This window comes from Streptomyces sp. NPDC003077, assembly GCF_040611095.1.
In the GTDB taxonomy this organism is placed as follows: domain Bacteria; phylum Actinomycetota; class Actinomycetes; order Streptomycetales; family Streptomycetaceae; genus Streptomyces.
The window spans coordinates 40,143-80,800 of the sequence record NZ_JBEXNM010000038.1 but is presented as its reverse complement, the minus strand read 5'-3'; the positions used below and the strand labels follow the sequence as shown (position 1 = coordinate 80,800).

General features: G+C 73.1%; 35 protein-coding genes and 3 pseudogenes. 21 read left to right on the top strand and 17 right to left on the bottom strand.

Features of this window, described 5'->3' with window-relative positions; translation table 11 throughout:
* Positions 1-341 (bottom strand): annotated as a pseudogene (locus tag ABZX96_RS23785) (alpha-(1-2)-phosphatidylinositol mannosyltransferase); the annotation flags it as partial.
* Positions 342-476: 135 nt separating this feature from the next.
* Positions 477-896 (bottom strand): hypothetical protein, encoded by a 420-nt coding sequence (locus ABZX96_RS23780; RefSeq protein WP_355547806.1) that lies wholly within the window; start codon positions 894-896, stop codon positions 477-479.
* Between the two features lie 149 nt (positions 897-1,045).
* Between ABZX96_RS23780 and ABZX96_RS23775 the strand changes: the two genes are divergently transcribed.
* Positions 1,046-2,275: a helix-turn-helix transcriptional regulator gene (locus tag ABZX96_RS23775; protein WP_355547803.1), complete on the top strand. Its 1,230-nt coding sequence runs from the start codon at positions 1,046-1,048 to the stop codon at positions 2,273-2,275.
* Positions 2,229-2,672: a GNAT family N-acetyltransferase gene (locus ABZX96_RS23770; protein WP_355547800.1), complete on the top strand. Its 444-nt coding sequence runs from the start codon at positions 2,229-2,231 to the stop codon at positions 2,670-2,672. Before ABZX96_RS23775 ends, ABZX96_RS23770 begins: the two co-directional genes overlap by 47 nt.
* 21 nt (positions 2,673-2,693) lie before the next feature.
* On the opposite strand, the gene ABZX96_RS23765 is transcribed toward ABZX96_RS23770, so the two are convergent.
* The 5 genes from ABZX96_RS23765 to ABZX96_RS23745 form a co-directional block, all read right to left on the bottom strand.
* Positions 2,694-3,335 carry a response regulator transcription factor gene (locus ABZX96_RS23765; protein WP_355547797.1) on the bottom strand — a complete coding sequence of 214 codons (642 nt, stop codon included), beginning with the start codon at positions 3,333-3,335 and terminating at the stop codon, positions 2,694-2,696.
* Complete coding sequence (locus ABZX96_RS23760; RefSeq protein ID WP_355547795.1) at positions 3,328-4,608, bottom strand: sensor histidine kinase; 1,281 nt, start codon at positions 4,606-4,608, stop codon at positions 3,328-3,330. Before ABZX96_RS23760 ends, ABZX96_RS23765 begins: the two co-directional genes overlap by 8 nt.
* Before the next feature lie 215 nt (positions 4,609-4,823).
* The gene (locus ABZX96_RS23755) at positions 4,824-5,630 is read right to left on the bottom strand and encodes an ABC transporter permease (RefSeq protein ID WP_355547792.1); all 807 of its coding nucleotides are present in this window, start codon (positions 5,628-5,630) and stop codon (positions 4,824-4,826) included.
* Positions 5,630-6,532: an ABC transporter ATP-binding protein gene (locus ABZX96_RS23750; protein WP_355547789.1), complete on the bottom strand. Its 903-nt coding sequence runs from the start codon at positions 6,530-6,532 to the stop codon at positions 5,630-5,632. Before ABZX96_RS23750 ends, ABZX96_RS23755 begins: the two co-directional genes overlap by 1 nt.
* 282 nt (positions 6,533-6,814) lie before the next feature.
* Positions 6,815-7,708: a serine hydrolase gene (locus ABZX96_RS23745; protein ID WP_355547787.1), complete on the bottom strand. Its 894-nt coding sequence runs from the start codon at positions 7,706-7,708 to the stop codon at positions 6,815-6,817.
* A 248-nt stretch (positions 7,709-7,956) separates the two neighbouring features.
* Here ABZX96_RS23745 and ABZX96_RS23740 point away from each other — a divergent pair, with 248 nt between their 5' ends.
* Positions 7,957-8,664: a VOC family protein gene (locus tag ABZX96_RS23740; RefSeq protein WP_355547785.1), complete on the top strand. Its 708-nt coding sequence runs from the start codon at positions 7,957-7,959 to the stop codon at positions 8,662-8,664.
* 112 nt (positions 8,665-8,776) lie between these two features.
* Here the strand turns inward: ABZX96_RS23740 and ABZX96_RS23735 are convergent, their stop codons facing one another.
* Both ABZX96_RS23735 and ABZX96_RS23730 read right to left on the bottom strand, forming a co-directional pair.
* Positions 8,777-9,505, bottom strand: a complete 729-nt coding sequence (locus tag ABZX96_RS23735; protein ID WP_355547783.1) for a polysaccharide deacetylase family protein — start codon at positions 9,503-9,505, stop codon at positions 8,777-8,779.
* Between the two features lie 233 nt (positions 9,506-9,738).
* The gene (locus ABZX96_RS23730) at positions 9,739-10,743 is read right to left on the bottom strand and encodes a LysR substrate-binding domain-containing protein (protein WP_355547781.1); all 1,005 of its coding nucleotides are present in this window, start codon (positions 10,741-10,743) and stop codon (positions 9,739-9,741) included.
* A gap of 71 nt (positions 10,744-10,814) precedes the next feature.
* Between ABZX96_RS23730 and ABZX96_RS23725 the strand changes: the two genes are divergently transcribed.
* The 3 genes from ABZX96_RS23725 to ABZX96_RS23715 all read left to right on the top strand — a co-directional run bounded on the left by ABZX96_RS23725 (position 10,815) and on the right by ABZX96_RS23715 (position 13,396).
* The gene (locus ABZX96_RS23725; RefSeq protein WP_355547779.1) at positions 10,815-11,714 is read left to right on the top strand and encodes a 4-hydroxy-tetrahydrodipicolinate synthase; all 900 of its coding nucleotides are present in this window, start codon (positions 10,815-10,817) and stop codon (positions 11,712-11,714) included.
* 111 nt (positions 11,715-11,825) lie between these two features.
* Positions 11,826-12,824 (top strand): PQQ-binding-like beta-propeller repeat protein, encoded by a 999-nt coding sequence (locus tag ABZX96_RS23720; RefSeq protein WP_355547777.1) that lies wholly within the window; start codon positions 11,826-11,828, stop codon positions 12,822-12,824.
* 362 nt (positions 12,825-13,186) lie between these two features.
* Positions 13,187-13,396: a hypothetical protein gene (locus ABZX96_RS23715; protein ID WP_355547775.1), complete on the top strand. Its 210-nt coding sequence runs from the start codon at positions 13,187-13,189 to the stop codon at positions 13,394-13,396.
* Between the two features lie 119 nt (positions 13,397-13,515).
* Here the strand turns inward: ABZX96_RS23715 and ABZX96_RS23710 are convergent, their stop codons facing one another.
* Positions 13,516-13,956 carry a hypothetical protein gene (locus ABZX96_RS23710; RefSeq protein ID WP_355547772.1) on the bottom strand — a complete coding sequence of 147 codons (441 nt, stop codon included), beginning with the start codon at positions 13,954-13,956 and terminating at the stop codon, positions 13,516-13,518.
* A 297-nt stretch (positions 13,957-14,253) separates the two neighbouring features.
* Between ABZX96_RS23710 and ABZX96_RS23705 the strand changes: the two genes are divergently transcribed.
* Both ABZX96_RS23705 and ABZX96_RS23700 read left to right on the top strand, forming a co-directional pair.
* The gene (locus ABZX96_RS23705; protein ID WP_355547770.1) at positions 14,254-15,513 is read left to right on the top strand and encodes a histidine kinase; all 1,260 of its coding nucleotides are present in this window, start codon (positions 14,254-14,256) and stop codon (positions 15,511-15,513) included.
* Positions 15,498-16,145 (top strand): response regulator transcription factor, encoded by a 648-nt coding sequence (locus ABZX96_RS23700; protein WP_355547767.1) that lies wholly within the window; start codon positions 15,498-15,500, stop codon positions 16,143-16,145. The genes ABZX96_RS23705 and ABZX96_RS23700 overlap by 16 nt, the downstream gene beginning before the upstream one ends.
* Here the strand turns inward: ABZX96_RS23700 and ABZX96_RS23695 are convergent.
* Together ABZX96_RS23695 and ABZX96_RS23690 are read right to left on the bottom strand one after the other, a co-directional pair.
* A complete protein-coding gene (locus tag ABZX96_RS23695) occupies positions 16,081-16,440 on the bottom strand; it encodes an alpha/beta hydrolase fold domain-containing protein (protein WP_355547814.1) in 360 nt (119 codons plus the stop codon). The genes ABZX96_RS23700 and ABZX96_RS23695 overlap by 65 nt on opposite strands.
* A gap of 380 nt (positions 16,441-16,820) precedes the next feature.
* On the bottom strand, positions 16,821-17,507 hold the full coding sequence (locus ABZX96_RS23690) for a hypothetical protein (RefSeq protein WP_355547764.1): 687 nt from the start codon (positions 17,505-17,507) through the stop codon (positions 16,821-16,823).
* Between the two features lie 529 nt (positions 17,508-18,036).
* On the opposite strand from ABZX96_RS23690, the gene ABZX96_RS23685 reads away from it, so the two are divergent.
* From ABZX96_RS23685 to ABZX96_RS23670, 4 genes are all read left to right on the top strand, one after another.
* Positions 18,037-18,465: a hypothetical protein gene (locus ABZX96_RS23685; protein ID WP_355547761.1), complete on the top strand. Its 429-nt coding sequence runs from the start codon at positions 18,037-18,039 to the stop codon at positions 18,463-18,465.
* A gap of 259 nt (positions 18,466-18,724) precedes the next feature.
* A complete protein-coding gene (locus ABZX96_RS23680) occupies positions 18,725-20,329 on the top strand; it encodes a uracil-xanthine permease family protein (RefSeq protein WP_355547758.1) in 1,605 nt (534 codons plus the stop codon).
* A complete protein-coding gene (locus ABZX96_RS23675; RefSeq protein WP_355547755.1) occupies positions 20,326-21,750 on the top strand; it encodes an amidohydrolase family protein in 1,425 nt (474 codons plus the stop codon). The genes ABZX96_RS23680 and ABZX96_RS23675 overlap by 4 nt, the downstream gene beginning before the upstream one ends.
* On the top strand, positions 21,747-22,457 hold the full coding sequence (locus tag ABZX96_RS23670; protein ID WP_355547752.1) for a sulfite exporter TauE/SafE family protein: 711 nt from the start codon (positions 21,747-21,749) through the stop codon (positions 22,455-22,457). The genes ABZX96_RS23675 and ABZX96_RS23670 overlap by 4 nt, the downstream gene beginning before the upstream one ends.
* A 203-nt stretch (positions 22,458-22,660) precedes the next feature.
* On the opposite strand, the gene ABZX96_RS23665 is transcribed toward ABZX96_RS23670, so the two are convergent.
* The 4 genes and pseudogenes from ABZX96_RS23665 to ABZX96_RS23650 all read right to left on the bottom strand — a co-directional run bounded on the left by ABZX96_RS23665 (position 22,661) and on the right by ABZX96_RS23650 (position 25,430).
* Positions 22,661-23,701 carry a substrate-binding domain-containing protein gene (locus ABZX96_RS23665; protein WP_355547749.1) on the bottom strand — a complete coding sequence of 347 codons (1,041 nt, stop codon included), beginning with the start codon at positions 23,699-23,701 and terminating at the stop codon, positions 22,661-22,663.
* A 267-nt stretch (positions 23,702-23,968) separates the two neighbouring features.
* A complete protein-coding gene (locus ABZX96_RS23660) occupies positions 23,969-24,358 on the bottom strand; it encodes a VOC family protein (RefSeq protein WP_355547746.1) in 390 nt (129 codons plus the stop codon).
* Positions 24,324-24,640, bottom strand: a pseudogene (locus ABZX96_RS23655) (metalloregulator ArsR/SmtB family transcription factor). The gene ABZX96_RS23660 and the pseudogene ABZX96_RS23655 overlap by 35 nt, the downstream one beginning before the upstream one ends.
* Before the next feature lie 184 nt (positions 24,641-24,824).
* Positions 24,825-25,430 carry a hypothetical protein gene (locus tag ABZX96_RS23650; protein ID WP_355547743.1) on the bottom strand — a complete coding sequence of 202 codons (606 nt, stop codon included), beginning with the start codon at positions 25,428-25,430 and terminating at the stop codon, positions 24,825-24,827.
* Between the two features lie 285 nt (positions 25,431-25,715).
* On the opposite strand from ABZX96_RS23650, the gene ABZX96_RS23645 reads away from it, so the two are divergent.
* The 3 genes and pseudogenes from ABZX96_RS23645 to ABZX96_RS23635 all read left to right on the top strand — a co-directional run bounded on the left by ABZX96_RS23645 (position 25,716) and on the right by ABZX96_RS23635 (position 27,715).
* Positions 25,716-26,126 (top strand): VOC family protein, encoded by a 411-nt coding sequence (locus ABZX96_RS23645; protein WP_355547740.1) that lies wholly within the window; start codon positions 25,716-25,718, stop codon positions 26,124-26,126.
* Positions 26,127-26,317: 191 nt separating this feature from the next.
* Positions 26,318-26,808 (top strand): annotated as a pseudogene (locus tag ABZX96_RS23640) (AraC family transcriptional regulator).
* Between the two features lie 361 nt (positions 26,809-27,169).
* Positions 27,170-27,715: an EF-hand domain-containing protein gene (locus ABZX96_RS23635; RefSeq protein WP_355547737.1), complete on the top strand. Its 546-nt coding sequence runs from the start codon at positions 27,170-27,172 to the stop codon at positions 27,713-27,715.
* A gap of 375 nt (positions 27,716-28,090) precedes the next feature.
* Here the strand turns inward: ABZX96_RS23635 and ABZX96_RS23630 are convergent, their stop codons facing one another.
* A complete protein-coding gene (locus ABZX96_RS23630) occupies positions 28,091-29,278 on the bottom strand; it encodes a cytochrome P450 (RefSeq protein WP_355547734.1) in 1,188 nt (395 codons plus the stop codon).
* A 933-nt stretch (positions 29,279-30,211) separates the two neighbouring features.
* Between ABZX96_RS23630 and ABZX96_RS23625 the strand changes: the two genes are divergently transcribed.
* The 6 genes from ABZX96_RS23625 to ABZX96_RS23600 all read left to right on the top strand — a co-directional run.
* On the top strand, positions 30,212-31,057 hold the full coding sequence (locus ABZX96_RS23625) for a methyltransferase domain-containing protein (protein WP_355547731.1): 846 nt from the start codon (positions 30,212-30,214) through the stop codon (positions 31,055-31,057).
* A 1-nt stretch (position 31,058) separates the two neighbouring features.
* Positions 31,059-31,961: an NAD(P)-binding domain-containing protein gene (locus tag ABZX96_RS23620; protein WP_355547728.1), complete on the top strand. Its 903-nt coding sequence runs from the start codon at positions 31,059-31,061 to the stop codon at positions 31,959-31,961.
* Positions 31,958-34,363 carry a non-ribosomal peptide synthetase gene (locus ABZX96_RS23615; RefSeq protein WP_355547725.1) on the top strand — a complete coding sequence of 802 codons (2,406 nt, stop codon included), beginning with the start codon at positions 31,958-31,960 and terminating at the stop codon, positions 34,361-34,363. Before ABZX96_RS23620 ends, ABZX96_RS23615 begins: the two co-directional genes overlap by 4 nt.
* Positions 34,364-34,409: 46 nt before the next feature.
* Positions 34,410-39,530, top strand: a complete 5,121-nt coding sequence (locus ABZX96_RS23610; protein WP_355547723.1) for a type I polyketide synthase — start codon at positions 34,410-34,412, stop codon at positions 39,528-39,530.
* The gene (locus ABZX96_RS23605; protein ID WP_355547720.1) at positions 39,527-40,384 is read left to right on the top strand and encodes an alpha/beta fold hydrolase; all 858 of its coding nucleotides are present in this window, start codon (positions 39,527-39,529) and stop codon (positions 40,382-40,384) included. Before ABZX96_RS23610 ends, ABZX96_RS23605 begins: the two co-directional genes overlap by 4 nt.
* On the top strand, positions 40,381-40,658 hold a 278-nt coding region (locus ABZX96_RS23600), incomplete at its 3' end, for a hypothetical protein (protein ID WP_355547718.1). The genes ABZX96_RS23605 and ABZX96_RS23600, both read left to right, overlap by 4 nt.

The window sequence follows — 40,658 nt, the reverse complement described above, 5'->3', positions numbered from 1 at the left end:
AGCGCGGCGGCGAGCGGTCCGCGGGTGGCGGGGCCCAGGTAGGTGAGCGCGTCCACGCCCCGCGCGATACGGCGCAGCGCCCGCCGCGGCGGGCCGGGGACGCGGGCCCACCACACCTCGTGGCCGTGCGTGGTGGCGACGATCCGCCGGACGTCCGTCTCCCGGCGCAGCCGTCCGGCCATCAGCCCGAGCGGCGCCGCGGCCCCGAACCACACGCTGTCGCAGTCGTACTGCCGCGCCAGCGCCACCGCCCGGCGCGTCACCCGGGGCGTGGGCAGCAGGGTGCGCGACCGATCGCGGGCGACGGGGAACGGCTGCCGGGCGTCGAAGGCGGCGCCGCCCTCCGGGGCGCGGCGCAGTGGGTGGCCCGCCGGTGCTTTGCGAGCCGCCCGGCTGGGTGGGCCGGCCGCCTGGGGAGGGCGGCCGACCCGTCCCGCGCCGTCGCCAGGGGGATAGGACGGCGCGGGAGCTGTGGGTCAGCGGGACTGCTGTCGTCCGACCAGCGCGACGACGTCGCTCAGGTCCGTCTCGTCGAAGGTGGTTGCCGTGTAGCCGCCCGCCAGTGCGATGCGCTGCTGGAAGATGGTGCGGGACGAGCGATCGTTGGCGTAGCGGTCCCAATTGTGGATCAGACACAGCACCTTGCGAGTGGGGGACGCTTTGCCCATGTGGTCGAGGAGGCTGCTGAACCCGGGACGAACGTCGCAGCTGAGGGCGATGGTGCCACGGTCGAGCCAGGTGCCGGCGATGTCCCAGTCGCGCCGTTTGGCGTAGTTGCGGCAGCCGTCGACTCTCATGTCGAGGAGGCGGTGCGCGCGGGTGGCGTCGCGGTCGTAGATGAACGCGAGAGGGCGGAGAGCCGCACTCGATGGTGGGTGGCTCGGTGTGGTGCACATCGGTAGTTCCTCGATCCGACGTCAACGTGCCGCCGTCACCCTAGGTGATCGGCCCTTGTGAGTAGCGTGTCGAGAAGAAGCCTGGGTGCCCAGACGATCAGTGTCCGCCGCTGTCCGCAGCGGAGCGGACGCTGCGGACAGAGGACGCGATGCACCACGAGCGTGAGACTTTCGGACGAGCCCTTCGACGCCTGCGCGGCACTCGCTCGCTGCGCGCGGTCGCGGAGCTCGCCTCCTGTGGGAAGAGCTACATCGCCGACCTGGAGCAGGAACGCCGTACGCCAAGCCCGGAGATGGCTGCCGCGCTCGACGCCGCACTGGACGCGGGCGGGGAATTGCGGCTTCTCGCCGCAGCGCCGGCCGCGGCACCCCTCGCCGACCAAGCAGCGGCCTTGCGGGAGGGCTTGGTCGACTCCTTGGCCGCCGGTCCGCTGACAGACGCTTCTCTGGACGAATGGGAGTACGCGGTCGCCCGCCACGGGCGCGCCACTCGATACCGGCCGGAACCCGATCACCTGTCAGAGCTGATCGCGGACTTCGGCGATTTGCAACGGTTGCTGGCACGTCGGCACTCACCCCGTGCGCGGCGCCGCCTTGTCCGTGCTGCCGCCCACATGTCCGGGCTCATGGCCCTGACGATGCTCAAGCTCGGTGACCCCGCCGCGCGGAGCTGGTGGCGCACCGGACGCGCGGCGGCGACTGCGGCGGAAGACCGCGCCGCGCTGTCGTGGACATACGCGCAGGAGTCCTACCAGCTTTACTACGGCGGCGATATTCACGGCGCCGTCGAACTGGCCACGCGCGCGCAGCACCTTGCCGGCGGACTGCCTTGCGTCGGCCCGGCACTGGCTGCCCCTCTGGAAGCGCGGGCACACGGCGTGTGGCAGCACCGTTCGGACGCCGTGGCCGCCCTTCGCCGCGCGGAGGTGGCGCTGTCCCGGCTCGACCCGGCGGACCGCACGCAGTCCGCCTTCGGCTACAGCGAGGCCCAGCTCAAATTCCACACCGGCAACACCTGGACACACCTGCACGAGTCACGCCGTGCGTGGGACGCGCAGGACGAGGCCCTGGCGCTCTATCCGGATACGGACCACACCGACCGGGCTTTGATCCACCTCGACCGAGCCGCGTGTCTGGCATACGACGGCGACCCGGCCGACGCGGTGTCGCTCGCCGCGCAGACCATCACGTGCGTGCCGAGGGAGCACCGATCGCCCTTGATCATCTACCGCGCGCGCAGCCTGCTCGATACGGTGCCCGATGCACGGATGCCGGAAGTGCGGGTCTTGCGTGAGGTGCTGGCGCTATCCGCTGAGGAGGGGGACAGAGCGCATGGTGATCGACAAGGCCACGGCCGACGACATCGAGGTGATCTCTGAGCTGATCGGGGAAATCGAGGAGCACTACGGCGGGAAACGCGTACCAGGAGATCCTGAGCAGATCAAAAGCGCGCTGTTCGGCGACCGCCCAGCCGCCACGGTTCTCCTCGGCCGCGATGAGACCGACGTGGTGGGCTTGGCCTCGTTCTCCCTGCTCTGGCCGGCAGCGGGGGCCGAGTCGTCGCTGTACCTGAAGGAGTTGTTCGTCAGGGTTCCGCACCGCCGCAAGGGCGTGGCGTCAGCGTTCATGGAGAGGTTGCGTCAGGAGGCCGTGGCGCGGGGCTGTTCACGAGTCGAGTGGACTGCCGACCGCGACAACCTGGCGGCGCTCGCCTTCTATCAGGCGCTGGGGGCGCAGCCGCATCGGGGAAAGGTGCTGTACCGCACCGCACCGTAGACATGGCGAAACGCCCCCTCCTCACCCCAAGATCCCCCGCTCATACGCCACCGCCACCGCCGCGGCGCGGTCCTTCGCGCCGAGCTTGGTGAAGATGTGCGTGAGGTGCGTCTTGACCGTCGCCTCGCTGATGAACAGCTCGGCCGCGATCTCCCGGTTGGACGTGCCCCTGGCCACCAGCCCCAGGACCTCGCGTTCGCGCGCCGACAGGGCCTCGTGCTCCGGGGCCGCCGACGTCCGGACGTGCGAGACCAGGCGGGAGGCGACCGCGGGGGAGAGGACCGTACGGCCCTCGGCCGCGGCGCGCACCGCGGTGAACAACTCCTCGCGCAGGGCGTCCTTGAGGAGGTAGCCGGTCGCGCCCGCCTCGATCGCGGGCAGCGTGTCGGAGTCGGTGTCGTACGTGGTGAGGACCAGGACCTTGCAGCGGGCGCCGCGGCGGGTCAGCTCGGCGATGGCGGCGACCCCGCCGCCGCCCGGCATCCGCAGGTCCATCAGGACGACGTCCGGGTCCAGGCGCAGGGCGAGGGCGACGCCCTCGGGGCCGGTCGCCGCCTCGCCGAGCACCTGGAAGCCGGGCGCGGACGCGAACATGCCGCGCAGGCCGTCCCGGACGACGGGGTGGTCGTCGACGACGATGAGGGTGATGGTGCGGTCAGCCATGGCGGACCAACGGTACGCGAGCGGAGACGGCCGTCCCCTGGCCGGGTTCGGACTCGACGGTGGCGGTGCCCGCCATCCGCTCCGCGCGGGCCCGCATCCCGGCGAGCCCGAAGCCGCCGGAGCCCGAACGCGGCGGCAGGGCCCCGGCGTCGAAGCCGCACCCGTCGTCGCGGACGTCCAGGACGACCTCGTCGCCCATGTACGAGAGCGTGACCCCGACCCGGGAGGCGCCGGCGTGCCGGGCGGTGTTGCCGAGCGCCTCCTCGGCGATCCGCAGCAAGGTCGCCGCGACCTCCCCGTGCAGAGCCTCTTCACCGCCCGTGACGGTGAACCGGGCCGCCACGCCCGAGCGTTCGGACCACGCGGTCACGGTCTTCTCCAGCGCCTCGGGCAGGGTGGCGTGCTCCAGGGCGGCCGGGGCGAGGTTGTGCACGGAACGGCGCGCCTCGTCGAGGCTGTGGCGGGCGAGCGCGAGGGCGCGGTCCAGATGCCGGCCGGCGAGCGCGGGGTCCGGGGCGGCGGTGACGGCCTGGAGCTGGGTGACGATGCCGGCCAGCCCCTGGGAGAGGGTGTCGTGGATCTCGGCGGCGAGCCGCCGGCGCTCGTCCGCGACACCCGCCTCGCGCGCCTGGACGAGCAGTTGCGCGTGCAGCCCGGCGTTCTCCTGCAGGGCTTGTTCCAGGCGTGCGTTGGCGCGCTCCAGCTCCGCGATGGTGGCGATGTGCTGCCGGACGCGCCCCGCGTCCTGCTCGGCCAGATAGGCGAAGAGCATGGACAACGAGGCGTTGACGACGTACAGGATGCCCAAAGCCAGCCACTGCAGGGCTGAGCGGGGAGGCAGCCCCCCGGACTGCGACCCCGCCATGATGACGGCGGTGACCAGCAGCCCGACGCGGGCCCGCCGGCCGGGCAGCAGGGAGGCGGCGTCGAAGTAGCCGAGGGTGGCGTAGATGGCGAAGAAGGGGTTGAGCCAGGTGAGGGCGAAGGCGATGGCGGTCCGCAGGGCGTAGAGCAGTTGCCCGGACACGGGGAAACGGTCCCCCTCCGAACCGGGCGGCAGGTCGCGCCACATCCAGTGCAGCGCGACCGCCACGGCGACCAGCCCGCCGGCGGCGTACATCTCGCCACGGCTCATGTACGTATCGGCGATCCCGGCGGCGAGCAGGGTGGACAGCAGCAGCAAGGCGTAGGGACCGTAGCGGTGGAACCGCGCCCAGTTCTTCTCGTTCGCCGCGGACCCGAGAGACTTCGACACAAGAGGGCTCGATCGCATGAGCCGAGTCTGCCTCCCAAGCCGGGGAGACCTGTACCCGACCGCCGCCAGGGAACCCCGCACGTGATCCGTCGCCATTCCTGCTCCCCTCCCCGAAGCAACCGGCGTCCCGCCCTCACTCCCAGCCACACCGGCGGCCCGCCCCGCCCCACTCCCGACGAGGCCTCACGCCTCACTCCCAACAAGACAGACCGGCCTCACGCCTCACTCCCGTCTCACTCCCAGCGGAACCAGCGGACCGCCGCGGCGCCGAGCAGCACCGCCCACAGACCCGTCACGCCCAGATCCGTCCAGGCAGGCCACGCGCCGCCCGCCGCCCGGTTCAGCGCCTCGGACGCGGCGCCGAACGGCGTCAGATGAACGATGCTCCGCAGCGTCTCGGGCATCGCCTGCACCGGTATCCACACCCCGGCGGTGAACATGGCGGGGAAGAAGACCGCCGAACCGAGCGTGGACGCCATCTTCTGGGTGCGCGCGACGGAGCAGACGAGCGCGCCCAGCGCCAGCGCGCTCGCGGTCGTCACCAGCAGCGCCAGCACGTACCCAGCGGGCTGCTCCGGCAGCGCCACCCCGAACGCGATCCGGCCGATCGCCATGGCCAGCGCGGCCGAGACGAGGGTGGCGGCGCCGTGCAGGGCGAACTGCGCGGTCAGCAGGGTCCGGGGCCGCACCGGCGTGGTGGACATCCGCCGCAGGATGCCCCGCTCGCGGTAGCCGGTGAGCACCGGCGGCATCGCCTGCGGCCCGGCCGTGACCACCGCGAGCAGGACGACCACGGGCACGTACAGGTCGACGACGCGGCGCCCGCCGAGATCGGCGGACACCTCCCGGAAGGACGGGATCAGACCGAGGATCGTCAGCAGCAGGCTCGGGAAGAGCACGATCCAGAACAGCGCGCCCGGTTCCCGCGCGAACAGGCGCGCCTCGGCCCGCAGTACGGCGACGGACGCGGACCGGCGGGCGGGCGCGGACCGGTGCGCGGACGCGGGCGCGGACCCGCGCGGGGGAGCGGTGGAAGCCATCAGAGCCTCTTTTCCGTGAGATCGAGGAACGCGTCGTCCAGCGACGCCTCGCTGACGCGGAGCTGCCGGGCCGTGATCCGGCGCCGGGCGAGCAGGGAGAGCGCGGCGTCCACGGTCTCGTCGGTGCCGTGGACGACGATCCGTCCGTCCCGGTACGCCGCGGACGCGGCGCCCGGCAGCGCGGCCAGCTCCGCCTCGTCGAGCGGGCTGGAGGGGGCGAAGGACATGACGGTGGCCGCCGAGGACTGGCTGACCAGCCCGGACGGGGTGTCGAGCGCGGCCACCCGCCCCTGGTCGATCACGGCGATCCGGTCGCACAACCGCCGCGCCTCTTCCATGAAGTGGGTGACGAGCAGCACGGTCACCCCCGCGTCCCGCACCTCCTCGATCAGCTCCCAGGTGTCGCGCCGCGCCCGCGGGTCCAGACCCGTCGTCAGCTCGTCCAGGACGACGACGCGCGGGTTGCCGACGAGGGCGAGCGCGATGAACAGCCGCTGCTTCTGCCCGCCGGAGAGCTTCGCGAACCGGGTGCCGAGCTTCGGCGTCAGCCCCAGCCGCTCGGCCAGGGGCCGCCAGTCGGCCGGCCGCTCGTAGAACGCGGCGTACAGCTCCAGCGCCTCCCGGACCGTCAGCTTGGACTGCAGCTCGCTCTCCTGGAGCTGGGCCCCGAGCAGCCGGGTGACCTTTTCGTGGTCGGCCACCGGGTCGAGCCCGGCGACGGTGATCCGGCCCCCGTCGGGAACCCGCAGCCCCTCGACGCACTCGACGGTCGTCGTCTTCCCCGCCCCGTTCGGCCCGAGGATCCCGAAGATCTCCCCTTCCTCGATGGCGAAGCTCACCCCGTCGACGACGGGCCGTTCGCCGTACACCTTGCGCAGTCCCTGCACTTCCACTATCGGCATGCCCCCAGCGTCGCCGCCGCCCCCGGTGCCCGGCATCGCCCGACCCGCTCGCGACGGCATCAACCGATCGGTTGATGCGGGGGTACGACCCGGTGCGCCGACGCCGGTGCTGGCGGCCGGGCGGCCCGGCACGGCGACGGACAGGGGCCCGGCACGAGGACGGGCGGAGGCCCGGGACGACGACGGACGGAGGCCCGGCGCCCGGCACGGCGACGGAAACGGAACGGGGCCCGCCCCCGACCGCGAGGTCGGGAGCGGGCCCCTGCCCTGTGCCGCCCGGCGTTACTTCTTGAACGAGTAGTCCAGGATCTTCTTCGCGTCCGCCTCACGGTTGGGACCCGAGGTGGAGGTGAGGACCGTACCCACGAGGGTCTTGCCGTTCCGGGTCACGGCGAAGGTCAGGCAGTACTTGGCCTCCGGACCCGAACCGGTCTTGACGCCGATGGTGCCCGCGTAGCTCTTCAGGAGCGGGTTGGTGTTCGTCCACTCCATGTAGCGGTATCCGCCGTTCTTCGTCGTGACCTTTTCCTTGATGTACTTGGTCTTGACGACGGTGCGGAACGTGCCGTTCTTCAGCGCCTTGCTCGCGAGCTTGGTCAGGTCGCGGGGCGTCGAGTAGTTCGCCCCGTTCCCTATGCCGTCGAACGAGTCGAAGTGGGTGTTCTTCAGCCCGAGGTTCTTGGCGGTGGTGTTCATCTGGCCGATGAACGACTTCACGCGCGCCGCCCGGGTGGAGCCGGTGCCGAACTTGTCGGCGAGCGCGTACGCCGCGTCGCACCCGGACGGGAGCATCAGCCCGTACAGGAGCTGGCGGACGGTGAGCTTGTCACCGACGATCAGGCGCGCCGACGAGGCGGTCTTGGCGACGATGTAGTCGCTGTACGCCTTGTCGACCGTGACCTTGGTGTTCAGGTTGAGGTTCCGCTGCGAGAGCACGACCTGGGCGGTCATGATCTTGGTGGTGGAACCGATGGAACGGCGGGTGTCGGCCGCCTTCTCGAACAGGGCCTTCCCGTTGCCGTCGTTCATCACGAACCCGCCCTTGGCGGCGATCGTGGGCGGCTTGGGCGCGGCGGCCTGGGCCGGGGCGGCAAACGCCCCGGTGATCAGGACTGCGCCGGCAGCCGTGACGGCGGTCGCCGAAACGCGACGAATGCCCTTGATGCCGGTTTTCAAATGAATACTCCAAATAACCCTGCGATGCGGCCACATAAACATGCCGCTTGCTCATGAGACACACGAGAAGGCTTTTTGGATGCACGCTCGGCCGAAATTTCTTCCTTGGTGGTGAGTTTCTTCTGTCGGGGGCGCCGGGAGGCGTCTCGGTGTGCTCGGTCGGGAGCGCCTCGGTGTGCTCGCCCGGGGGCGGCGCCCCAACTAATCAACGTTGACTACCAAGGCCTGGCGCGCCTACGCTCCGTTCCATGGCCGAGTCCGTGATCCCCATCCTCCCGTGCCGCTCGATCGACGAACTCCTCGACTTCTACCGGGCCCTGGGATTCGAGGTCACCCATCAGCAGAAGAGGCCCAATCCGTTCGCGGCCGTCCGCTACCGCGCGATCGAACTCCAGTTCTTCGGCATGAAGGGGTACGACCCCGCCGCGTCGTACAGCACCTGCTACATCCTCACCGACGACGTGGACGGCCTGTACGCGTCCTTCCGTACCGCCCTCAAGGAAGCGCTGGGCAAGGTCCCGACCCGCGGCCTGCCCCGGCTCGGCCCGCTCAAGGACATGTCCTATGGGGTGCGCCAGTTCCTGATGACCGACCCCGGCGGCAACTGCCTGCGGGTCGGTCAGCCCATCGCCGACGACTTCGAGTGGGAACCCGTTCCGTCCGAGCGTTACGCCCGCGCGCTGTACCAGGCGACCGGGCTCGGCGACTCCAAGGGCGACTACGCCGCTGCGGCCCGCGTCCTCGATCGCGCCCTCGCCTCCGACGGCACGCCCACCCCGGTCCAGCGCGTCCAGCTCCTCGTCCTGCGCGCCGACATGGCTCACCAGCTCGGCTCCCCGGGAGAAGCCGAGCGGTGGCTCGCCCAGGCGGAGGCCGTGGAGCTGGACGCGGCGGAACGCGAGACGGCCCGCGACGCCCTGCGCCGCGCGGCCGAACTCCGCGACGAGATGTCCTGAACGCCCCTCCCGCCGCGTGCGGCACCCGCCTGCGGGGCGGGGCCCGTCAACGGTCGCGCGGGAACGGCGGCCGGCCGGCGCCGCCCGGCGAGCGGTCCCCCGTGAGGACCCGTCAGCCCCGCGGGCCGGGGACGGTGAACCAGTACCCGGCGGCCATGAGGCGGGGCAGGTAGATCCGCAGGGCGGCGACGGTCTGCGACCGGTCGCCGCCACCGTCGTGGTTGAGGATGATCGAGCCGCTCCGGGTCTGCGCGAGAACCCGCTCGACGATCCGGTCGGTGCCGGGCCGCGCCCAGTCCTGCGGATCGACGGACCAGGACACCGGCCACAGCCCGAGCTCGTCGCACACCGCCAGCGCCTCGTGGGTGAAGTTCCCGCCGGGTGCGCGGAACAGCTCCGGGGGCTGCTCGCCGGTCGTCCGGGCGATGACCTCACCGGTGCGTTCCATCTCCTCGCGCACGCGCGCCGCGGGCAGTTCACCCAGGTCCGGGTGCGACCAGGTGTGGTTGCCCAGCAGGTGGCCGCCCGCCACGATCCGCCGCACCACGTCGGGGTGCGCCTCGGCGCGCGAGCCGATCAGGAAGAAGGTGGCGGGCACGCCGTAGCGGCTCAGGAGGGACAGGACCTGCGGAGTCCACACGGGATCGGGCCCGTCGTCGATCGTCAGGGCGAGCGCCTTCGGCCCGGCGTGCACGTAACGCTGGGGTTCCCGCGCCCGTCCGGCCGTGCGCCTTCCCGCCGCGGCGGCCACGCCCCCCATCGGCGCGCCAGCAGTGAACAGCGACAGCCCGCACACCCCGAGCAACCGCCGCCGCGACAAGAAAGACCGGTTCTCCGACACACCACACCCCTGCCCACGCATGTCCATGAACACGGCTCAACTTACCTATAAAACAAGCGCGTTGGGGCGCCGGAAGCGCATGCGTACCACGTCCGTGCTCCCGCGTACGACGTCGGCGCCGCCGTGCACGGGCGGCAGCCCGCCGGACTCCGGAAGCACGGCCCACTACGGGCGCCGGAGCCCTACGGCGGGGAGCCGGGCTCCCGAAACCGCGCGCGGCGCCCGCCGCCCGCTCACTCGGCGGCGGTGAGCTCCTCCGGCACGGCCGCACGGAGCGCCTCGGTGGCGGCGGCGACCGCCGGGTGCCGGGCGGCACCGCCGCGGAAGGCGACCTTCGTACGCCGGTGCACCGGCAGCCGGGTGAGGGCCACGGCGGGCCCCGGGTCCGCGACCCCGAGCTGCGGCACGAGGGCGACCCCGTGTCCGGCCGCGACGAGGGCCAGCACGGTGCCGAAGTCGTCGACCTGGTGCCGGACGCGGGGGGTGAAGCCGGCGGCCTGACAGGCGCGGACCGTCATCGTGTGGCAGAGCGTCCCCGGGGTCGCCGTGATCCACGGCGCGTCCTTCCAGCGCGCGAGCTCCGAGCCGTCGGCCGCCCGGCCCGTCTCCTGCTCGGACGCCGGTGAGGACGTGGACGTGGACGAAGGCGCGAACGTGGGCGTGGGCGTGGACGAGGACGAGGACGTGGACGCGAACGAGGACGTGGACGTGGACGACGCAAGGTACATGGCCTCGGTGCACAGCGGTGCGGTCGTCAGGCCCGGTTCGGTCGGGAACGGCACGAAGTCGTATTCGTGGATCAGGGCGACGTCCAGATCGCCCGCGCGCAGGGCATGGGCGACATGCGCCGGATCGATCTCCGACACCATCGGCTCCAAGCCCGGGTGGTCACGGGCCAAGGAGGCCAGCGCGGCGGGCACCATCGCGCGGGTGGCGGTGGGGAAGGTGCCGATCCGCAGGGGGCCCGCCAAGCCGTCGCGGGCGTCGACGAGTTCGGCGGCGGCCCGCTCCAGGCGTTCGAGCACCGCCTCCGCGTGCCCGACCAGGTTCCGTCCCGCCGGGGTGAGGGCGACCCGGCGCCCCGTTCGCTCCAAGAGCGGGACGCCCGCCTCGCGTTCGAGCGCGCTGAGCTGCTGGGAGACCGCCGAGGGAGTGAACGCCAGCGCCTCGGCGACCGCGGCGATGGTGCCGCGCAGGGACAGTTCCCGCAGCAGGCGGAGTCGGCGCACGTCGAGCATCAGCTCAGCTTACGCTCTGGCTCAGCAAAGCGAACTGGACCTACGCGATCGTCCGGGGCCACCCTCGTCCCATGCCTCAGCACCCCTCCCCGCACGGGACGTACGTCCCCCTCATCACCCCGTTCACCGCCGAGGACCGCATCGCGGAGGACGCCCTCGAAGGCCTGGCACACGCCGTGCTGGACGCGGGCGCCACGGGACTCGTCGCCCTCGGCACCACCGCGGAAGCCGCCACCCTGGACACCGCGGAGAAGGCCGCGGTCGTCGACGTGTGCGCCCGCGTCTGCCGGGAACGGGGCGCGCCCCTGGTCATCGGCACCGGAACCAACGACACGCGCACCACACGCGAAGCGCTCGCGGAGCTCGCCCGATGGCCGGAGGCGACCGCCGCGCTGGTACCCGTGCCGTACTTCACCCGGCCCGCACCGTCCGGCGTCCTCGCGCACTTCGCCCACCTGTCGGACACCAGCCCCCTGCCGCTGATCATCTACCACATCCCCTACCGCACCGGGCAGGCCCTGGACGCGGCCACCCTGCGGGCGCTGGCCCGGCTCCCCAAGGTGACGGCGGTCAAGCTGGCCCAGGGCGGCATCGACGCCGAGACCATCGACCTGCTCGCCGACCTCCCACCCGACTTCACCGTCCTGGCCGGAGACGACCTGTTCCTGTCCCCTCTCCTGGCCCTCGGCGCCGCGGGCGGCATCCTCGCCACGGCGCACCTGGCCACCCACCGGTTCGCCGAACTGACCACCGCCTGGCGAGCCGGCGACCTCCCCCGCGCCCGCGAACTCGGCCCCGCCCTCGCCCGCCTGTCCTCCGCCCTCTTCCGCGAGCCCAACCCCACCGTCCTCAAGGGCGTCCTGCACGCCCAGGGCCGCATCCCCACCCCGGACGTACGGCTGCCCCTGCTGCCCGCCGGGCGCGACTCGGTGGACGAGGCGCTGAAGCGACTGGCGGACCTGGGGACGTAGGCGCGCGTCCGGCGCTCCCGTGCCGGACACGGGGGCGGCGGCTGCGTGCACGCCACTCCGTCGCCAGTAACCCGGTTGTCTCCGCCCGGAACCACCTGATCGACTGGACCGGTGATCGGGGAAACGCTCTGGGAGCGGCCACTGCACCAACGAGGCTCCGCCTCGGCGTTCGCCGTGGCGGAAGGGAGCGTCGTGGTGCACGAACGCCGAAGCCGTCTGGTCTGCCTGGACGCCGCTGACGGCGCCGTGCGATGGGACGTTCCCCTGGGCACCTGGCCCCGCGACCTCGTCGTGGCCGGTGACCGGTGCCTGGCCCTGCCGCAGCGGCCCGCCCACCTGTCCTGCCTCGATCCGCGGACGGGGGCGGTCGTCTGGCAGGTGGCGCTACCCCACCACTCCGGGCACGTCGTGCCCGTCGCGGACACCGTGCTCGTCGGTGGCTGGCGCGGCTACACCCCGCTGGCCGCCTTCGACCTCCGGGACGGAAGCCGTGTGTGGCGGACACCGACGCCCGTGCGTACGGCGCTACCGCTGCCCTGGGGCGGCGGCGTCCTGCTGGGCTACGACCGGGAAGCCTGGCTGATCGACCCGCGGGACGGAGGCGAGCGGGCCCGATGGCGGCTGCCCGAGCCGCTGGCCGACGGCGAGCCCGGTCCGGTGTTCACCGCCCTCGGCCCCGACCGCTGCCTGGCGCGGTGCGGACGGCGTTCCGTCGTGGCGCTTCACCTGCCCTCGGGCCGGGTGGAGGAACTCCTGCGGCACGACGCCGATCTCCTCCCCGAGGCGCCTCGGCTCGTCGGCGGTGCCCTGTGGCTGCGGGAGTCGCGCGCCGGATACCTCGTCGCCGATCCCGCCGACGGGTCCCCGCTGTGGCGGGTGGACACCGAGCACGCCTCGGCGCCCGGTGTGGTGCGTACCGAGGACGGGTTCGTGGTGGCCGGCGAGCACGGTGTGCTCTTCCGTGTGGGGCGGGACGGGCGGGTCCGGGAGCGGTCCTGGGTGGCTCGGAGGATCGGCGGCCTGCGGGACATGGGTGACGGAAAGGCGGTCGTCACGACCAAGGGAACCTTGCGGGCAGTGGCCTGCGCGCCCCGTCCGTCGGCTGGATAGCCACAGGGGCGCCCGGTGCGGACAGCCACCGAGTCCCCGGCGCGCCGCACGAGCGAGAGGTGCGACACCGGATCGGAACGGCCACGCGACGCCGGTGACTTGCTTCCCGGCGCCGCACCGTCCGCATCCCGGCCCGGTGTCGGCCCGGGCACCAACGCTCCCGCACGCCAACGGACACCCTCGCCCACCCATAGCCCCACAAGTCCCCTCACCCGGACTTTCCGGCCACAGCACTGTTTTACCGTCAATTGTCGGCATCATTGGCACGGCCTTTTCAGGCACGCGGTAGACAGGAAGACCGGCGTGGACGTCCGCTGCTTTCGGAGCACGACCCATTGCGGTTCGGCGGGAGGTCTGGACGGATGCTGACCATCAACCTGGCGTTGTTCCTCGCCATCATCGTCATCGTGCTGCTGCGCCGCCGCGTCCAGGCCAGAAGCCGGTTCGACCAGACGGTGACCGCGATCATCGTCCTGGTGCTGGGAATCCTCATCGCCCCGACCCCGCTCGGACAAGGAATCACCAACGCCCTCTCCCAACTCGTGGAGGGCGTCTCGCGGGCCGCCCAGTGAACCGGACACGGCTGTGCCGGATCGGCGCCCGGAAGGGAAGCGCATACGACGGCCGCCGGTGTCCCCTCCGGACACCGGTGCCGACGAGCAGGTCCGCCGCACCACACGGGATCGCGAGGTCAGCGCGGCGCGGCGAAAGCGGCGCGCGGCCCCGGCCCGTTGACGAGGAAAGCGATTGCCACGACGGGAAGGGCGCATATGGCCTGCGCCACGGCGAACCACGGCGGGCAGATCCCGGGGATCAGGTCGATGCCGACGATCGCGATCGGCATGACGATCGCGATGACGCGCACGCGGACATAGGCCCACCGCGCCCCCCGAGACGCGCGGACGGTCAGCCAGTACACCACCGCGGCGCTCGCCAGTACGGCGGCCGACCGGCCCCACAGGAACGAGGTCACCGGGTGGCCGGTGAGCGCCAGGACGACGACCGTGGCGAGGACCACGCCGCCGAGGGCCCCATAGACGGTGATGAGGGTCTTCATCGTGGCGAAGGCCCGTCGGACGTGCGGACGGTCGAGGTGGGCGGTCTCGGGCGCGAGAGGGCTTGCGGTTTCCATGTCTCTTTCTTCCTTCAGTGATTCCGGCCGGTCGGTGATTCCGGCCGGTCGGTGATTCCGGCCGGTCGGTGATTCCGGTGTGGTCTCGACGCTAGGGAGCGCGCGGGTGGGGCGGTATGCGCCTGGACACACGGGTGGGTGGGGCTGGACCCACTCCTGTGCCCACCTGGTGGGATGCCGGGCCGGGCGCGGTGCACAGTGGCTGCACCGGGCCGTACCGGCCGGGACCGGCGCATCGCGGGAACCGCGGATGCCACAGCCGTGGGCGCGCCGGGGAGAGGGAAAGGAAGAAGAGACATGCGACAGGTGGTGTCGTGGGGGATCGGCGCCTGCGTGGGGTTCGTGCGGGCGTGCGCGGTGGTGATCGTCAGCATGCTGGTCCCGGCCGTGTGGGCCGCCGCCGTGGCGCTGGGGATCCGGTGGGGGGCGGGGAACCCGTGGTCGTGGGTGGCGCCGCTGGTGCTGGTGGGCGTGGGCACGCTCGGCCTGTCCCGCCCGGTCTGCCGGACGGTCCGCTTCCTCGTCGCGAGGTGGACCGGCACCGTCGTCCCCGCCGGGTACCGGAAGGCCGGGCCGGTGACGCGGATGTCCACCGGGTACTGGTGGAACGGCTTCGGCTACGAGCGCACCAGCCGTGACGCCCTCCTGGACCAGAAGCGGCGGATCCGGTGGCAGGACCCCGCCAACCGGCGCGACCTGCGCTTCACGGGGATCGTGCCGTTCACCGCGGGCGTGGTCGCCGCCGTCCCCCTCGCCGGGGTGGCCGCGGCGGTCCTCGGACTCGGCCGGCCGGGGGTCGCCCCGCGCCTGGTCGGGATACTCGGCCTGGTCGTGGCCATCGCCGCCGCCCCCTACGCGTGGCGGGCCATCGAGCCGGTGGCCGTCCGCTTCCTGCGCCCGTCGCCCGCGATGGTGCTGGCGGACCGGGTGGACGAGCTGACGGCGCAGCGCGCGGACACGACGGTCGCCCAGGCCGCCGAGATCCGCCGGATCGAACGGGACCTGCACGACGGAGCGCAGGCCCGCCTGGTCTCGCTCGGGCTCTCCCTGGCGACCGCGGAAAAGCTGATGGACTCCCACCCCGACCAGGCCAAGGCGCTGATGCGCGAAGCGCGGGCCGGTGCCGCCACGTCACTGACCGAGCTCCGCGAACTGGTCCGGGGCATCAGCCCACCGGTGCTCAGCGAACGGGGGCTCGTCGACGCCGTACGCGCGCTCGCCCTGGACAATCCGCTCGACGTGACGGTCGACGCCGACGTGCCCCCGCGCCTGGACGCGCCGATCGAGTCCGCCGTGTACTTCGGCATCGCCGAACTCCTGACCAACGCGGTCAAGCACGCCCACGCGACCCGGGCGCGGATCTCCCTCACCCGGGACGACACCGGCCTCGTCGTCGAAGTCCAGGACGACGGCCGGGGCGGCGCCGGGGAGCGGGCCGGCGGCGGGCTGGCGGGGCTGCGCCGCCGCCTCGCGGTCTTCGACGGCCGCTTGGAGATCACCAGCCCGGCAGGCGGTCCGACCCACGTGACGATGATGGTGCCATGCGCATTCTCGTAGCCGAAGACCTCTACCTACTGCGTGACGGGATGGTCCGCCTCATCGAGGCGTACGGACACCAGGTGGTGGCGACGGCGACCACCGGCCCCGAGACGCTCGACGCACTGCTGACGTGGCGGCCGGACGTCTCCGTCATCGACGTCCGCATGCCGCCGTCCCAGTCGGACGAGGGCCTGCGCGCGGCGCTCGCCGCCCGTGCGAAAGTGCCCGGACTGCCGGTCCTGATCCTTTCCCAGCACGTCGAGCAGCTCTATGCCCGCGAACTCCTGGCCGACGGTGCCGGCGGCATCGGCTATCTCCTCAAGGAGAGCGTGTTCGACGCCGATCAGTTCATCGACGCGCTGGAACGCGTCGCCGGGGGCGGAACCGCCATGGACCCGGCCGTCATCGCCAAACTGCTCTCCGGCGGCTCCTCGGACCGGCGCCTGGGGCGGCTCACCGAACGCGAGCACTCCGTGCTCGGCCTCATGGCCGAAGGACTGTCCAACCAGGCCATCGGCCGGCGCCTCTTCCTCAGCGAAAGCGCCATCGGCAAATACACCACCTCCCTGTTCGGCAAGCTCGGCATCACTGACGACGAGAACAGCAACCGCCGCGTCCTCGCCGTTCTCGCGTACCTGAACGAGCCCTGAGGGGTGTGGGGTGGGGTGGGGATGGCCGGGCCTGGTGGCGGGGTGCAGCGCGGTGGTGGCCGGCCCGGCCGCGAGCCCTGCGTCGGCGCTGTGGCCTCCGACCGCGATCCGCGCCGGGTCGATGCCGAGTCCTGACGCGTGTTCGGCCGTCCAGTCCAGCACGGTCGTAGGCGTCGTCCAGGGCGGCCGGGAACGGGTCTTCGGGGGCTCGTCGGTAGCCCACCGAGATCACCACCGCGCCGCAGAGATGCGCTATCCGCGCGGCCCACGGGTGCTCGGTGTCCAGGTCGCCCATGACGAATCCGCCACCGTGCAGCCAGACGACGGCGCCCTGGGCCTGGTGCGGACGGTAGATCCGCACCGCCGACGTCCGGGTCGGCGGGCACCGTGCGGTCCTCGATCTCCAGACCCGTGGTGTCCGGTGGCGGCAGCTTGGCCCGCCAGGTCGGGGAGGTTCTCGCGCTCGGCGACCGGGTCGGTCAGGACGGCTCGGGGAACAACGGGATGAACGCTTCGAGTTCGGGGTCCAGGCGACCATCCTGACGATCGCCCCGCACGGGAGCATCCGCCAACCGTCGCGCTTCGCGCCCGGGGCACGCACCGATCGGCGCCCCGCTCTCTGCCGGGGATGCTGCCGTGGAGGCTCTGGCCGCGGAGCCGACGACGTCTCAGTCCTCAGGCTGCGAACGCGGCCGATACGCGGGCTTGGTCCGCCGCGGTGAGAGCGAAGGCGTTGGACGGATTCCGGTAGGAGTACGTGCCGTGGTTGACGGCGAATCCGTTGTCGGCGGACCAGAAGACGGGGCCGGTCGGGCCTTGGTCTTCGGCGAGTGCGACCGCGAGGTCGTGCGGCTCCTCGGCGGACGTGAGGGCGTCTGCCAGGTGCGGTACCGCGTCGTCGGGGAGGCCGTCGTCTCCCATCGCGGGCAGCAGGAGCAGGAGACGGGCGCGGGGATCCGTGGTGCTGCCCCCGGGCAGGCCGTTGCCGGAAGCGGCGGACAGTTCGGGCCAGGACAGCGCGGGTCCCATGAAATGCCCGTCGTTCCGGGCGAGGAGCAGGGCCCGTTCCCAGGCAGGGTGGTACAGGAGGTAGTCGACACCGGGGTCGTCGCGGAGGTTGCGGTAGACGACGTGGAGGCGGTGCCCCGCGGCGAGCGGAACGGTGAAGACCGGCCAGTCCTCCCGTTCCGTCAACCGCCGGTGGAACTCCTCGGCCGCGTCGTCATCGGCGCCGAAAAGCAGCTCCTCCGTCTCCTCGCTCCCAGCGACGGGGTACAGGTGGCCGAGCCAGAAGAGGGGCGAGGTGAGCAGCTCCGGCTCGTGGGTGAGCGGGCCGCTCGCGTATCCGGGTATCTCGATCATGGTGATCATCATGCCGTGGGATCGGCGTGGTCTTGAGCCGGTGCTTTGCCGATTCGGGAGGGAGCCGGTGATCGGCTGTCGCGGGTCGTGGGCGTCGCCGTATCGGGGGAGGGGGGCGGGGGAACTGGCGGTGCCGTTTCAGGGTCGGCATTACCTGTGACGTAATTGCCCACCATCCGATCTGTTCATAGCCTGCGGGCAGGACGCATCGGAGAGTTGGAGTGCCTTTCTCGTGTTTCGTCCGGCGGGTATTGTCCCGACGGCTGGCCGGGTTTTCGGGGTCGGGGGAGGGGCGCGTGGGCACACAACGCCGTTGCGAAGCAAGCCTGTTGGGGTCAGGTGCAGGGTGCCCTTGCCTCTTTGATCCGACGAATTCGTGTGTACTTCGCGGCCGGTGAATTCCTCTGGTCATGTCGTTCGATACCCCGGGATGAGAACCGGGGAAGGGCCGGAGGCGGGGCGTCAGCGTAACGGCCGACCGGCGGCAGGCAGTGCCATTTCCCTCCAGATCCATGAAAGGAAGAATTCGATGGCTTCGACCGATCACGCCCGGCAGCGGCAGACCGGGACGGCGCTCGCGGCGCGCCCCGGCGGATTTCTGCGACGGGCGCTCTTCTTGGACGTCATCCTCACCGGCGCCAACGGAATCGGGTATGTATCCCTGGCCACTGTGCTGGACGACGTCTTCGGCTTCTCGCGATCCGTGCAGTACCCGGTGGGTGTGTTTCTCATCGTTTTCGCGCTGTTCGTGCTGCGCACGGCCACGCGTCGGGAAATCGATCGCTCCGCCGTGACGGTGATCATCGCGCTGAACGGGCTGTGGGCCGTCGCGAGTGTGGTCGTCGCGTGGTCCGGGGTGCTCGGCGCCACGGGGCTCGGCACGGGCTGGACGGTGCTGCAGGGCCTGGTGGTGGGCGGGTTCGCGGTGCTGCAGTACGTCGGGTTGCGCCGTGCGTAGGGGGAGTGGGCTGGGCCTCATAGCGGTTGCCGGGCGGGTGGTGGCCGAGCGGGGCGCGCGGTAGCCGACGGGCTGCGTGACGGGGGAGGCGTCGGTGGTCCCGGCGGTGCCGGGGCCGTCGGCGCATCACCCTTGACGGTGGGTCAGCGGGCTCACATACTGGCGGCCAAATCGATTTGGCCAAATCGATTTGGCTCTCCGTCCAGGGCCGGATCGCGGCTGAAATCCGAGCTGCCGTACGCCCGAACGGAGCCCGCACGTGTCCAGTCCTCACCAGAGCCGGCCAGGCGCCGGCCACCCACCCGCCCCCGGCCGCGGAGCGGCCACCCACCCGGCCGACCGACCCACCGATACCGCCGATCCGCCCACGGCCGACGCCCGCACCGACGTCGACGGCGCTGCTCTGCCCACGGTCGGCACCGGCACCGGCACCAACGAGGCTGTTCCGCCCACGGCCCGTACCGGCACCGGCGTCAACGACGCTGTTCCACCCACGTCCGACACCGGCGGCGCCCACCAGCACGAGCCGCCCCCTCCCCACCCCGTGGACGCCAAGCGCCCCCTCGGCCGGATCCTGCTCTTCGGGATTCAGCACGTCCTCGTCATGGCCGCCACGCCCATCTCGGCGATCTTCCTGATGAGCGCCACCCTCCGGCTCGACGCGGGGCTCACCGTCGATCTGCTCTCCGCGGCCTTCGTGCTCTCCGGGGTGGGATCGCTGATCCAGTCGCTCGGGCCCTGGAAGTTCGGGCCGCGGCTGCCGCTCGTGATGCTGCCGGGCGGGGCGCCGCTCGTCCTGTTCCTCGCCATCGCGGAGCAGCACGGGCTGCCCACGGCCGCCGGAGCGGTCGTCCTGACGGCGGTGTTCTCGTTCGTCGTGCTGCCGGTCTTCTCCCGGCTGCTCGCGTTCTTCCCCACCCTGGTCATCGGCACGATGATCGTCATCGTCGGCGTCAATCTGGTGAAGGTCGGCGCGGTCCTCGTCACCGGGACGCCCGGCTCGCCGGGCTTCGCCGATCCCGTCAACCTCGGTCTGGGCATGGCGACGATCGGGTTCACCGTCGCGTTCTACCTGTTCTTCTCCGGCATCCTGCGCCAGCTCGCCGTGATGCTCGGCCTGCTCGCCGGCACCGCGCTCGCCGCCGTGACCGGCGCGATCGACTTCGGCGGCGCCGCCGGAGGCGCACTGGTGAACGTGCCGCAGCCGATGCCCTTCGGCTCGCCCGAGTTCAACGTCCTGGCCGCGCTGCCGCTGATGCTCTACAGCCTGGCGTCGATGGCCGAAGCCACCGGCCAGACCGTCATCAACGCCGAGGCCGTCGGCAAGGAGATCGACCGGCGGACCGACGTGCCCAAGACCATCCGGGGTGACGCGCTCACCTCGCTCTTCGGCGGGTTCTTCGGGCTGCCGCTCATGGTCACCAGCGGGGAGAACATCGGCATCGTCCGCGTGACGGGGGTCCGCAGCCGGTTCGTCACCGCCGCGTCCGGCGTGCTGCTCATCGTCATCGGGTTCCTGGCTCCCGTCACCCGGGCGATCAGCGTGATCCCGTCCGCGGTCGTCGGCGGCACCGCCATCGTCGTCTTCGCCGTCATCACCGTGCTCGGCATCCAGTTGCTGGGCCGCTCCGACCTCGACCGGCACACCAACACCTTCGTCTGCGCCGTCGCGCTGGGGATCGGGCTGCTGCCGATCCTCGTCCCCGGGGTGTACGACGGGTTCCCGCCGAACGTCCGCATCCTCCTCGAAAGCGGCGTCGCCGTCGGCGCGTTCGTCGCCGCCGTCCTCAACGTCCTCTTCCACCACGTCCGGCCGGGCATCGTCGCCCGGCTGACCACCGCACGCACGGAAAGCGACCGATGAACCAGCTCAACCGCGAACTCCTCGCCACCCCCGGCCCGCTCCTGCTCATACCGGGCGCGGTGCTGCTGCCCGAAGGCCCCGTCGACGGCTGGGCCGTCGTGGTCGGCGACGGCCGCTTCGAGGACGTCGGACCGGCGGACGAACTGGCGCGCAGCCATCCGCGGCTCCGGGCCGTACGGCTGCCCGGCCACCTGCTGATGCCCGGCTTCGTCGACGCCCACCACCACCTCACCCAGAGCTTCGGCGCCGCGCTCGCCTTCGGGGAGCCTTCGGAGATCTTCCGGCGGGTCTGGGTGCCGCTGGAGGGCGCGCTGGACGAGGAAGCGGCCTACGTGGCGGCCAAGTTGGCGGCCCTCGAAGCGCTGCGCGGCGGTTTCACCACCGTCGCCGACGCCGGCACCCGCGCCGGTGTCGACGTGGACGTGGTCGCGTCGGCCGCGCGCGACGCCGGGATCCGCTGCGTCCTCGGGCTGATCTGCAACGACGCGGACGACGCGGACGACAGGGGCGGCAAGGACGACGGGAGGTCCGGCTCGGCCGCCGTGCTCGACCGCGCCGAGAAGCACCTCGCCCGATATGCAGGCGATCCGCTCGTCCACCCCTCCCTCGCCGTCTCCATCCCCGAGGCCGCCACCGAACGGACCCTGCGCGCCACCGCCCGCCTGGCCGCCGAGGCCGGGGCCGTCGTGCAGATCCACGTCAACGAGCACCTCGCCGGCGTCGAACGCTCCCTGCTCCGGCACGGGCTACGGCCCCTGGAGCACCTGCACGGCATCGGTGCGCTCGGCCCCCAGCTCCTCGCCGCGCACGCCACGCTCCTCACGCCGCGTGAGCTGACGCTGCTGGCCGACACGGGGACCGCCGTCAGCTACAACCCCGTCGCCAGCGCGTGGAAGGGCAACGCGGTCGCGCCCGCCACCGCCATGGTGGAGCGCGGCATCCGCTTCGGGCTCGGTACCGACGGCACCCGCGGGGACGGCTTCCGGCTCGCGGAGGCCGCCGAGTTCGCCCAGCGGCTGGCGTACGGGCTGGTCACCGGCGACTCGTCGTGCGGCGCCGGCTGGACGTGGCTGGAGCACGCCACCCGCGGCGGCGCGGACGCCGTCGGCCTCGGCGCCCGCACCGGCACCGTCGCGCCGGGCCTGGCGGCCGACTTCCTCCTCGTCGACATCGACACGCCCGAGCTCGCGCTCTCCTGGGATCTGCCCTGGGAACTCGTACGGCGTGGCAACCGGGACCAGATCACGGCCGTCTTCGTCGCGGGACGCCTGCGCATGTGGCGCGGCCGGCCGACGCACTGGGACGACGCCGCGCTGGTGCGGCGGGCCGCCGAACTGGCCCGCGCCGCCGTCGGCAAGGCGCGGGTCACCCGGGCGCACCCCACCTCCACGGCGGCACGGGAACGGAGCATGGCGCGGTGAGCACGCAGATGCTGGTGGTCCTCGCCGTCACGGTGGCCGTCGCCGCGTTCGTCCAGGGCAGCAGCGGGCTCGGCTTCGCGCTGATCGTCGCGCCGGTGGCCGGCATCCTCGACCCCGGCCTGGTCCCGGTCTTCGTCCTGGCGTCGATGATCCCGCTCAACCTGTACGTCGCCTGGCGCGAACGGGCCTCGCTCGACCTGCGCGGCGCGGGCTGGATCACCGCGGCGCGGCTCGCGGCGACCCCGGCCGGGCTGGCGGTGCTCTGGCTGATCCCGGAACGCAGCCTCGGCCTGTTCGTGGGCATCTCCACCGTGCTCGCGGCCGTGGTGAGCCTGGCCGCGCCCGCGTTCACGCCCGGGCGGGCCGCCTACGTGGGGGCCGGAGCGGTGACCGGGCTGACGGAGACCGCGACCGGCGTCGGCGGGCCGCCACTCGCGCTGGTCTACCAGCACCGGCCGCCCGCCGAACTACGCTCCACGGTCGCCGCGTGCTTCCTCGTCGGGGAAGTCGCCTCGCTGGCGCTGCTGTTCGCGACGGGGAAGGCCCAGGTGACGGAGCTCGGCCAGGCCGTCCTGCTGCTGCCGGCGCTCGCCCTCGGCGCGTGGCTCAGCCGCCTGGTGCACCACCGGCTGGACGCGCGCAGGATGCGGCTGTTCGTGCTGGTGTTCGCGCTGGTGTCGGGGGTTGTTCTGATGCTGGGGGGCTGAGGGGTGGGGGAGGGCGGGCCGAGTTCGGGTCCGGGGCCGGGGCTGGTCGGCGGTTTTGGGTAAGGGGCCGGTCGTCGGCTCCGGACCCGGGCGGCGGCCGGTCTCCCCACGACGTTCACGCTCCGGACGGCGGCCGGTCCCGACGACGCCCGCGTGATCCCCCGTGGCTTCGGCTCACCGCCCCCAGGGAAACCGGGCCGCGCTCACGTCTGTTCGGCCCGTGCCGACGACGCCCGAGCGATCACCCGCGGCTTCGGGGTCACCGCCACCGACGGCGTGGAGGTGTCCCCCCGCAGCCGCCCGAGCAGGAGCTCCACCGCGTCGGACGCCGCCCGGTCCAGGTGCAGATCCACCGCCGTCAGGGGCGGCTCGCAGGTGCGGGCGCGCAAGCCGTCGTAGCGGGTGACGACCATGACGTCGTCCGGTACGGCACGTCCGCTGTCCCGGATCGCCCGGACGGCGCCCACCGCGAAGGCGTCCACCAGGGCGCAGACCGCGTCGACCTCCGGATGCTCGGCGAGCAGGGCGGCACACCGCTCGTACCCCGCCTGCTCCCCGCCCGACTCCGGGGCCCTGGCCACGATCGGCGTCCAGCCGTGCTGACGGGCGAGGCGCTCGTAGGCGGTGAGCGCGTCGACGGACGAGTGCCGGGAACCGGAGCCGATGATCAGCGCCGGCCGCACGGTGCCCCGCTCGTGAAGGTGCGTCAGCAGCAACTCCGCGACCAGCCCGCCGCGCAGGTCGACGTACGGGGCGTCCTCGTCGGGCGCCACCGGCCTGCCGAGCGCCACATAAGGGAGCCCGCGTTCGCGCAGCTGGGCAACCGCGGCGTCGTCCACGTCCGGCTCGACCACGATGGCCCCGTCGATGTCGACGGAGTGCAGCGCCGGACCGGACTGCACGGGCGGCACCAGCACGAGCGCGTAGTCGTGCAGCAGGGCGCTCTCCGCGGCAGCCGCCGCGACCTCCATGTAGAACCCGAGCCGCGACGGCCCGCCCGCCACCGCGAACGGCATCGAGGAGGCGAGCGCGATGGCCCTCGCCTGCCCGCGCCGCAGCCGCTGCGCCCGGAGGTTGGGACGGTAGCCGAGCTCCGCCGCGACCAGCTTGATGCGCTCCCGCGTGCGGGGGTCGACCTTGCCGAGCCCGTTGAGGGCGTGCGACACGGTCGTGCGCGAAACCCCGGCGACACGGGCGACGTCGGCGATCGTCGGCGGCCTCGAACCGGGGGCGGAAGTAGCCATCTGCGCGGACGCTCCTCGCTGGCGGGGACGGTTGACCCCACCATCTTCGCCGACCCCTCGCCGGGGGCCGCGGCCCGTGCCCGTCCTGGACGCCGATGATGCGCCCCTCCGGGGTGAACTCGGACTCCGCCTGCTGTGGCGCGGCGGGAGCGCAGGCCGTCCGGCGGGACCGCCCGCGCGAGCAGGCCGTCGCGCGGGCGCCGCCGACCGGTCGTGCGCAGAGTCCCGCGCGTGATCCCGGCCCCGGTCGCGGCCGACAGCCGGCCCTTACCCCTCGTGCATGATCTGGATCAGGTTGCCGCAGGTGTCGTCCAGGACCGCCGTGGTGACCGAGTCCGACTCCAGCGGCTCCTGGGTGAAGCGGACGCCGAGCCCGCGCAGCCGCTCGAACTCCGCCGGAACGTCCTCCACGGCGAAGGAGGCCGCCGGGATGCCGTCCTTGACCAGCGCGTCCTTGTACGGCTTCACGGCGGGATGGCCGTCGGGCTCCAGCAGCAGTTCCGGGCCGTCGGGGTCTTCGGGGGAGACCACGGTGAGCCAGCGGTCCGTGCCCCCCACCGGGACATCGTGCTTCTTCGAGAAACCGAGCACATCGGTGTAGAAGCGCGCGGCCTTCTCCTGGTCATCGACGAAGACGCTGGTCAGGTGGATCCTCATGGGCCATCTCCGGCATGTCGGGCTTGAGCCGCCGGGTGAGGGCGCGCTCAAGGGGCTCGGTGTGCAGGTCGTGGAACTTGCAGCGGCCCTCGCGCCGCGAACGGGCCAGACCCGCGGATTCCAGTACAGCCAGATGCCGACTGATCGCCTGGCGGGACAGTCCCAAACCGTCACCAGCCGCGCGCAGATCCCGAACAGCGTCTGACCGTTCCGTTCCGCCGGCTCGTCGAGGAGGCGCCGACGGGCGGGGTCGGCCAGGGCCTTGAAGACATCCTCCGCAATGACTTTCACGATAGGCAAGTGAAGACGTGCCTATCAAGCCGGGTTCGCCGCGTTCGAAGCCCCGGTTTCAGCCGCGTGGCTGACAAGCGGGAGGGGGTGCGCACCGACCACTGCCTGGGCCGTTCGGGGCACCGTCACGGGCGTCGGGCACTGCCCTGGTCAGCGGGCCGCCCCGGTCTCGGACTCAGTGGATGCGGAGGAAGTCGGCGAAGCGGTCGGGGGCGGGCAGGGGCTCGGACGCCGGCAGGGGGCGGATGTGGACGCGGGCCTCCTCGTCCTGCCCGTAGGAGTAGCCCTCAAGGTCCTGGCCGATCGCCAGCACGGCGTCGCCGCGCCGCCACGCGACATAACGCCAGGACCCGTCGTCGCCGGATTCCGCCCCTTCCGTTCTGACGTCGCACGCGGGGGAACCGAGCTGCTCGGCGAAAACCCCCGCACAGGCCTCGACGTGCGCGTCGAAGTGCGCCCGGTCGGCGTCGGGGCGGCTGTGCCAGCCGGGCAGCGTCCCCCAGGAATCCTCGGGCCATATCTCCCCGCCCACCAGGTAGAACTGGGCGAAGGGCATCGCGAAGGTGAAGTCCCCGTAGATCGGGTGGCCCTGCGGGGTGACGAAGGAGGCGTCCAGCGGCATGCCGTCGGGCGGCGTCCAGCCCAGTGCGGTCAGCGCCGCGCCGGTCACCTCGGGCTCGTCGCCCCAGGGGAGTGCGATCAGGCCGGTGATCCGCCGGGCCAGATCCGGCGTGACGGGGCACGCGGCCACGTAGGTGCGGAGCTCGTCGTCGGGCGTCATACGGAGACGTTCCTTTCGGCGCCCGGCCTGCGGTCAGGCGCCGGGACGTGGCGGTGCTGCTGAGGTGCACCCATCATGGCGCGGCGCAGGGAAGAACCTGCGGCCGGGCCGGGGATGGGTCCGCCCTCGTCTTCGCGCGGGACGTACGAGTGCGTCGCGGAGCGGAACGCGCAGCCGAGCCGAACGCGCACCCGAGCGCGGAGCCGGACGGGGAGCCGAGCGCGCGGCCGAACCGATCAGGAATCGAGAAGCATCGGTCGGCGAGCCACGGCTAGCGTGACGGACATGGACATCACCATTCACACCACCGCCCTTCCGCACACCGACCCGGACGCGTCCGTGGCCTTCTACCGCGACATCCTCGGCTTCGAGGTCCGCAGCGACGTCGGGCAGGGCGCGATGCGCTGGATCACGGTCGGCCCCGTCGGCCGGCCCGACACGTCCATCCTCCTGGCGCCGCCGGCCGCCGACCCCGGGATCACCGAGGACGAGCGCCGCACCATCACCGAGATGATGGCCAAGGGCACGTACGGCTGGATCCTGCTCGCCACCAAGGACCTCGACGGCACTTTCGAGAAGGTGCGGGCCGGCGGCGCCGAGGTGGTCCAGGAGCCGACCGAGCAGCCGTACGGCGTCCGCGACTGCGCCTTCCGCGATCCCGCGGGCAACCTGGTCCGCGTCCAGGAACTGCGCTGACGCCGCTCGGAGACCGGTGTGTGAGGAGCCGGCCGCCGCGGCGGGCGCGGTGGCCGGGGGTTTCGTGCCGTCATGCGCGACGAGCCGGTAGTGCGTCGCCGTGGGACGAAGTGCGCTTCGCCCCCACCGGCGATCATCCCCGCCGCCCCGGTCCGGCGATGCGCGCGGACGACGACGAACGGAGTTCTCACATGTGCCACCCCGCGTGGGGGCGCGCCCTCACCGAGGCGCAGCGCCTGGACGACCTCGCGCGACTGCGCCGCGTGCGCGACCGGATCGACCGGGAGTACGCGCGGCCGCTGGACGTCGAGGCGCTCGCCCGCGGCGCGAGCATGTCGGCCGGGCAGCTTAGCGCCGGTTCCGTGCCGCCTACGGCGAGCCGCCGTACGCCTACCTGATGACGCGTCGCATCGAGCGCGCGATGGCGCTGCTGCGACGCGGCGACCTCAGCGTCACCGAGGTCTGCCGCGCGGTCGGCTGCTCGTTGCCGGGCACCTTCAGCGCCCGTTTCGCCGAACTGGTCGGCATGCCGCCCCGCACCTACCAGCGGCGGACGGCGGGCGGTGCGGCGGGGACGCCGTCGTGCGTGGCGAAGCGGGTGACCGGACCGGTCAGGGGACGGCCGTCGTCCGATCAGCGGGCGTTCGCTTTCCCGCCCGCACCTCACCACGCTCAAAGCTGACGTTGACGTCAGGTGCGAGCCGCAGCGGGGGCGGGAAGCATTCCCGTGTGTGTTTCCGTGGCCCGGTGGGACACGGTGGTCCGGCGAGGACATGGTGGTCCGGCGAGGACGTAGTGGTCCAGCGACGACACGACGATGACGAGTCCACGACATAAAGCCCGGGCTCGGAACGAAGAACGAAGTGGGCACTGCCGCACCCCTTCCCCGGCTCTCCTATCGCCCTCACGAGAAACGGTGCCACCCTCGTGAACTCCCGTTTGGCGCGATGAATGTCGCGATTTGGCGGTGGCCGCCAAGTTCGCTTTCAGTAGAGTTCTTGACGTGCGAGTCCAGCTGGCCGTCAACGCGAACGGAGAGCGAAATGGTCGCCGGCATCATTGCGCAAAAGTCGGATCAGTGGTTCGACCTGGCGGACATCAACAATAACGGCTACATCGAGGCCTCGGATCTGCAGCAACTGGCCGAACGGGTACTGACGCACTTCGGACACAGCAAGGACAGCCGGGAATGGGAGCGGCTGCACTCCGCTTACGCCAAGTCCTGGGAAATCGTCAACGAGCTGACCGACACGGACAAGGACGGACGGGTGTCGCGCGAGGAATGGCGCACCTACATGGCGCGGAACGCCAAGCCGGCGACGGCCGACGGGCTGCTCCGTCCCATCACCGACGCCGAGTTCGCCGTCGCCGACACCAACCACGACGGGTATCTGTCTCCGGACGAGTACGCGGAACTGCTCCGGGCCTTCGGCCTGTCGACCCGCGACGCCCGCGTCGGCGCCAAGAGCATCGACACCGACAACGACGGCCGCATCAGCCCCGAAGAGTATTTCGTGGCCTGCCGTGACCTCTTCTCCGGCGCGCCGGCCGACGCTCCCAGCAGCCGGGTGTTCGGCGCACTGCGGTAACGGGCGGGAGCGGGGGCGAATCCGCCCGGAAACACGAGGCAATGCGCTGAAAGAAGCTGAAAGAACGCGCCGCGGAGCAGCGCCGAAGTGCGGCGCCACCGCGGTGAAGCGCGAGGAAACACGAGGAAACAAGAAGAAACACGAGGAAGCGCGCGGAGGATTCCGCGAAAGCGTTGTGCGAGGTGGAGGCCGGGTCTGCCCGGCGTCCACCTCGCTCCTTTTCGTTTGCTCTTTCCGTTTCCCGTCTTCCGCGTGCTTTTCTCAGGCATTCTCAGGCAGGCGATACGGACCGACGCGGGCCCTTCGCGAGGCCGCGCGAGCGCGGCGCGGCGTCACCACGACGCGCCGCGAGACACCTCTCACCACACGACCGGCTCACCACACGACCGGCAGCGACTCCACCCGCCGGATGATCAGGTCGCTCCGCCAGGGCAGCTCCTCCTCGGGCACGGCCAGCCGGAGACCCGGCAGGTCCAGCAGGCCGGCCACGGCGACCTTGACCAGCATGCGCACCAGCGGCGGGCCCATGCAGTGGTGGGCGCCGTGGCCGAAGGACAGGTGCGGGTTGGCGGTCCGGTGGAAGTCGAGCGTGTCGGGCTCGGCGAACGCGGCCGGGTCGTGGTTCCCGGCGGGCAGCGCCGGGAGCACCTGCTCACCGGCGCGGACGAGGGTGCCGCCGACCTCGACGTCCTCGGTGGCGTAGCGGGAGAAGGTGACGTGGGAGGGGAACGGCGCGTACCGCAGCAGCTCGTCGACCGCCTGCGGCAGCAGTTCCCGGTCCTCCCGCAGTTCGCGGAAGTGCCGGGGCGAGGTCATCAGCACGTAGCAGGCGTTGGTGAGCTGCGTGGCCACGTTGTCGATGGCGAGCAGGATGTCGTTGACGAGCTCCTCCAACTCGTCCGCGTTCAGGCCGCCGTCCTGGCCGAGGCGGGCGGCCAGCCGGCTGACCAGGTCGTCGCGGGGCCGGTCGCGGCGGTCGGCGATGAGCCGGCCGGTGTAGCGGGTGATCTCCGCGACCCGGTCCTCGACGACCTCGGGCGGCAGGCCGGTCCCCGCGAACCCCTCGAACCAGTCGAGGAAGACGGCCAGGTCCTGCCGCGGGATGCCGATCAGCGGGCAGAGGATGGCCACGGTGAGCGGCTTGGTGTACGCGGCGACGAGGTCGACCGGGGGAGGCTGGGCCGTCCAGCGCGCCACGAGCCGGCGCGCCTCCCGACCGGCCAGCTCCTCCAGCTCCTGGATGTGCGCGGTGTTGAAGCGGAGCCCCTGGGCGAGGGCCCGGCGCAGGCGCCCGTGGTGCGGCGCGTCGGTGTTCAGGATGCTGTCCTGCAGCGGGAGCGGCGTCAGGCGCGCCTCGTCGCCGCCGGGCGGCGGGGTGCGGACGAACCGCCGGTCCCGCAGCACGAACCGGATGTCCTCGTAACGCGTCACCAGCCACGCCTCGTCGCCGTAGGGCGGGCGGACCCGGGTCAGTCCCGGGCGGTTGCGGCAGTGCTCGTATTCGGGGTCGACGACAAGCCCCGAAGGCTGCGAGAAAGGATAGTCGAGCGGTTCGGGTCGCATGTCCACGGAATCTCCAGTGAGAGTGTCGAATCCCTGCCTGCGATGGTTTTCTGCCCTTGTCGCGGAACGTGCCGGGCCGTGCGGCGGGTGCGGGCCCCGTGGAACTCGCGGATCCGGTGGAGGGTGCTTCGGGACGGCGGAACGTACGGGTCCCATGGCCTGGCGCGCTCCGCCGGAAAGGCATTCCCAAAAGACATTAGTGTCGTGGCGGCCGGGCTGCGATCCTTCCTCGGTCACACTTGCCCGGCCGGGAGAAATGGCCGATTCCCCGTCTCCTGAAGCCGGGAAAAGGGAAGGGAATAACGGAAGGGGTGGTTGTGGCGTCGGCACGTCCCTTTCCGGCCCGCCGGGGAGTGGGCCGAGTGGTTCTCGCCGGTTCCGGTCGGCGCCGCGCCGCACGATTTCCGATGGCGAACGCCCTCCGGACGGCGGCGAAAGATCGTGTTCGCGGCGGTGACGTGGCGCGAACCCGTTCTTGACGGTCGGCACCGGCTCCACGAGGCTTGCGCTCGGTGCCGGGGCTGTGCGGAGTGCGCTCGCCGGGTGTTCCTCCTCTCGCCGATTCCGCATGTTCCGCATCGTTGCGCACCGGCGTTGTCCCGTACCGGCTCCGCGGCGGCCGGAATGCGACGATCCACCGCCGGAGCGGCACTTCACGGCCCCGCCGAGCAGGAGATTGGCATCATCCGGAAGACGTCCCCTGGACGCGCCGGACCATGAGGAAAAATCCCGTGCGGGAGGGCCGGGCCGTGAAGGGGAAACAGAAACGGAACGCGTGGAGGAATTCCGGGCCGTGCGGAGGGAAACAGGTCCGGACCGCGAGGGGAAATGGGGTCCGTAAGTCCGTACCTGTAACCGTAAGTCCGTACCCGCAACGGGTAGTCGGTACCTGTGACCGGTTTCCGGGGGGAAAACGGTGGTGGAGGGGGTCCGGTGGTCGCCGAAGTGAGCTGGCGCGGCAATTTCTCGCACAAGGAGATCGAGAGCACCTACGAGATGTTCACGGCCCTTGAGGAAGGCGCCGCGGGTCCCGACCGGCATTACGGGATCTGGTCGGGGCCGGAGGACCCGACACCCGTGGAAGAGGCCACCGGCCGACTCACCGACCTCGTCATCGGCAGGCTCGGCGTCGGCGCGGGCAGCCGCGTCCTGGACGTGGGCTGCGGCAACGGCCGCCCCGCGACCCGGATCGCCCAGCTCACCGGGGCGAACGTGGTCGGCATCGACATCGACCGCCGGGCGCTGCGCACCGCGACCGCGTACGCGGAGCGGCAGGGGGTGGGTGACGCCGTGCGCTTCGAATACGCCGACGCGCTGCACCCGCCCTTCGAGGACGCCGCCTTCGACGCGGCGCTGGCCTTCGAGAGCACCCCCCACTTCGCCGTCGCGGAGCTGTACGGAGCCCTCGCGCGGGTGCTGCGTCCGGGCGGGCGCCTGGTGGTCGAGACCCCGTACGTCCGCGGGCGGGCGACCGCGGACGTGCTGGAGCGGATCGGCCCCTACCTGCGGCTGGTGAACGCGGTCTCACTCGATCCGCCGCACACGCACCTGTCGGTGGCCCGGCGGGCGGGGCTGGAGATCACCGAACTCCTGGACATCACCGAGCAGGTCCACGGGTCCTTCGGCAGGCTGCTGGACCGGCTGCACGCGCTGCGCGACCGGCTGGCGGCGGCGCTGGGGGAGGAGCGGGCCGATCACCTGCTGGCGGCCTTCGCCGGTTGGGCGCGGGCCGAGGAGGTCGGCGGCGTCATCATGACTTTCACCAGGGCGGAGAACTGACATGGCAGATGTGACCGTCATCGGCACCGGCGTGATCGGCTCCGGAGTGGCCCGGGCGTGCGCCGCGGCCGGCCTCGACGTGGCGGTGTGGAACCGCACCGAGCGGCGCGCGCGGGACCTGGCGGACCGGCACCCGCGCGTCCAGGTCCTGGCCACCGCCGCCGAGGCGATCGAAAGCGCCCCGGTCAGCCTGCTGTGCCTGCTCAACTACGAGATCACCCACCAGGTCCTGGACGAGTCCGGCGCCGACCTGCGCGGGCGGCTGGTCGTCCAGCACGCCAGCGGCGTCCCCGAGAGCGTGGGACCGCTCCAGGACCGCGTCACCGGCGCCGGCGGCCGCTACATGGAGGGAGCCATCCTCAACTACCCGGACGCCATCGGCACCGACACCTGCTTCACCGTCTACGGCGGATCGGCCGAGGACTTCGCCGAACTGGGCCCGGTGACCAAGGCCATGTCCGGCAACCAGGTGCACCTGCACCGCGAACCCCGGTACGCGAAGGCGTACCACGTGGTCTCCAGCGCCTTCTACTACGCGTTCGTCAGCGGGTTCGTGGAGTGCGCGGCGATCGCCGAGCGGATCGGCGTCCCGCTCGGCGAGTTCGCCGACTCGGTGCCGCTGTACGACCCCGGCTTCGAGAACACCGTCCGCGTCGGCCTGGACCTCATCGAACGCGGCGACTACGCCTTCGAGCAGGCCCCGCTGACCACGCACATCGACGCGCTGGAGAACCTCGCCCGGGCCGCCGACCGCGCCGGGATCGAGCAGTCCTACCTGAAGGCGATGCGGGACCGGGTGCGCGTCGCGCTGGACCAGGGCCACCGGCGGGAGCACATCGCCATCCTCACCGAACAGTTCCGCGCCCGCCGAGAGGGCGCGCCGAAACCGGCGGAGGGCGCGTGACGGGCGCGGGCCGGGCCGGGGCGGTCGCGGACCCGGCAGTCGAGACCGCCGGCGGCGCGCTCGCCCTCTTCTCGCAGTGGGCGCGGGCGGTGCCCGGCCGGACCGCCGTGGACCACCCCGGGGGCCGGATCGGCTACGGCGAGCTCGCCGACCGGGCCACCGACCTGGCCGGCGCGCTCGTCCGGGCCGGGGTGCGCCGGGGCGACGTCGTCGGCGTGACGATGGAGCGCTCCCCGCTGCTCCCCGTCACGGTGCTGGCCGTCTGGCTGGCCGGCGCCGCCCACGTCCCGCTGCCGGCCTCCCACCCCGTGGCCCGCAATCGGGCGGTGGTCGCCGAGGCGGGGATACGGACGCTGGTCACCGACGGGGAGGTGGACGACGCGCTGCACGCCGCGGCACCGGGGGGCGTGCTGGCGTGCGTACGGCCGGAGGAGGTGGCGGCGTTCGGGGGCGCGGCCGGGGGGACGGTGGGGGTGGAGGTCCGGCGGTCCGCCCATGGCGGCGCCGCCGAGGCGCCGCCGGGCCCGCTCTCAGGAGACGCACTCGGCGTGCTGCTCGCGGATGCGCCGGGCGTGCCGGCCGGTCGCCTGCCGGGCGCGGCGGCTGACGAGGCGCCGGGCGGGCCGGTCGGCGGTCTGCCGTCCGCCGACCCGCGTAGTGGCGACGCCCTCGCGTACATCGTCTACACCTCCGGATCGGCCGGGGCGCCCAAGGGAGCGTTGATCCCGCACCGCGCGGTGGTCAACCTGGCCCGGGGACTCCAACGGGTCTACGGGGACCTCGAAGGGGCGCGGGTGCTGCAGTTCGCGCCGTTCACCTTCGACGTGTGGATCTGGGAGCTGGCGATGAGCCTGCTCAGCGGCGGCACACTCGTCGTCCCCCCGGCGGACGTGCCCCTGCACGGCCCCGAACTGAGCGGGCTGCTGCGCGAGCGGGACATCACCCACCTCTCCGGCGCCGCCTCGCTGCTGGCCACGCTGCCCGAGGACGAACCGCTGCCGGTCACCACCCTCACCTCCGGCGGCGAACCGCTGCCGGAATACCTGGTGCGGCGCTGGGGCACGCGGACGCGGCTGTTCAACGCCTACGGCCCCACGGAGGCCGGCGTGTGCGCCTCGGTGGGGCGGTGCCGCCCGGGGCAAGGCATGCCCACCATCGGCCACCCGCTGCCCGGGGTCACCCTGCACCTCCTGGACGAGCGCGGCGTGCCCGTGCCGGACGGGGAACGCGGCGAGCTCTACATCGGCGGCCCCGGCGTCGGCCTGGGCTATCTCAACCGCCCCACGGCGACCCGCCGGCACTTCCTGCCCGACCCCTTCACCGCCCGCCCCGGACTGCTGTACCGCACCGGTGATCTCGCCCGCCGCCTGCCCGGGGGCGCGTACCTGTTCCTGGGCCGGATCGACGGGCAGCTCAACGTCCGCGGCTACCGCATCGAACCCGGCGAGGTGGAGATCGCCCTGCTGCGGCACCCGCGCGTCACGGCTGCCGTGGTCACCGCGACCGGTGGGCCGGTCCAGGTGGCGGGGGCGGCGGATCCGTCGGCGTCTGTCGGCAGGGACGGTGTGGTGGTCCCGGACGACAAGGACGAGGACAGCAAGGACGAGGACGACAAGGACGAGGGTGACGAGGACGGCGTGGCGGCCTCCGTCGGCGGGGCGCACCCATCGGCCTCGGACGCGGAGACCTTCGTCCCCGTATCCGGGTCGGCGGAACGCCTGACCGCCTACCTCCAGATCGCGCCCGGCGGTCCGCTCACCGTCGCCGACCTGCGCCGCCACCTGGCCGCGCTGCTGCCGGCGCACCTCGTCCCGTCGTCCTTCGTCCTCTTGGACCGGCTGCCGCTGAACGCCCACGGCAAGGCCGACCGCGCGGCGCTGGCGGCCCTCGCCGACCGGCCCCGCGACCCGGCCCCCGGGCCGTCCGGCGACGAGCGCGACCGCGCGGCGCCCGGACCGTCCGCAGGAGATCGCGACGCACCCGGGCCGAACGGGCGCACGCATGAGGCCGGTGACGTGGCAGCGCTGGTGGGCGCGGTGCTGGGCGTGGACGCGGCCGGACCCGACGACGCCCTGGCGGACCTCGGCGCCACCTCCCTGGACCTGGTGCGGCTCCAGGCCGCCATCGCCGAACGGTGGGGGATACGGCTCGCCGCCGTCGAACTCTTCGAGGCCCGGACGGTGGGGCGGCTCGTCGCACTCGTGGAGCACGGCAGGCGGGAACGGCTCCGGGCCGAGCGTGCCGCCGGGAACGGTGACGGCGACGTGGCCGGGCATGGGACCGGTGAGGGTGCCGTGGCCGGTCATGGGGCCTGTGACGGCGACGGTGCCGTGGCCGGTGCCCAAGCCGGGCCTGGGTGGCGGGCGCCCGCGGAACGCCGGATGACGGGGGAGCAGGTGTGAGGACGTCGCAGGCGCCGGCGGAGCGCCGTTCGAAGGGGGAACCCGCGTGAGCACGTCACCGACCGACGGGCCGGCGGACACCGGCCGCGGCCACGGCTCCACGCCCGTAGAGGACCCTCGACCGGGTGCGAAGCCGGAGTCCGCGGACATCGCCGTCGTCGGCATCGCCTGCCGCTTCCCTGGCGCCACCGGGCCGGAGGAGTTCTGGAAGCTCGTCGCCGAGGGCCGTCGCGGCATCCGGGAACTCACCCCCGAACAACTCACCCGGGCCGGAGCCCGCCCCGAACGCCTGGCCGACCCCGCGCTGATGCCCGCGGCCGGGATCCTGTGGGACGCCGACCGTTTCGACGCCGCGTTCTTCGGCTACTCCCCGCGCGAGGCCGCCGCCATGGACCCGCAGCAGCGGATGTTCCTGGAGGCCGCCTGGCACGCCCTGGAGGACACCGGGCACGACCCCGAACGGTTCCCCGGGCGCGTCGGCGTCTACGCGGGCCAGACCGTCGGCACCCACCGCACCCCCGACGGCTCCGTCTTCCTGGGCACCTCGGCGGACGTGCTGATGGCCGCGGACGACAAGGACTTCCTGCCGACCCGCGTCGCCTACCAACTCGGCCTCACCGGACCCGCGTTCGCCGTGCAGTCCGCGTGCTCCACCTCCCTGGTGGCCGTCCACGTCGCCTGCCGCGCGCTGACCGCCGGTGACTGCGACATGGCGCTGGCCGGCGGGGTGTCTTGGTCGCCCTGGCGCCGTCAGGGATACCTGCGCCAGCCGGGCGGCGTGTGGTCGGCCGACGGCCACGTGCGCTGCTTCGACCGGAACGCCTCCGGCTTCGTGTCCGGCGACGGCCTGGGCATCGTCGCGCTGCGCCGGCTCGCCGACGCGCTCGCGGACGGCGACCGGGTGTACGCCGTGGTCAAGGGCAGCGCCGTCAACAACGACGGCGCCGACAAACCCCACTACAGCGCGCCCGGCACCGCCGGACAGCAGGCCGTCATCGAGGCCGCCCTGAGGAACGCCGCCGTCTCCCCGGACACCATCGGCTACGTCGAGGCCCACGGCACCGCCACCGCGCTCGGCGACGCCATCGAGATCACCGCCCTGACCCGGGCCTACCGCGCGGCGGGCGCCACCGGCCGGGGCCGCTGCCGGATCGGCTCGGTCAAGTCCAACGTCGGCCACACCGACGCCGCCGCCGGGATCGCCGGATTCATCAAGGCCGCCCTCATGGTGCGCCACGGGCACATCCCGCCCACGCCCAGCCTCCCGTTCCGCCCCCACCCCGAACTCGACTTCGCCACCAGCCCGTTCGTCCCCGCCGTGACCGGCGAGGAGTGGCCGGACATCGCGGGCCCGCGCCGCGCCGCCGTCAGCGCCTTCGGCGTCGGCGGCACCAACGCCCACGTCGTCCTCCAGGAACCGCCCCCGCTCCCGCCGTCCCCGCCCGCCCCGGACTGGCAGCTCCTGGCCCTGTCCGCCCGCGACGAACGGGCCCTGGACGAACTGGCCGCCTCCGGCGCCCGCGCCCTGCGCGACCTCCCCGACGGGCGGTTCGCCGACTTCGCCCGGACGCTGGCCGTCGGGCGCCGCCGCCTCCCCGTCCGCCGGGCCGCCGTCTTCCGCGACCGCGCGCACGCGCTGGCCGAGTGGAGCACCCGCCCGGCCACCCCGCGCCCGGCCCCCGTGGGCCGCGCGGGCCGGGTGGCGTTCGTCCTGCCCGGCGGCGGCTCGCAGTACCCGGGGATGGGCCGCGAGCTGTACCGCGACGCGCCGGTCTTCCGGGAAACCGTGGACGCCTGCCTGGCGCTGGTACCCGACCGGGACACCGCCCGCCGCCTGCGCGCCATCTGGTGGCCGCGGGAGGACGGGACGGCGGTACCGGCGGGGTCCGGTGCGGTCACGTCCGGCGACCCAAGTCCCGGACGGGTGGTGGACGGTGACGCCGCCGCGTGGCCAGGGGCGGGCGTCCGTATCCCGCGGCCGGACCGGGGCCTCGTGCCGGCGGCGGACGATGACACCCCCGCACCGTCACGGCCGGGCCCCGGCGCCACCGAACGGTACCGGGGCCCCGTACCGGTGGACGACGACACCGGCGCGCCGTCACGGCCCGGCGCCCGAGCCGGGCGACAGGACGACCGGCGCCCCGCGTCCACGGCGGGCGGCGACCGGCACCCCGCACCCACGGTGAACGGCGAACACGACGACCCGCGCCTCGCCATGCCCGCCGTGTTCATCACCGAGATCGCCCTCGCCCGGCTGCTGAACGCCTACGGGGTGACCCCCTCCGTCCTGATGGGGCACAGCCTGGGCGAGTACGCGGCGGCCCACCTGGCGGGCGTCCTGTCGCTGGAGGACGCCCTCACCCTCGTCTGCCGGCGCGGTGAGCTGCTCTCGGGCATCGACAACGGGGCGATGCTGGTGGTCCGCGCCACCGTGTCCGACGTCGAACCCCTGCTTCACGACGGCGTGTGCCTCGCGGTCGTCAACGGCCCCGACGCCTGCGTGCTGTCCGGTCCGGCGGCGCGGATCGCGGCGGTCCGGCGGCACCTGGCCGCGCGCGGCGTCGACTGCTCCCCGCTGCCGCTGGCCACCGCCGCGCACTCCTCGCTCGTGGAGCCCGTACTCGGCGCGTTCCGCGACACCGTACGGAAGACCCGCCTGCACCACCCCGCCGTCCCGCTGATCTCCAACGTGACCGGCACGGCGGACGCCGACTTCACCGACCCCGAGTACTGGGTGACCCACCTGCGCCACACCGTCCGCTTCGACGCCGGACTCGCCTGCCTGCTGGACCACGCGCCCCGCCTCCTCCTGGAGACCGGGCCGGGCACCGCCCTGACCACGCTGGCCCGCGCCCGCGGAGCCGGCCACGCCGTCCCCACCATGCGGCACCCCCTGGAGGACCGGGAGGACCGCGAAGTGCTGCTGACCGCGCTGGCCCGGACCTGGGAGGCCGGCGTCGAGGTGGATCTGCCCGCGCTCTGGCCCCAGCCCGGCCCCCTGCTCCCCGCGGCGCCCTACCCCTTCGCGCCCACGGTCCACCACCCGTCACCGGACCGCCCGGCCGCTTCGCCCACCACGCCCGGTGGGCCGTGGTACGGGGTCACCTGGCAGCGCGCCCTCGAACCGGGTCCCGTCGCGCCCGCCAGGGACGCCGGGGCGTACCGGTGGGTGCTGTTCTCCGACGGGGGGCCGCTGAGCGAGGCCGTCCGCGCGGAACTGATGGCGGATGGCGGGCGCGTCACCACCGTTCTGCCGGGGGCTGGGGTGCTGCCGGAGGCTGGGGGTTTGCTGGGGGCGGGAGGCTTGCCGGGGGCTGGGGATTTGTCGGGAGCGGGAGCCTTGCCGGGGGCTGGGGGTTTGCCGGGAGCGGGAGACTCGCCGGAGGCCGGAGCCCGGCCGGGGACCGGAGCCCGGCCGGAGACCGGGGCCCAGCCCGACACGGACGTCCGTACGATCACCATCGACCCCCGCGACCCGGACCAGTACGCGCGGGCGCTCGCGGCACCCGACGAGGACCCGGCCCGGCCGCTGCGTGTGATCAGCACCTGGGGCGGGCTCACCACCGCGAGCTGCCCGCCGCTGGGCGACCTCACCGGCCTGGCCCGAGCCCTGACCGGGTCGGCCGGCACCACCGAGCTGACCCTGGTCACCCGGGGCGCGCTGGACGTCACCGGCGCCGAACGGCTCGACCCCTGGGCGGCGCTGACCATCGGCGCGGCCGGCGCGCTCCGCGCTGAACTCGACTCCGTGACCGTACGCGTGGTCGATCTCGACCCGGCCACCCCACCGGACGCAACGGGACACCGCGCCCGGGCCCGGGCCCTCGTGGCGGAACTCGCCCGCCCCGCGCGGCCGGAACCGGTCGCGCTGCGCGCGGGACACCGCTGGGTGCGCCGCTTCGAACCGCTGCCCACACCGCCCGCCACCACGGACGGCACGTTGCGCGACGGCGGTCGCTACCTGATCACCGGCGGCACGGGCGGCGTCGGACGGCTGCTGGCCGGCCACCTGCTCCGGCGCCACCGGGCCCGCGTCGTCCTCGTCGGCCGGAACCCGGACGCGGCCCGCGACCTGGCGGCCGGACTCGCGGGCACAGGCGGCGAACTCCTCGTACGCGGCGCCGACGTCGCCGAGGGGCCGCAGATCAAGGAGGTGCTCCGCGAGGCGCTGCACCGCTTCGGCGGACTGGACGGAGTGATCCACGCCGCCGGCGAACCCGGCGGCGGCCTGACCCAACTGCTCACCCCGGACGCCGTCTCCCGGACGCTCCGGGCCAAGACCACCGGCACCCTCACCCTGTTCGACGCGCTGGAGGAGACGGGCGCGCGACCGGACTTCGTCCTCCTCTTCTCCTCCCTGGCGGCGTTCTCCACGGCCCCCGGGCTCGCCTGTTACGGCGCGGCCAACGCCTTCCTGGACACCTTCGCCCGCGCCGCCGCGCGCACCGAGGGCGGCCCGGCGGTCCTCGCCGTCGGCTGGGACCGCTGGAACGGCGTCGGCATGGGCCGCGCGGGCGAACGCCGCCAACGCGCGCTCGCCGGGGACGGCGCGGCACTGGGCGGCCTGGAACCGGCCGCCGCCCTCGACGCCTTCGAACGGTGCCCCGGCGTGCTCGCGCTCGGCCACGTGGTGGTCTCGACCGTGCCGCCCGAGACCGTCGCCGTCCCGGACGGGGGAGCGGAGACGGGCCGGGGCGGCGACGGCGCGCAGCACGACGGCGCGGCGTCCGGCGGTCCGCCGTCGGCCACCGGCCCCGCGCCCTCGGCCGGTGCGGACGACAAGGACGAGGCCGACGGCGGCCCACTGGAACAGGACCTGCGGCGCATCTGGCAGGACGTCCTGGGCACCGGCACCGACGCCCTCGGCCGGCACGACGACTTCTTCGCTCTGGGAGGCCATTCGCTGGCCGCCCTCCAGGTCGTCCAACGCTGCCGGGACCACTTCGGGGTGGACCTGTCCGTCCAGACCGTCTTCCTGGCCCCGACCATCGCGGGCCTGGCGGCCGAACTGGAGGCGGCGGGGGCAGCGCCCGCGCCGGGACCCGGCGCTCCGTTGACGACCGGCTCTCCGTCGGCGACCGGCGCTCCGCCGGGATCGGCGTCGGCCACCACCGCACCGGCCCTCCCCGGCGACCCCGCCGCCACCGGAACGGAGCACACGTCATGACCCATCCGCAGCCCCGCCCCCGTCCGTCCACCCACGGCACCGTTCCGTCCGGCGCGCCGGCCTCCCGCTGGCTGCTGCGCCGGAGCGTGCTGCCCGACCCGCGGCTACGGCTGATCTGCTTTCCGCACGCCGGCGGGGCCGCCACCCTCTTCCACGGCTGGCAGGACCGGGTGCCCCCGGGCGTCGAGGTCGCCGCGGTCTGCTACCCGGGACGGCAGAACCGGCTCGCCGAGCCACCCATCACCGCCATGGACACGCTTGCGGACAGTGTTTACGAGGCGCTCACCGGGTGGCTCGACCGCCCACTGGCGCTCTTCGGCCACAGCATGGGCGCGGCCGTCGCGTACGAAGTGGCCGTCCGCATGGCCGAACGCGCCCGCACCACCCCGGCCGCCCTCCTGGTCTCCGGCCACGCCGCCCCGCACCTGTGCGCGGCCACCGGCCCGCCGACCGCCGCGGACGACGCGGAGGTCACCGCCCTCGCCATGGACGCCGACCCGGTCCTGAGGGATTCCCCCGAACTCCGCGAACTGTTCCTGCCGGCGCTGCGGGCCGACCTCACCCTTCTGCGGGCCTACCGCCCCGCCCGCACACCCCGGATCGACGCCCCGATCGTCGGCTACCGGGGCGCGCACGACGCCCGCGTCACCGCGGAGGACATGCGGTCCTGGAGCGCGACCACCACCCGCGACTTCCGGCTCCGCACCCTCCCCGGCGACCACTTCTATCTGATGCACGAGGAAGCGGAGCTGGTGGCCGACGCCGTCGCCGCCTGCCGCCCACCGGGCGGGACGCCCCCATACGCGTCCACCGCCCCACACCCCCCGGACCCGGCAAGGAGGCAGCGACCGTGACGAACTCCAAGCCCCCCACAGGGCACCCCGGGCCCGCCATGACGGACGGCGACCGCACGCATCCGGACACCGGTGCTGCCTGCACGGACACTGACCGCATGCGGACGGAGACCAGCCTTGCCCATAGGGACACCGACCGCACGCATTGGGACACCGGTCCTGCCCGTAGGGACGGCGACCGCACGCATTGGGACACCGGTCCTGCCCGTAGGGACGGCGACCGCACGCATTGGGACACCGGTCCTGCCCGTAGGGACGGCGACCGCACGCGTAC

What these genes read in the sequence shown, in the direction of transcription:
- ABZX96_RS23780 (WP_355547806.1), bottom strand. Translation starts at nt 896, where the DNA reads ATGTGCACCACACCGAGCCACCCACCATCGAGTGCGGCTCTCCGCCCT.
- ABZX96_RS23775 (WP_355547803.1), top strand. Translation starts at nt 1,046, where the DNA reads ATGCACCACGAGCGTGAGACTTTCGGACGAGCCCTTCGACGCCTGCGC.
- ABZX96_RS23770 (WP_355547800.1), top strand. Translation starts at nt 2,229, where the DNA reads ATGGTGATCGACAAGGCCACGGCCGACGACATCGAGGTGATCTCTGAG.
- ABZX96_RS23765 (WP_355547797.1), bottom strand. Translation starts at nt 3,335, where the DNA reads ATGGCTGACCGCACCATCACCCTCATCGTCGTCGACGACCACCCCGTC.
- ABZX96_RS23760 (WP_355547795.1), bottom strand. Translation starts at nt 4,608, where the DNA reads ATGCGATCGAGCCCTCTTGTGTCGAAGTCTCTCGGGTCCGCGGCGAAC.
- ABZX96_RS23755 (WP_355547792.1), bottom strand. Translation starts at nt 5,630, where the DNA reads ATGGCTTCCACCGCTCCCCCGCGCGGGTCCGCGCCCGCGTCCGCGCAC.
- ABZX96_RS23750 (WP_355547789.1), bottom strand. Translation starts at nt 6,532, where the DNA reads ATGCCGATAGTGGAAGTGCAGGGACTGCGCAAGGTGTACGGCGAACGG.
- ABZX96_RS23740 (WP_355547785.1), top strand. Translation starts at nt 7,957, where the DNA reads ATGGCCGAGTCCGTGATCCCCATCCTCCCGTGCCGCTCGATCGACGAA.
- ABZX96_RS23730 (WP_355547781.1), bottom strand. Translation starts at nt 10,743, where the DNA reads ATGCTCGACGTGCGCCGACTCCGCCTGCTGCGGGAACTGTCCCTGCGC.
- ABZX96_RS23725 (WP_355547779.1), top strand. Translation starts at nt 10,815, where the DNA reads ATGCCTCAGCACCCCTCCCCGCACGGGACGTACGTCCCCCTCATCACC.
- ABZX96_RS23715 (WP_355547775.1), top strand. Translation starts at nt 13,187, where the DNA reads ATGCTGACCATCAACCTGGCGTTGTTCCTCGCCATCATCGTCATCGTG.
- ABZX96_RS23710 (WP_355547772.1), bottom strand. Translation starts at nt 13,956, where the DNA reads ATGGAAACCGCAAGCCCTCTCGCGCCCGAGACCGCCCACCTCGACCGT.
- ABZX96_RS23705 (WP_355547770.1), top strand. Translation starts at nt 14,254, where the DNA reads ATGCGACAGGTGGTGTCGTGGGGGATCGGCGCCTGCGTGGGGTTCGTG.
- ABZX96_RS23700 (WP_355547767.1), top strand. Translation starts at nt 15,498, where the DNA reads ATGCGCATTCTCGTAGCCGAAGACCTCTACCTACTGCGTGACGGGATG.
- ABZX96_RS23695 (WP_355547814.1), bottom strand. Translation starts at nt 16,440, where the DNA reads ATGGGCGACCTGGACACCGAGCACCCGTGGGCCGCGCGGATAGCGCAT.
- ABZX96_RS23690 (WP_355547764.1), bottom strand. Translation starts at nt 17,507, where the DNA reads ATGATCGAGATACCCGGATACGCGAGCGGCCCGCTCACCCACGAGCCG.
- ABZX96_RS23685 (WP_355547761.1), top strand. Translation starts at nt 18,037, where the DNA reads ATGGCTTCGACCGATCACGCCCGGCAGCGGCAGACCGGGACGGCGCTC.
- ABZX96_RS23675 (WP_355547755.1), top strand. Translation starts at nt 20,326, where the DNA reads ATGAACCAGCTCAACCGCGAACTCCTCGCCACCCCCGGCCCGCTCCTG.
- ABZX96_RS23665 (WP_355547749.1), bottom strand. Translation starts at nt 23,701, where the DNA reads ATGGCTACTTCCGCCCCCGGTTCGAGGCCGCCGACGATCGCCGACGTC.
- ABZX96_RS23660 (WP_355547746.1), bottom strand. Translation starts at nt 24,358, where the DNA reads ATGAGGATCCACCTGACCAGCGTCTTCGTCGATGACCAGGAGAAGGCC.
- ABZX96_RS23650 (WP_355547743.1), bottom strand. Translation starts at nt 25,430, where the DNA reads ATGACGCCCGACGACGAGCTCCGCACCTACGTGGCCGCGTGCCCCGTC.
- ABZX96_RS23645 (WP_355547740.1), top strand. Translation starts at nt 25,716, where the DNA reads ATGGACATCACCATTCACACCACCGCCCTTCCGCACACCGACCCGGAC.
- ABZX96_RS23635 (WP_355547737.1), top strand. Translation starts at nt 27,170, where the DNA reads ATGGTCGCCGGCATCATTGCGCAAAAGTCGGATCAGTGGTTCGACCTG.
- ABZX96_RS23630 (WP_355547734.1), bottom strand. Translation starts at nt 29,278, where the DNA reads ATGCGACCCGAACCGCTCGACTATCCTTTCTCGCAGCCTTCGGGGCTT.
- ABZX96_RS23620 (WP_355547728.1), top strand. Translation starts at nt 31,059, where the DNA reads ATGGCAGATGTGACCGTCATCGGCACCGGCGTGATCGGCTCCGGAGTG.
- ABZX96_RS23605 (WP_355547720.1), top strand. Translation starts at nt 39,527, where the DNA reads ATGACCCATCCGCAGCCCCGCCCCCGTCCGTCCACCCACGGCACCGTT.